We start from the raw sequence: 54,132 nt of genomic DNA, 5'->3' as shown, positions 1-54,132 counted from the left end.
GTGCGTGCCTGGTTGCCCGCCCGGTGACGAGCGGCCGCCACGTCCCTAGCTTGATTCCCGGGGCCACGGCCCCACCCGAGGGAGGAGAGAGGGTCCATGGTGGAACGTTCGGAGCTGCACGAGGGGATGACGGTGTTCACGCACCGCGGCGAGAAGCTCGGCCAGGTCATCGAGGTGACGGACGAGGCGCTCATCGTGGAGAAGGGCCTGCTCGTCTGGCGCAAGGACTACGCGGTGCCGCTCGATGACGTGCGCGAAATCGTCGCCGACGAGGTCTACCTCCACCACGGCCCCGACAGCCTCCTGTCCGGCCCCCGGGAGATTTCCCGTCCGGCGCGGCGCACCACGCACTGAGGCCGCGGACGGCCGGGCGGGCTGCGTCCGGGACCCATCACAGCACGCGAAAACGACTCCATCTTCGTAGCAATCCGTCACGAAGGTGGGTGCGTCTTGGTCGAGCTGAGAGACATGGGGTCCGCCGGGTTCTTCACCGCCCTGGAGGCAGAGCGCCTCTCCTCGCCGAAGAGCGCGCGGAACCTCTCTCCCCCCGAGCCCGCCCCCGTGGACGGAGCCGTGCGAGCGGAGGGCGCCGACACGACGCTCGCTCAGGCCCTCACGGCGGAGGAGCTGCTCGACACGGCCCTGTCCCGCTCCGACTCGTGGCTGGAGGCGCTGCGCTGGAAGGCCTCGTGGTCGCAGCACTTCCAGTTCGCCGGACAGCTGCTGCCGCTGCTCGGGGGCGCCGCCTTCCTCACCCAGCTGTCCGAGCACAGCGGCATCGTGCGCGACATGCTCGGGCTGGTGACGTTCCTGGGCTCCATGGTGGGGCTGTGCTCGCGCTACGCCGAGCGCACGCTGCTGCAGGGGCACACGGCCACGGAGCTGTTGCCCCAGCTCGTGGAGACGCGGGCCCACGGCGAGCGGCTGCGCCAGGCGCTGCGCATCTGGCGCCGCTCGGGCCAGGACTCGCGGATGGGCGAGGAGCTCGCGGACCAGGCCCACGCCGTGGCGCACCGCCTCCACACGCTCGGGCCCATGATTGGTGACAGCCCCGTGCGCGCGCTGCTGCTGCGGCTTCAGGCCCCGAAATCCACGCGCTGAACCGAGTCGTCCGTGCGCGCGCCCTGGTAGACGTGCCACGCGGCGACGAGGTCCTGGAAGGGCAGGCCCACCGCGCCGAAGAGGGTGACCTGTCCCGCGTCGGTGCGGCCCTGCTTCGTGCCGGCCAGCACCTCGCCCAGCTCGGCGTGGATGACCTCCTCGCCGAGCCCCACGCCCGCCGGCGCGCCCATGGCGACGTTGAGCGCGCGGTGATCGCAGAAGAAGGTGGACTGGCGCAGCAGCCCGGCGGAGAGCTCGGCCTTGCCCGGCTCGTCCGCGCCCAGCGTGACGATGTGCGTGCCGCCGCGCACCATGCCCGGGAAGAGGAAGGGCTCGCGCGAGGGCGTGGAGGTGATGACGATGTCCGCGTCCTCCACCGCCTCCTCCACCGACTCGGCGGGCCGCACCGGCAGCTGCAGCGACTGGTACATGCGGGCGGCGAACTCCACCGCCCGCGGCAGGTCCACGTCATGGACGCGCACGTGGCTGAGGCTGCGCACCAGCCGCAGGCTCTTGAGCTGCATGGAGGCCTGGGGCCCCGCGCCGATGAGGGCCACCCGGGCGGCGTCCTGGCGGGCGAGCACGTCCGAGGCCAGCGCCCCCACCACGCCGGTGCTCAGCGCCGTGAGGTGCCCCGAGTCCATCACCGCCAGCAGCGCCCCCGTCTCCAGGTCGTGCAGCTGCACCACGCCCTGGATGGCCGGAGTGCGGCCCGGGAACCTCGCGTGGACCTTCACCGTATAGGCGGGGATGCCGGGCAGGGTGCCGGGGAACATCGCCCACGCACTGCCCTCGCCGTGCAGGGGCGCCCGGGCGCGCTGGGGCTCCGCCGGACGATGCCCGGCGTCGGCGCGGAAGGCGTCGCGCATCTCGGAGAGGAGGGTGAGGGCCTCGATGTGACGGATGACGTCGGAGCGGGTGAGGAGGAGCGTGCTCATCTTCCCCCCAACCTAACCCTTCCCCCTCCTTCCGGGGCGGGCGTATCGCACCGGAACCGGACCGGAAGGGACATGTCCCCGGCGGGAGGGACGGCCAGGGCGCGGAGCGGCAGGGAGCTCCGCCGCGCGGCGAGGGGAACACCAGGGGCCCTCCGGACTCGCCGTCTTGGATCTCTGGTCGAGGCCAGGGAGTTCCAGCATGGGCAATGTCGAGGCTGCCGTCGGTGGGCCGCCTTGGGGGGAGCGCGCGCATGCGGGACCAGGAACCACCTCAACCGCACCAGGGCCCCGGGTTGGCGGACTTCCTCCGGCGGCACCGCGAGGACATCCTCTCGGACTGGGAGCGGGCCCTGCGCGCGCGCCACCCGGAGGAGCTGCCGGAGGGCGCATGGCTGCGCGACTACATCCCCCAGTTCCTCGACCAGCTGGCGGACGCGGCCGAGCACCTCCACGACCCCGAGCCCCCGCCGCTGCCCCAGTCCATCTCCGACGAGCACGCCCTGGAGCGGCTGGAGCTCGGCTACGAGCCGGGAGAGGTGGCGTTCGAATACGGGTTGCTGCGCAGCTGCATCCTCCGGCGGCTAGAGCGTGAGAGCCACTGGCCGAGCTTCACCGAGCTGGAGCTGCTCGACGAGAGCATCGACCAGGGCGTCATCCAGGCCGTCAGCAGCTACGCGCAGATGCGCGAGCGGCTGCTCCAGGCGCTGGAGCGCGTGTCGCGGGCGGCGCTCGAGAGCGAGGACGTGGACACCTTCCTGCCCAAGCTGCTGCGGGTGCTGATGGAGGTGGCGGTGTCGGTGGACGGCGCCTCCATCCTCCTGCGCGAGGGGGACCGGCTGCGGCTGCGCGCGGCCGCGGGCCTGGGCGCCGCGCGGGCCCTGGGCGAGGACTTCAGCCTCCCCGTGGACCAGGGGCTCACCGGCAAGGTGGCCACCGAGCGGCGGGCGCGCGAGGTGCGCTCGGTCGCCACCGACCCGGAGCTGGGCTACGACTTCTTGCGCGAGCTCGGCCTGCGCGCGGCCTACAGCGTCCCGCTGCAGCACGGCGAGGAGCTCATCGGCGTGGCGCACATGAGCTCGCGCACCGTGTTCGACTTCAACGATTCCGACAAGCTGCTCTTCCGCGCCCTGGCCAACCGCGCCACCAGCTTCATCGTGCAGGCGGAGCTGACCGAGCGCGAGCGGCTCGCCCGCGACGAGGCGCGGCGCTCGCTGGCCCAGCTCGACACGCTGCTGGAGGCCTCACCGGTGGGCATCGCCTTCCTGGACCGGGAGCTGCGCTACCTGCGCGTCAACGAGACGCTGGCGGAGCTCAACGGCCACCCGGTGGCCTTCCACCTGGGCAGGCACGTGCGCGAGGTGATGCCCCCCTGGGCCCTCCCCATCTACGAGCCCATGCTTCACCAGGTGCTGGACACGGGCCAGCCGGTCTCCAATTTCGAGTTCACCAGCCGGCCCCACGAGGGCCAGGGCCCCACCCGCTACTGGCTGGGCAACTACTACCCGGTGCGCGCCAAGAGCGGCGAGGTGCTGGGGCTGGGCTGCGTGCTGGTGGACATCACGGCGCAGAAGGAGGTGGAGACGGAGCTGCGCCACTCGGGGGAGCTGCGCGAGCAGCTCATCGGGGTGCTGGGGCATGATTTGCGCAACCCCCTCAACGCCATCAGCGCCTCGGCCTTCCTGCTGCAGCGCACCGAAGACTTGAGCGGAGGAGCGCAGCGCGCGGTGGAGCGCATCCGCACCAGCGCGGCGCGGATGGCGCGGATGCTCAACGATATCTTGGACTTCGCGCGCGGCAGCGTGGGGGGAGTCCTGCCCGTGCATCGCGAGCGGGTGAACCTGCACGAGCTCTGCCGGTGCGCGCTGGAGGAGTTGCAGGTGGCCTACCCGAGCCAGCGGATGGAGCTGGACCCGCGGGGGGAGGGCTGGGGGTGGTGGGACCCGGACCGGATGGCGCAGGTGGTGGGCAACCTGGTGAGCAATGCCTTGCATCACGGGAGGCCGGACACGCCAGTGCGCGTGGAGGTGCGCGACGCCGGGAGCGAGGTGCGGCTGTCGGTGCACAACGAGGGAGAGCCCATTCCCCCCGAGCTGCAGGCGATGCTCTTCCAACCCTTCCGGCGAGGCACCACGGGCAAGGCGGCCACCCGCAGCGTGGGGCTGGGGCTCTACATCGTGCGGCAGGTGGCGAGGGCGCACGGGGGCGAGGTGGAGGTGCACTCGGCCCGGGGCGAAGGCACCACCTTCACCGTGCGCCTGCCCCGCGGTGGCCCCGAGCCCCGGCCAGAAGCCGGCGACCCGTGGCCCGGACCTCTTCCTGAATGACTCGGGAGACGGGCCGGGAGCACGGCGAGCCCCCGGCGCGCGCGCTCACTTCGCGGGCGGCACGAGGGCCAGGGTGTGGAGCGCCTCGGCGACCATGCGGGTGGTGACGTCGAGGTTGTCGAGCGAGATGGACTCGTCCGGGGCGTGGCCCGTGTAGAGGTCGCCGGGGAAGGCGGGCCCGAAGTCGACGGCGCGCGGGAAGAGGCGCGCATAGGTGCCCCCGCGCACGGACACGGGCCTGGCCTCGGGCGCCCCGCGCTGCCGCTGGTAGATGCCGAGCAGCGTGGTGACGAGCGGCCCCGAGGTGTCCGCCACATGAGGATCTCCCACGTACCGGCCGCCCTCGCCCGGCTTGGCCTGAGACTCCTTCACCCGGCCGCCGGAGTCCTTCGCGAGCCGGGCCGCGGCCTCGTCGAGCGAGGCATTGAAGGCGGCGGCGTCCCTGCCCTGGGGCCGGCGCATGTTGATGCCCAGGCCCACCTTGCCGTCCTTCACGCGCAGCACGGTGGGCGCGACGAGCAGGCGCGCCCGGTCTGGTCTTCGACCATTACGTGAAGGTCGGTGACGTCCTCGGCACCGGCAAAGCCTCCTACGTGAACGTGAATGCCGTCACGGTGAGCCTCGCTTCCGTCCAGCAGCACAAGCAGAGCAAGCCCAAGAAGCTCCCGCCCGACAGCTACTCCAAGGTACAAGCGGCGTTGAAGTGAGCCTGCCCCGGTTTCGGGCTTCTCCCACGTGAACGAGACCGAAGGCGGCGAGGCTCTCGTAGCCCACCGCTTGGGCCGTCCGCGTAAGTGGGTGCCGCCGCGTCGAATCCCGGGGCAATCGCCCGGGGGCCCGTTCGTCCTCCTCGTGGAAGGCGCAACCCGCCCGCCCCCCACCGAGGAGCTTCGTCCCATGTCTCCGTCGTCCCGCTTCAGCCGGCTCGCCACCTCCGCGCTCGCCTTCCTCCGCCGTCACGACTGGCTCGCCTTCCTTCTCCAGCAGGTGCTGGTGTTCGCCCTGGCCGTCGTCCTGCTCCAGGGCGCGCGCCTTCTCACCGGCAAGAGCATCCACGGCGGCAAGGACATGATGGGCCCCGTCGAGTTCGTGGCCATGCTCGTCCTCTTCTCGGCGATGATCGGCGCCTCGGTCTGGGTGTACCGCAAGGTCGCCGGCCCCGAGGCCCCGGCGCTCGGGCTCGTGCCTGGCGTCCGCGGTCTCGGGCACTATCTGCTGGGCCTGACGCTCGGCCTCGTCGCGGCCGGGTGGCCCCAGTTCGTCTCGCTCGCCACCGGCCAGATGCAGGTCACCGAGACCCTCTTCTCCCGCTTCGAGGCCACCGGCATCCTCGGCATGCTCGCGCTCGGCACCGTCACCCTCACCGCCAACAGCATCGTCGAGGAGGCCACCAGCCGCGCCGTTCCCTTCCAGCTCTTCCGGCACCGCGCGCTCCTCTTCCGCGTCCTCGTTCCCGCGCTCCTCTTCGCCGCGCTCCACCTCGCCGACGAGCCCTTCCGCCCCGGCGCCTTCTACAGCCGCACCATCGCAGGCATCGTCTTCGGCCTCGCCTACCTCCTCACCCGCGACATCTGGTTCGCTTCCGGCCTCCACACCGGCACCAACCAGGCCGTCCTGCTCGCCTCGGGCAAGTGGCACATGGGCGCCCTCTTCCTCGCCTCCGGCGAGCGCTTCGGGAGCGCGTGGGCCGACTCCGTCTCGTGGACCCTCCTGGCCCTGGGCCTCGGGTGGATGCTCTTGCGGCGGCACGGCCCGGCCCGGGCCTCGCGGGAGGAGCGCGTCGCGGGTGGGGTGCAAGCGGTTGCCGGGGTGTAGCAACAGGCAGGGCCTGGAGCGGCTGTGCCACTACTTGGCCGGAATACGCACCCCTCTCCCGCCTATACGCCGACCCGCTTCGTTTTAGAGGATTTCTACGTACCCATCCGTGCCATGGACGCGAATCCGCTGCCCATCCTTTATCAGCCTGGTGGCATTTTCCACGCCGACAACCGCCGGTAAGCCATATTCGCGTGCGATGACCGCGCCATGGGTCATCAGCCCACCGACTTCGGTGACCAGACCTTTTATGGATACGAACAACGGTGTCCAGCTCGGGTCGGTGAAGGCGGTGACCAAGATATCTCCCTCTTCCAGCACAGCGTCTTCCACGTTCAAGATGACACGCGCGCGTCCCTCCACAACGCCGGAAGAAACGGGGAGACCGGCCATCGCTCCGGCCGGCAGACTGTCTCGGTTGTATTCACCCGCGATGATCTCGCCATCGGACGTAATGACGCGCGGCGGCGTCAGTTTTTCATACAACGTGTGCTCGTCTTTTCGTTCGCTGATGATCTGGTAGTCCAGTTCATGTGTGCGCACGACGTCGCGAAGCTCTTCGAAGGTGAGATAGTATATATCTTCCTTTTCTCGAATGACGTTGGCTCGCACGAGTCGTTCGGCTTCTTTCAGCAAGGCCTGCTTGTAGACGAAGTAGCGACTGACCAGGCCGTATTTGGGATATTCACGATAACCGATGAAATTCCGGACCAGGCTGATCATTTGCTTTGTCTGTTCGGCCTTCTGTTCACCATCCGGTAATTGCTTCAATCGTTCCAACAACTCTTGTTCTTTCTTCAAAGCCGCCTGTCGCCCCTGCTCGAACTTCTGGCTGCCGGCACCGGGCGCGAAGTTTTTGATGTTCCCGAGAATCATGGGGACAAGCGTAGTTGGTTTTTCGCGCCAACGAGGTCTCGTAATATCGATCTCTCCGGCACACCGCATCCCATACTTATCGAGATAAGCATAGATGGCGTCCCGGGCATCCTGGCCACCCTTGAACTTGACCAGCTCATCCAAAAAGTCATCATCTTCTACATGCTGGATATATTCGACCACTTCCGGCCAAGGGCGAATCACGTCCGCGACATCCAATAGCGCCAGCCCCATTTCCGAAGTGACATTGTTTGGTACGGATTGAGAAAGCGTGTCTGCTACGCCTTTTTCACCCAACCATTTCTCGATGTTTTCATTGATCCATACCGAAGCATCCATGGCAGTCATGAACACAGCCGTACTCCGGGGATCAACTAAAATCCTCTTCAGCTCCTGAACATCTTCTTGGATGAAATCAAGCAGCTCGGAGCCTGATTTCGTTTGGATGTTTCGTTTCAATGCGTCTATCGATGCTTGATTATTCTCAATCAAACCAGAAACGATTTTCGGATCGTTTTCGATTCGCGGATGGAACTCCGAAGACGGCGTGCCTTTATTGTTCTTGCTGGAACTCCGCTCGTTCTTGTCATCTGGCGACGATTTGATGAAATCGCGTCGCTCGATGACGGTCATGAGTGCATCTTTCATGAGCGGATCGTGTTTTCCCATGACCTCCAGCAACATTTCCCTGCTGGCGGGTGAAGCCAGATTATTGGTGACATCAACAAACAACCTTCCGCCAGCTTTGTACATGGGCCGGAGAGCCGTTAACTGGAACAATGTAATCCCCAAGGGCTTCATGGGATTGGTCATCATTTGCTGATGGCCGACAGATATATAAACGTGATTGTCCTGGCCGTTCGCTTCCGGGATGGGATATAAAGTGGTGATTGGCCGGCTCTGAACCAGGTAGAATTCATCGCCAACCAGGCACCATTCGATGTCCTGGGGGCAGCCGAAGTGTTCTTCGATCTTCCGGCCCATGCGCGCGAGCTGCAAGATCTGCTCATCCGTCAGCGCTTGCCTGTTCTGCCACTCGGGCTCGAGCGCCACTTCTTTCGTGCCGCCATCGTTCAAGGCATGAATAGCCAGCTTCTTGGTGGAGACCTTCTTGCCGATGAGCTCGCCGTCACGCACTTTGTAGATATCGGCATTGACCAGGCCGGAGACCAGGGCCTCGCCGAGTCCGAAGCCGGCATCGATGGATGACACCTTCCGATTGGACGTGACGGGATCGGCCGTGAACAGGATCCCCGCCGCCTGCGGGAAGACCATCTTCTGCACCACCACGGACAGGTGGACTTTGCGATGGTCGAAGCCGTTCTGAAGGCGGTAGGTGACGGCCCGCTCGGTGAACAGCGATGCCCAGCACTTGCTGATGTGCGCGAGGATGGCCTTCTTTCCGATGATGTTCAAATACGTATCGTGCTGGCCCGCGAAGGAAGCCGTCGGTAGATCCTCCGCGGTTGCGCTGGAGCGGATGGCGTAGGCATTTTCTTCTCCCAGTCTGGAGAGAAGGCGCGTGATGTCTTCGAGGATATCTTCAGGGAGGGCCCTCCCTTCGATGGCGCCGCGGATTTCACCGCTCAGTTGACCGATCTCGTCCCGGTCTTCCGCCTTCAGAAGCGACAACTGCTCAAGTAAATCGCCGATCGACGGTATTTCCCCGATGATTCGTTTGAAGGCTTCGGTGGAAATGCAAAAGCCATCCGGCACGCGGATTCCTTCGATCTTGGAGAGCTCCCCCAGGTTCGCGCCTTTACCTCCGACAACCCTGCGTTTTGTTTTGTCCAGGTCCTGAAAACCAAGCACATATGAACCCATATGTTCGCGCCTCCCATTTCCGTGAAGTCCGGCCTCGGCGGCCGATCATGCGGGACGACCCCCGTGTTGCGGCAAGCCCCCCCGCCACGAGGTCCTCGCGGGCGGCCCACGGTGCGAGGTCCTGCCGCCGCGGCGCCGCGGCCAGAAGCCCGGGAACCCAGCGCGCCAGCTGTCCTGACGTTTCCGATGGCTCTCGGGTCAACGCACTCGCTCGCGGCGGGGAGCCGGAGCCCCTTCGCCCCGAAGCTCCACGCCTCGGGCGACGCGCTGCCGGAAGTCCCGGGGGCGCTCGCCACAGAAGGCGTGGAAGGCGTGGGTGAAGGCGGCGAGGCTCTCGTAGCCCACCGCGTAGGCCGTCTGCGTCACCCGCGCCCCCTCCTCGGCGAGCAGCTCCATGGCGCGCAGCATCCGCGCGTCGTGGAGGAAGCGGCGCCACGTCGTCCGCGCCTCCTCCTCGAAGCGCCGCGCGAGCGTCCTCCCGGACAGCCGTGCCGCTCGGGCCGCGTCCTCGAAGGAGATGGGCTCTCCCAGGTGCTCGAGCGTGAAGGCCATGGCCCGCTCCAGCTCCGGCGTGCGCGCCCGGGGCAGCCGCCAGTCCCGCGCCTCCGAGGTCCACTCGGAGAGCAGCCGCGCCAGCGTGCCGAAGAAGCTGTCCGCCAGGGCCTCCTTGCGCGGACGCTCCGGACCCCAGCGGGTGGAGTACAGGAGCAGCTCGCGCGCGAGCGGCTCGAGGACGAACACGCGGCATTCGCCCTCGGGAGGCCGGGGCACGAGTCCCGGCGCCAGGTACACCGTGCGCAGGCTCACCGGCTGTGAGGCATGCACCCGGTGCCGCGTCCCGGCACGCAGCCACGCCGCGCGCTGGGGCGGAAGGAGCCACTGCGCCCGCTCCACCTCCAGGTGCAGTGCGCCCCGAGCCGAGTAGAGGAGCTGGTGCTTGCGGTGGACGTGCCAGTCCGAGCTGAAGGGCGACAGCTCATCGGCGAGGCAGAACGCCGGAGCCTTCACCGCGTCCACATCCACCAACGGTCTCGCCACGCCGCGTCCTCTCTCGCATCAGCCTTCCGCCCGAGGGCCTACCGCGTGTCGCGAGCCACGTCCGGGAGCGCCGCGTGGCGCTCGAGCACCTCGCGGAAGGGTCCTCGCGAGGCGTTGGAAACACAGACGAGCACTCCGTCCAGCGAACCACAGACGGCGCGGCCGGCGGTGTGCTCCAGGAAGCGCGCGGCCACGCGGGCATGCACCACGTAGACGGTGTCCGGCTCCAGCCGTCCCGCCTGGAGGGCCTCTTGCTCGCCTCTGCACGCCGCCAACGTGGAGGGCTCGTCGAGCCGGGCCACATACCCGCTGTTGAAGGTCATCCCGTTGCGCCAGGCCTGCCAGGCGTAGGGGAGAATCCCGGCGTTGCTGAACAGGCCCGCGCAGCCCCGGCCCGCGCCGTCCTCGCGCTTCGCGGGGTAGAGGGCGAGGTGCTGGTACGTACCCGCCGCCAGCGCCCACGTGGCGTCTCCTCCGGGTGCGGCTTGCACGTGCGCCTCGAAACGGGCGCGGCAGCACTCCCTGGCGGGCACCTCGGTGGCCTGCAACACCACGGCGAGCCCCAGCGCGGCGGTGGCCCACGCGGGACGCTCCCGCAGCACGCGCAGCAGGCCCGCGACGGCGCCGAGAATGCACAGGTAGTGCAGCGGCCAGATGAAGCGCCCGGACGAGCGGAAGACGCGGCCGAGCGGCGCGAGCACCGGCTCGGTGGCCCGCTGCACGCTGAGCACCGTCCACCCGGCCACCTGCAACCGGGCCGAGAAGGCGAAGAGCGCCAGCAGCCCGCACGCCACCAGCAGCGGCTTCATCCCCGGCGGCAGCAGCGGCCCGTACACCTCGCGCTTCGCCCGCAGCACGCCGAGCACCGCCAGGCCCAGCACCAGCACCCCGAGGCCGAGGTACGCGGCGCCCTCGTACTGGTTGGCGCCGGTGGGAAGCTCCGGCAGCACGCGCGACATGCCGCTCGGGTTGAAGAAGGTGAGGAGGTTGGCCGAGTACTGGTTGAAGCCCACGGCGGACGTGGTGGCACGGGTGAAGTAGCCAAACAGCGCCATCACCCCGAGCGCCCCGCCGCACAGGCCCGCGGCCCAGGCTCCGGCCCTCGCGCCCGAGAGGACGCCCCGCACGCGCCAGAGCAGCGCGAAGGCCAGCACGAGCGCCATGGCGGCCAGGTACACGTGGAAGCCCGCGGCCAGCACGATGACGAGCGCGGCGAGGCGCAGCGTGCGCGAGGCGGCGTGCGCATCGGGGCTCGGCCGCAGGTGCAGCCAGAAGAGGGCGAGCACCACCCAGTGCGCGCACAGGGAGGGGTGGCCGAGGCGCAGGGCCAGCGCCGGGGACATCACGAAGAGCAGGCCCCCGAGCACCTGCGACACCGGGCGCGACGTCAGCCGCGAGACGACGAGCGCGCCGAAGAGTCCCTGCAGGGTGAAGCAGAGCGCGAGCCACGGGCCGTGAATCTGGAAGGCCGCGGGCAGCAGCGGGGAGAGCAGCTTGAAGAGCGAGCCCCACCAGGGCGTGGCATCGGTGAACGCCAGCGAGGAGCCCAGGGGGTGGACGAAGCCCCGGGCATCACCCAGTGGGAGGCTCCACGGGCTGGTGCGCGAGTAGAGCCAGCCCAGCAGCGGCGCCGCCCAGTCCTCCTGCAGCATCCAGTCGAGGGAGCCGGGCAGCAGCGGGGTGGGGCCGACGAGGTACACGCCCCAACCCAGGCCCGCCAGCGCGCACAGCACCGGGGCCAGCCACCGGCGAAGGGAGGACGGGGGCGACTCGGTGAGGGGGGGCATGGCCCGCGCAAGGTAGACCACCGGGGCGGGGAAGCGGAAAGAACCCGCTCCCCCCTGCCCGCCTGCCTGCCCTCACCCCGCGAGCACGGAGCCCGCGGTACGGCTCAACGACTCAGCGGCTCATCGGCCGCGGCGGCCACGCACCGGCACGGGGACCGGCACGCGGCGCAAGTGACCCCCGGACTGGTCATCCTCGTCGCGCTCGGGCACGCCCGCGCGCACCAGATGCCGCGACAGCCGGCCCACCAGCATCAGGCCCGCCATGCGGAAGTCGGAGAAGAGCGACCACAGCGGGTACTTGAAGGTCGCCGGGCGGTTCTTCTCGAGGGTGAAGTGGCTCACCCAGGCGAAGCCGTAGCCCGACACGAGCGCGGCCGGCACCAGCGCCACGTTGCCGGTGAGCGCGGAGGTGGCCGCCAGGCTCACCGCGCACGACGTGCCCAGGAAGTGCAACCAGCGGGTGACGGGCAGCGAGTGCTCACGCAGGTAGTACGGCCAGAACTCGGCGTAGGTCGGGATGCGCTCGGTCATGGGAGAATTGTGCGTCCGGAGCCTCCCCATTCGTCAACCCTCTGCCACGGCTCTTTGGCGATCCGGTGTCATTCGGCCTAGGCTTGGGGGACTCCGGGAAGACGGATCGTGAACGACTGGACGCCCAAGCCCAATCCCTCCGCCGCTCTCGCGAAGTTGCCGCTGACGCCCGAGGAAGGCTTCGTCCTGTCCCGCCTGGACGGCGCCACACCCGTCAAACACCTCACGGCCCTCACCGGATTCCCTCCCGAGCGCATCCAGGCCATCCTCGCGCGTCTGCTCGAGCACGGGGCCGTGCTACCCGCTCCCACCTCCGCGCCCCCACCCCGCACCGCCGCGCACCCACCCCGCACCGCCGAGCCCGCCGAGGCCGAGCCGCCCGGGGCCGGCGCCGAGGAGCCCCTCACCGAGGAGCGGGAGACGCCCGAGGAGGCCACGGCGGACGCCATGGAAGACGCCTCGACGGAGGTGGCGGCGGGCAACTGGCGGCAGCTCTTCGAGCGCACCCTGCACCCGCTGCCCGCGGACGAGCGCGCCAGCCGGGCCCGGGCCGCCGAGGACCCCGAGCTGTCCGCGTTCTGCTTCGACCCCGTACCCGCGGTCATCCAGTGCGTGCTGGAGAACACGCGGGTGGGGCTGGCGCACGCGAGGCTCATCGCCCGGCACCACCACAACCCGGTGGGGCTGGAGGCACTGTGTGGCCGGGCGGCGTTCGCCTCGGACGCGGGGGTGCGCCGGTGGCTGGTGCGCAATCCGCAGCTGCCCTCGGGGCTGTTCCGCCGCCTGTGGAGTGGCCGCCGGTTGATGGAGCAATACAAGGTCGCGCTGGACCGGGACATCCCCGAGGGCACCCGCCGCACCGCGCGCGAAGTCATGCGCACGCGCTTCAACACGGCGCCCGCCGAGGAGCGCGTGGAGCTCATCCTCAACACCGAGGGCCGGGTGCTGGCCTCGCTGGTGGGGCTGGCGGTGGACGGCAAGACGGCGTCGCTCTTGTGTGGGCGCACGTACCGCTCGCCCATGCTCATCCAGAACCTCGCTCGCTGGAGCGCGGCGCCGCCGGTGCTCATCGCCCACCTGCTCAAGCAGGAGGCCGTCCGGCGGCAGCCCCAGCTGCGCATGCTGCTGCAGCGCCACCCCAACGCCCCCGCGGATGCGCGCCGCGGGTAGCGCCGGGCGTCACTCGAAGATGCGGCCCTCGAGCGCCTCGATGGAGGCACGCACCTCCTTGGGCACGGGCACCTTCTCGTAGCCGGGGTAGTTCAGCGTGACGAGCACCGCGCCGCCGCGCGCGTAGCGCACCCCGGTGCTCGCGTCGTCCACCGCGTACTCCATGATGAGGCTCGTGGTGCCGATGCGCGACACGCGCGCGCCCACCACCAGCTCCGCCGGGAAGACGACGGGGCGCAGGTACTCCGCGTTCGTCGCCGCCACGATGGGGCCCACGCCTCCATCGGGCTTCTGCATCTCGGCGCTCACCAGCCCCACGCGCGCCATGTACGCGATGCGGGCCGCCTCGAACCAGGTGAAGTACCGCGCGTTGTTCACGTGGCCGTACGCATCCATCTCGCCCCACTGCACGGGGAAGCGCACGGTGATGGGAAAGTCGTTCATGGAGCGCTCATGCACCACGCCGGGCGCCCCAGGGCAAACGGAATCTGCCGAACGCCCGCATGCCTGGTGGCCGGAGGAGGAAGCGCGGGCGAGTACCCATCAGGTCCTCTTCCTGGCCGGAGAGTTGACCCGAGCACGGGGCTGGGGGACCGTCGTGTCCAGTGACACGTAACGAGCCAGGTACCGCGAAGAAGCCGCGTCCCGAGGAGACGGACGAAGCGCCCCCGGAAGCGCACGCCGAGGACTTGCTCCAGGACGTCAGCGCCTGCGACGACACCGGCACCGCCACCCGGCCCGAGAAGCACGCGGACATGGTGCGCTGGCTCCACCCGGCCATGCTCATCCGCACCGGCCTGGACGCGCTCGTGGCCGCCATGTTCGGCGCCCGCGCGGACCACCGCCTCATCGAGGCCGTGGTGCGCCCGCAGCCGCCCTACTTCGACTACTCGGCCGAGTCCCCCGGCGAGGACTTCTGGCTCGACTACGTGGCCGACACCGGCGACGGGTGGAACCCCACCTACGCAGTGGCGCGGCTGATGGCACTGCCCAGGCTGGAGGTGAAGGACGCGCAGGGCCAGGCCCACCCCACCGAGCGCGGACGCATCCTCGTGCTCGGCGGGGACCAGGTGTACCCGGGCGCCAGCCGCGAGACGTACGAGGAGCGACTGGTGCTGCCCTACGAGGAGGCGATGTCGCGCACCCCCTCGCCCAGCCCGGACCTGTTCGCCATTCCGGGCAACCACGACTGGTACGACGGCCTGTCCGCCTTCATGCGGCTGTTCTGCGCCAACCGGTGGCTCGCCGGCCGGCGCACGCGCCAGGCCCGCAGCTACTTCGCCCTCAAGCTGCCCCAGGGCTGGTGGCTCGTCGGCACCGACGTGCAGCTCAACAGCGACATCGACGTGCCCCAGGTGGAGTACTTCCGGCAGGTCGCCTCGCACATGAAGCCGGAGGACCGCATCATCCTCTGCAACGCCGAGCCCGCGTGGATTCTCGCGGCCACCTCCAAGCGGCGCCGGGGCTACCTGGAGAACAACCTCGAGTACCTCCAGGAGAAGGTGTTCGGCCGGCGCATCTGCCTCTTCCTCGCGGGAGACCTGCACCACTACCGGCGCCACGAGGGCCCGGATGGGCGGCACAAAATCACCGCGGGCGGCGGCGGCGCCTTCCTCGCCCCCACCCACGCCCCGAGGGCCCGCCGGCTGCGCGACGGCTACGTGGTGAAGAAGAGCTTCCCGGACGAGCAGACGTCACGCAAGCTCGCGCGCCAGAACCTCCTGCTCATCCGCCACAGCCCGCTCTTCGGGTTGATGACGGGCGCGCTCTACCTGCTGCTCGCGCTCGCCACGTACACGGAGATTGGCGCCTTCGGGATTACGCAATTCCAGGACGCGATCGCCGCCGTGGGCTCCTCGGTGGTGACGCGCCCGTGGTCGCTGACGCTGGGCATCGCCACGATTGGCGGGCTCGTCGGCTTCGCGGACAAGGCCCTCGGGCGCTGGCGCGTGCTCGCGGGCGGACTGCATGCCCTGGCGCACATCCTCGCCGCGTTCCTCGTGGCGTGGGGCTCGGTGTACTTCACCGTCAGCGTGCTGCACATCTGTCCCGAGGTCATCCATGGCACGGCGCTCGTGCCCGGGGTCGTCCTGTGCTCCGCCGGGTGGACGCACGTCTGGGCCAAGTTCCTCCTGGGCGGCCTCTTCACCTTCCTCGGCGGCTTCCTCATCGGGCCCTTCATCATGGGCCTGTACCTCACGGTGAGCGTCAACGGCTTCCTCGCCCACTCCAACGAGGCCTTCATCTCGCTGGCCATCCCCGACTGGAAGAACTTCCTGCGGCTGCGCATCGACAGGGACGGTCAGCTCACCGTGTTCCCGGTGGGCCTCGAGCGCGTGCCTCGCAAGTGGAAGCCGACGAAGGCCGGCCCCTACGCGCCCGCCTACGAGCCGGATGATCCCGAGGCCACCGAGCCCGCCCTCATCGAGCCGCCCGTGCGCGTGACACCCCGCCGCGGCTGAGCCCCGCGCTCCCGCGCCCTACTCCCAGAGGGGCGCGGAGCACTCGCCGCACTGGCGCTGCGCCAGGTCCAACCACTCCAGCGCCTCGCCGAGCACCCGCGCCGTGGGCCGGCCGTGCACGTCCAGCACCCGGTAGAGCTCGCCGAAGCGGCTGGCCACCGCCAGCACCGCCGTGCCCGGTACGCGCTCGAAGCACTCCGCGAGCTTCCACGTCACCGTGCCCGCCTCATCGTCCCTCAGCGCCCCGGGCAACAGCGGCGCTCCGGACACTCCGGGCATCATCACCGTGAGGGCCTCCACCTCCTCCTGGCGCCACGCGGGCGCCCTCGCCCTCAGCTCCCGGTGCAATCCCTGGCACGTGTCACAGTTGGCGTGCAGCACCGCCAGCAGCAGGTCCCGCCGCTGCCAGGCCTCGCGCGTGCCGTGGGTCTGGCCGTCCTCGGCCTCGAGCTCGAACAGGGGGATGTGTCGTCGCAGCGCCATGGGCCACCTCCTCTCCTTCGATAACACCCGGCCGCCTCCCGAATCCCACCTCCACCGCTGTTGGAATACCCCGAAAAATCGGACAATCCAGGCAGCGCGCCCGCCGGAGATGGTGTAAAATTACGGCATGACTGGTCGCTCCTCCTCCGTACAGCCCCGCTTTGCCCTCACCTGCCTGCTGGCCGCGTGCGTGGCCCTGGGGGGTACCGGGTGTGTCACGACGTCCCGGACGGCCACCGCGATGACTCCCGCGTCCGAGCCCGTCGCCGAGATCGCCCCGGCCCCGGCGCCCGAGCCCACGCCGGCGCCCGTCGCGAAGGCCGAGAAGCCCAAGGCCGTGAAGCGCGCCGCGCCCAGGCCCGCCGCCACCGAGCCGAAGGACGAGCCGAAGGCCGAGGCGAAGACGCTCGTATCGGCGAGGACACCCGAGCCGCGCCGGCCGCAGACGGACGGCACGGCGTCGCTGTCTTCCGAGCCGGTGCCCTTCGAGCCGGCGGGGATGACGCGTCCCCAGAAGGTGAGCGGGAGGGAGCCGCAGCTCACCCCCGAGGCGAAGGCCGAGCGCGTACGAGGCACCGCGCTGGTGCGCTGCGTGGTGACGCGCGAGGGCCGGGTGACCCACTGCCGGTTGCTCAACGGCCTGCCGTACATGGATCAGGAGCTGCTCGAGGCCGTCTCCTCGTGGCGGGTCACGCCCGTGATGGCGCAGGGCCAGCCGCTGGACGTGGACTACACCTTCGTGGTGCGCATCACCGGGTGAGCGGGGCAGGGCGCTGGATGGCACCCGGGGCCGAGCGGCGTTAAACGGTTCGCCATGCCCATGGGTACCGTCTTTGGTGGGAAGGCCCACGGCCTGCGCCTCGAGCGCATGCGCGCCTCCTCCCGCTACCTCGAAGGAGTCTTCCAGAACACCGCGGCGGTGAGCCCTGGGCTCAAGCCCGGCACCACGTTCTCGACGATGGGCGAGTTCATGCTCGGCGGCCAGCGCCGCACGCCGCCCGCGCCCCTGCCGGTGCACAGCCCGCTCGCCACGTGGGCCCGGCCGGTGGACACGGAGCTGCGCGCGACGTGGCTCGGGCACTCCACGGTGCTGCTCGAAATCGACGGGCTGCGCGTGCTCACCGATCCCGTCTGGGGCGAGCGCGCTTCCCCGTGGGCCTTCGCCGGGCCCAAGCGCTTCCACCCGGTGCCGGTGACGCTCGCGCAGCTGCCGCCGCTGGACGCCGTCATCATCTCTCACGACCACTACGACCACCTCGACTACCCGACCCTCCTGGAGCTGGCGCGCACGGACGTGCCCTTCTACACGTCGCTCGGCGTGGGCGCGCACCTGGAGGCCTGGGGCATCCCCCCCGAGCGGATTACGGAGCTCGACTGGTGGGAGTCCGCCACGCTGCCTCGTGGAGAGCTGCGCCTCACCGCCGCGCCGTCCCAGCACTTCTCCGGCCGTGGCCTGGGAGACCGCAACCGCACGCTCTGGTCGTCCTTCGTCATCGAGAGCCCGAAGCACAAGGTCTTCTTCAGCGGCGACACGGGGCTCACGCCCGAATACGCCGGCATCCGCCAGAGGCTCGGGCCGTTCGACCTGGTGCTGCTGGAGGTGGGCGCGTACCACCCGGCGTGGGGCGACATCCACCTCGGGCCGGAGAACGCGCTCAAGGCGCTGGAGCTGCTCGGCGGCGGCGCGTTCCTCCCGGTGCACTGGGGCACCTTCAACCTCGCCATCCACGCGTGGGACGAGCCGGCGGAGACACTGCTGCGGCTCGGGCAGGAGCAGCGGGTGCGGCTGGTGATGCCGAGGCTCGGCACGCCCGTGGAGCCCGCGCGGGTGGAGCCCGTCGAGCCGTGGTGGCGGTCCGTCGGCGCCCGGGACACAGCGCGGCCCGTGGCGGTGGACCCCGCGGGGTGAGACTCAATCCGGTGGCAGCGGCGTGAAGGTACCGCCCCGGGACTCCACGGCCTGCTGCACGGCCTGGTCGAACTCCTCGCGGGAGGTGAACATGCGGATGCCGCCCAGCTTGATGCCCGCCATGGTCACGCCCATCTCGACCACGCTCGAGCCAATCAGCACGCTCAGCGAGTTGAGCCGCGTCACCAGCCGCAGGCCCAGCTCCGTGAGCTCCGTGCGCGCCTCGGTGGTGTAGAGCTCCATCCCCTCCCAGTCGTGGAAGACGTCCACCGTGCGCGCGTTCTTGGAGACGACCTCGTTGATGGCCGCCACGGCGACGCGGGCGAACTCGAGGTCATAGAGGCGTCCGCGAAACCGCAACACGAGTACATGAGGGGCGGGACTCCAGAGGCGCAACTCCCCGTTGGGGGCGGTCCACGTCCGGGTTCCATTCGGGAGCGACCTGGAGATCATTGAAGGGAGGCGCAGTATGGAGGGGGAGTGCTCGAAAGTCGCGCCCCGCGAAGCCGGACGGGTCCACCTCATGACAGGTCCCCGCGGCAGCACCCGGGGACGTGGCGAAGGACGTCCCCGGAGGAGTGCTCCGTTCAGGCGACGGTGAGGATGTCCGCGCCCTGGTCCGTCACCAGGATGGTGTGCTCGAACTGGGCCGTGCGGCTGCCGTCCGCCGTCACCGCCGTCCAGCCATCGTCCCACACCCGGTGGTGCCAGTGGCCGAGCGTAATCATCGGCTCGATGGTGAACGTCATCCCGGGCTCGATGATTGTCTTCGCCTCGGGGTCGAAGTGGTGCGGAATCTGGAGCGAGCTGTGGAAGCGCTCGCCGATGCCGTGGCCGCAGTAGGCGCGCACCACGCCCATGCCGTTCTTGGTGGCGTGCGCTTCGATGGCCTTGCCGATGACGTTGAGGGGCTGGCCGGGCTTCACCGCCTCGATACCGAGCATGAGGCACTCGCGCGTGACGCGGATGAGCCGCTCGCTGTCGGCGTCGACGGTGCCCACGGGGTAGGTGGCCGAGCAGTCGCCGTGCACCCCCTCGAGGTAGATGGTGATGTCGAGGTTGACGATGTCCCCGTCCTCGAGCGCGCGGTTGTCGGGGATGCCGTGGCAGATGACCTCGTTGACCGAGGTGCAGATGGACTTGGGGAAGCCGTGGTAGTTGAGGGGGCTCGGGTAGCCGCCGCGGCGGATGTACTCCTCGTGTGCGAGGGCATCGAGCTCGTCGGTGGTGATGCCGGGGCGCACGTGGGCGGCCGTGGCGTTCATCACCTCGGCGGCGGCGCGGCAGGCGCGGCGCATGCGGGCGATGACGTCGGGGCTCTTGATTTCAGAGGGAGGGAAGAAGCGGCCGGGCCGGCCAGACACCGCGTAGTCGGGACGCGGGACGTTGGAGGGCACGGTGCGCATGGGGCTGATGACGCCCGGACGGACGCCGCGCGAGTGGGACTCGGGCCCTCGCTTGCGTGCCTCCACGGTGTCCGCGCCCCGGTGGCACTTCTTGTACTTGGTGCCGCTGCCGCACCAGCAGGGGTCGTTCGGCTTCGGCAACACCGCGGGTGGAACCCGCACGCTGGAGGTGGAAACGTCGGTCATGTCTTGGAGACATAGCCTCTGAGGCCGGATCGCGCACGCCTTCTCGGCGGCCCGCCCCGGGAGCCGTCGGCCTTGGACACACCGTGGCGGGTCGGCTGCCCGGAGGCCCGGTGTGCGAACATCCGCCGCTTCCCCGGGTACGCTCATGAGCACCGCATGTCCCCTCCCCTGAAGATCTGGCCGAGACAGGCGATGTCCTGACGTCCAAGACGAAGACTGACATCGAGAGCGCCTTGAAGAAGTGCGCCGACCAGGCGGATGAGCAGGTCAACCGCAAACAGTTCGGTGGAAAGAGCCCCTCTCGCAGCCAATGCCAGGAAGAGGTGGAGCAGGATCCGTGTGACAGGAACAGGCGATTGACCCGGGCCATGCAACTGGGCAGGGAGAAGCACCGCCTCGCCCTCCAGTGCACGGCAGAGAAACTGGGAGGACTGATACCAGGGCGCTTCAGTCTGGAGCAGCGCTACCGCGGCGATCCCCGAACGGGGAAAAAGGAGTTGGTCAGCCCCGAAGAGGCACGCACTCTCCTGCAACAAGGGTGCGGCGACGAGCTCGCGGGCACGATCGTGCCCGACGTGGTCATCCACTCGGGCGATCCGCTCGAGATCCTGGCCGTCTACGATTTCAAGTTCCCCTGCCCCGAGACCAACAGCCCCACATGGAGGGCGTACGAACAAGGCCCCTTCGCGGGCTCGACCCAGGGAAAGATCTATTTCGCCATCTTGAACATCGTGCCCAATCTGGTCGCACCGCTACGGGAAATCATTCCATGGCTCAAATCCCAGTGATGAAGCTCCACACGAAAGAAGGAGAGTTCGTGCTGCGCGAGGGGCTGAGCATCTGCTTCTACCTGCGCCGTTCCCACCCGGAAATCGCGCAGGCGGTGATGCACTCACTGGAGACGTACGTGCGCGTGGTGGGGCCCCAGGCGCTCGGCTGGTACGTGGACCCGGAGGGCGACTGGCAGGAGCTCGATGCTGCGGGCTGGGCCCACAACCGACTCAAACTGCTCGAGCGCGGCAACCCCATCCTCCGGCTGAGGGATTCTCCGAGCGGCGTCAGCCACCATGCCTTCGATTACTACGGCAAGTCGCTCGATTCCCCGTTGTTCGTCAACAACCCGGGCGCGGTGTGCGCGGTCTCCTTCCGGCTCCCTCCCGAGTACCTGGAGAAGCACGGGCCCGCTCACGTGCGAGAGCTGGCGCTGGAACTGGCCGCTCCTCTGCCCTTCAACTCCGGCCACGCCAGCCTCGCATTCAATGCGCTGATGCAACTCCCGGGCGGCACGGAGGAACTCCGTCCGTGGTGCTTGCGCTACCCAGGGATGAACATCCAGGCGCTGGAAGACACCGCCTGGGAGATCGGCACGAGGGTGCGAGGAGCGTACTGGCTGACCTTCCTGGGCCAGCCGGTGCTCGGCGAGCTGGGCGGTGCGGCCGGTCTGCGCTCCCGCCTCTCCTCGCCCGACATCTCCGTGCGGGAAATGGACGGCGAGCGGGCCGTCGTCACCCTCGGGGAATGGCCCGAAGCAGGCGACACCGAGCAGGGCCTCGATCTGCCTCTCCACCGTCAGCTGGCGCGCGTGCTGGAGCCCTGGCTCTACCAGCGCAAGGTCCCCTGGAATGGCTTCTCCCCGGAAGACATGCGCCGCTGGGAGCGCCGCTTCCTCGATTGAACGCGGCCGCACTCAGCTCAGCCCTTCGCCTTTTCAACTCGCGGCGACTGGCCCGCGTTGACGCCCCACTCGCGACTTCTGGATGCTCCCAGGTCCAAGCCGCGCTTCCAGGGGGGGTGTCATGCGTGCCGATTCCTCGGGCTCTCGACTCCGTGTCACCTTGAGGCCCTCCGGCCCACGTGCCCTCGGTGTCGCGCTCCTGCTCCTGCTCGGAGGGTGTGCCACGCACGCTCCGCTCGCGGGGCTCCTGCCGGGCGTCCGGCGGCCTCACGCTTCACGGAATCCCGCGGCGCTCCCTCCCGCGGCTCCCTCCCAGCCGGCCTCCACCGGGGCCTCGGTTGCTCCCAGGCCCACGAGTCCCTGACCCGAACCCGGGAGACTCGATACCCTCACCCCGTCCCTCTCCCGGAGGGCGAGGGATGATGGGCACGGTGCGTCCCGGGTGCGTCCGCCCTCAGCCCCGCACCTGCGCGCTGCACGCCATGCAGTGACGCGCCTCGGGAATGGCCCTCAGCCGGTGCCGGCCAATCGCCCCTCCGCACCTCGCGCAGTGCCCGAACCGCCCCTGCCGGATGCGCACCAGCGCGTCGTCGATGTCCCTCAACTCCCGCTGCTCCCGCTCCGACAGCTTCTCCAGCACCTCCCCCGCGCTCTCCTCCATCGCCTCGTCCACGGGGTCCGGCTCCCTCCCACTCCTCCGCCTCAATCCCTCCGCCTCGGCCACGTTGGCGCGCAGCACGCCTCGCAGGCTGCTCCGCCTCTGCAGCAACGCCGCCCGCGCTTCGTTCTCCCACGTGTCCATCATGGTGCTCCCCCGCTTCTTCCCCGGCGCGCCGCATCGGCCCGCCGATCGTGACCCGCCTCCCCATTTCAGGAACCGTGCCTCGTTCCTCCGCCCCTGAAATCCCGTCGGTCACGCGCAAGCTTTGCGGGCCGCCCCGAGTCCCTCCGCACCCCTTGCGCTCCGCGCCCGCCTCCCCTCTCCCACTCGCGCTGGAACAGCCCTTGCTCCGAGTCGTGGCGGGCATCTCCACCGGTGCCCCGCCCACCGCCGCTCGAGGTCTCCCGGCCCATGTCCTCCCTCTCCACCCACCCCGCTCCCGGCTCGCTCCCGCAGGGGCTCCTGCCCCGCGAGCACGGCGCGTACTTCCAGCTCGGCCTGCCCCTGGCCACCGCCCTCTTCGCTTCCCGCGCCCCCGCCAGCGCGCTCTGGCTCTCCGGTGCCGCGCTCGCCTGCCTGCTGGCCCATGAGCCGCTGCTCCTGCTGCTCGGTCATCGGGGTGCCCGCCGCGGCGAGCGCGATGGTGGCCGGGCCCGCGGGTGGGGCCTCCTCGTGGGGGCCCTGGGCGCGCTGTGCTTCGCGGTGGGCGCCGCCTCGCTGCCGTCCGAGGCCCGGCCCTTCCTCGCGCTGCCCCTCATCCTCGGGGGCGAGGTGCTCCTGCTCGCGTGGAACCGCCAGGAGCGCTCGCTCTCCGGAGAGGTGCTCGCCGCCCTCGCGCTCGGGGCCTGGGCCGTGCCCGTCGCCATGGCCGGGGGCGTGCCGGCCCCCACCGCCCTGACGCTCTGGGGCACCTACGGCCTGTCCTTCGGCCTGGCCACCCTCGCCGTGCGCACCGTCATCGCCAGCCACCGGCCCCGCGCCAACCGCGGACAGTTGCGGTGCACCGGCGCCGTCCTCGTGGCCGCCGTGCTCACCACCGCCGTCGTCTGGGCGCTCGAGTCCGGCCTGCACCCGCTCCAGGTGGCGGCGCTGCTGCCCGTGGGCCTCGTGGCGCTCGGGTTGTGCGTGGCCCTGCCCTCGCCCCGGCGGCTGCACGCCATCGGCTGGACGCTGGGCCTGGCCGGTACCCTCACGCTGGTGCTGCTCGGCGTGGGGCTCTCATGAGGCGCGACACACGGCTGCGCGGCCGGCCGGAGAAGCGGGGGCCGCGCGCTCCGGCACGGGGCGCTCGAGCGCGCCCCTAACGCGCCGAGGCCCTCTCCGTGGCGAGCCGCTGCGCCCGGCGCTCCACCGCGCGGATGGTGTCCATCACCGCGTCCTTCTGGCCCAGCCCCGCGAGGAAGCCTGGAATCGAGCCGCCGGGCTCCACGGTGAAGCGGTAGACGAAGCTCACCTTGCCCTCGCCGCGCGCGGTGAAGTGCCAGCTGCCCTCGTTGTGGCGCAGCCGCACCACGCCGCTGCGCGCCGGCAGGGCCTCGTTCTCCGGGGTCCACTTCTGGTGGAACACCCCCGTGCCGTCCGCCGCCAGCACCTGCTCGTCCACCACGCGCAGCACGAAGTCGCGGTTGGAGATGACGGGCAGGTCCAGCCGCGTGTACGTCACGCGCGCGCCGTCCGCGGCCGAGAGCACCCGCGACTCCTTCACGTACGGCATCCAGTGCCGGAAGTTCTCGTGGTCCCGCAGCGCGGCCTGCACGTCCTGGATGCCCGCGTCCAGCACGCCCTCGGCCCAGATTTCCCGGCCGCCGGGGATGTCCGGCCGCTCGCGCACCCGGATGACCACGTCGCCGTCCGCCACCGTCTCCCACTCCTCCTCGGCCCTGGCGCCAACCGCCACCAACGCCACCACCAAGGCCAGCAGGCCCGGCAGGCTCCTCATGTTCGACTCCCCTCATTTCGAGGCGGGTCCCGAGCCGGTTCCCCGCCACCACCAACACCCACGCCGCCAGAAGTATCGACTTTTGGCACCGGCCAGGGCACGAAGGTAGGCATATGAGCACCCACCTGACAGCCCCCCCGCCGGAGCGCGGCCTCTTCTGCAATCGAACCCTCAACATGAGGGCCATCAAGGCCATCGGGTATGACATGGATTACACGCTCATCCATTACAAAGTGGAAGCGTGGGAACAGCGCGCCTATGAACATATGAGAAACCGGCTCGTGGCCCAGGGCTGGCCCGTGGCGCATTTGACATTCGATCCGTCGCTGGCCATGCGCGGGCTCATCATCGACACCGAGAAGGGCAACCTGCTCAAGGCCAACCGCTTCGGCTTCGTGAAGAAGGCGCTGCACGGCACCCGGCCCATGGACTTCGAGTCCCAGCGCAACGAGTACGCCCGCACCATCATCGACCTGGCCGAGCGCCGCTGGGTGTTCCTCAACACGCTCTTCTCGCTCTCCGAGGCGTGCCTCTACGCCCAGGTGGTGGACCTGCTGGACGAGGGCAAGCTCTCCGGCCCCATGGGCTACACGGACGTCTACGAGCACGTGCGCCGCAGCCTGGACGCCACCCACATGGAGGGCGCGCTCAAGGCGGAAATCATCGCCGACCCGGGCCGCTACGTGCTCGCCGAGGCCGAGACGGCGCTCGCGCTGCTGGACCAGAAGAACGCGGGCAAGAAGCTGCTGCTCATCACCAACAGCGAGTGGGCGTACACGCTGCCCATGATGCACGCCGCGTTCGACCCGTACCTGCCCCAGGGGATGACGTGGCGCGAGGTGTTCGACGTCGTCATCGTCAGCGCGCGCAAGCCCGAGTTCTTCACCACGCGCTCCTCGCTCTTCGAGGTGGTGACGGCACCGGGCCAGGAGGGCCTGTTGCGTCCGCACTCGGGGCCGCTCAAGCCGGGGGTGCCCTACTTCGGCGGCAGCGCCACCGAGGTGGAGCGCTCGCTGGGCATGAGCGGGGATGAAATCCTCTACGTGGGCGACCACATGTTCGGCGACGTGCACGTCACCAAGAACGTGCTGCGCTGGCGCACCGCCCTCGTCCTGCGCGAGCTGGAGGACGAAATCCGCGCCATCAGCGCCTTCCGCGCCACCGAGGCGCGGCTCGCCGAGCGCATGGAGCAAAAGGAGCGGCTGGAGGCCGAGTCCTGCCAGGTGCGCCTGGAACTGCAGCGCCGGCGCCTGGGGTATGGCCCCCGCGAGCCCTCGCCCCCGGACGAGCAGCTGCACGCCCGCGCCGCCGAGCTGCGCCTGCAACTGGAGCAGCTCGACGCGGAGCTCGGCCCCATGGCGCGCGCGGCCAGCGAGCTGTCCAACCCCGTCTGGGGCCTGCTCACGCGCGCGGGCAACGACAAGAGCCACCTGGCGCGCCAGGTCGAGCGCTACGCGGACATCTACACGTCCCGGGTGAGCAACTTCCTCTTCGCCACGCCCTTCGTCTATCTGCGCAGCCCGCGTGGCAGCCTCCCTCACGACCCGAGCACCCCCGGCGGCACGCCCGTCTTCCCCGCCACCACCGGGAACACCGCCGCGCCCTGAGGCCGGCTCCAGCACCGCGCCAGCCCCAGCACCACGAGCACGAGCGGCACCGCGCACACGAGGTCCGTGGTGTAGTGGAAGCGCCCCACCAGCGTGGCCACGATGAGGCCCACGCCCGGCAGCAGCATGACGCGGAAGACGCGCCGCTCGAAGCGGAAGGCATACGCCAGCACCACCAGCGTGGTGCCGGTGTGCCCCGAGGGAAAGCAGTCCTTGGCGAAGGGCGGCTCGCGCATCATCGAGTCCAGCAGCGGCGTGAGCCACACGCCCTTCAGCGGCTGGGGAAACGCGTCGAAGAGGAAGTAGCGCGGGCCGATGGCGGGCACCAACGCGTAGCCGAAGTAGGTGAAGGCGAAGAGCAGCCCGAGCGCCAACAGGTACTCGTCGAAGGCCTCGCGGCGCCCGGAGAAGTACAGCACCGCGCCGAGCATCAGCGGCCAGAGGAAGTGGCCGTAGTAGCAGAGCATCAGCAGCTCGGTGAGCCAGGGCGGCACCCACGACCCGAGCACCACCGAGGCCCACGCCCCCAGCAGCCGCCACTCCAGGGTGGCCAGCGGCGCATCCTTCAGCACCGGCGTGAGGGCATTCACCAGCGGCGCGAGGAACTCATGGCTGAGCGCCAGCACCGGCAGCAGCCAGAAGGAGGCCACGAAGCCGAGCAGCCGCCGCCGGGGAAACGAGGCCTCCAGGGTGCGCAGCACCAGCGGCCCGAGCGCGAAGAGGGCGAAGTGCATGGCGGCCCTCGGTGCCCCGGGCGCCCACCGCGCCGGCCCCACCAGCGCCAGGGCGGCCAGCGCGCACGCGGTGACGATGACCACGTCCACGCCCCGCAGGTGCACCACCCGCGCCTCCCAGAAGGTCCTCGGAGACGCGCTCCACCGGCCCGCGTCCCCGTCCGCTCCCCACTCCCCGGCGGCCACGATGGGCCCGCCCCCCTCGACGCTCTCCCTGCCCAGCACCTGCACGGGACGTCCCATGACCTCGACCACCCATTAGTTAGCTATTGGTAACTAACTAACTACTCCCGGGACGCGGAGGGAATCAAGAGGCGCCCAGTCCTACTGTGTGCGCCGCCACAGGTCCTGCAGCTCGCGCGAGAGGTTGCTCTCCACGTCCTGCGCCTCGCCCTCGGAGATGTGCTCGCGCAGGCCCTGGAAGACGGCCCGGACGATGGTCTCCACCTCGGACACGTCCTTGCGCAGGTCCTCGGCCACCCCCTTCAGGAAGTCATCCCGGCTCTTGCCCAGCGCGCGCGGGGGCTGCTGCGGGTCCTGCTTGGGCAGCATGTCCACCAGCTTGCGCGGCAGCTGCGCCTGGAGGTCTCTCGCCTCGCCGGGCTGGATGCGGTGCAGCAGCGCGTGGATGACCGACACCGCCGCACACTCGGCCAGGCCGGCCTCGAGCTTGCCCACCTCGCACAGGTGCTTGATGAAGGCGGCGTAGGTGGAGCCGAGGTGGGACTCGTGGCGCTTCGCGCTGCGGCTCTGCGGGGCTCCCGGGGGGGTGTCGGCCATGGTGCGCTCCTGGGGTGTCGTTTCCAGGAAGGTGGCCATGCTCCAGAAGGCGGGTGGAGGGTTGATCGGAGGGGGACCGGGCCCGACTGCCGCCTGGGCAACGGGCGGGCGACCTGGCCGATCAGCAGGGGATGTCAGACCGCCCCAGTATGAATAGCGTCGTGAGCCATTCGACCACCAGCGGCGCGTTGCGAGTCCTGCAGCAGGGGGACCTTCTCGGCGGGGCGGACCTGATGCCTCTTCTGGGCAAGAGCGGACGGAAGAAGCGGGCCCGTAAGTCCGGGGCGCCGCCGAAGATGGGCTTTGCCACGGCGCTGGCACTGGTGGTGCGTCACGGCCGGCAGCTGGCCAAGGAAGTGGGCAAGACGGCGCTCTCCCGCTGCCCCCGCTGCGGCCACGTGGGCCCGACGCAGCAGGACTTCGGCACGCGCATCATCCGCGGCGAGCGCCGGCCCCAGTCCTGGTGCCGCAGCTGCCGCAAGACGCACCTGCCCCCTCTCAAGGCCGTGCCCGAGACCTCCGGCCGCGACACCAAGGTCACCCGGGGGGACGCCGCCCACGAGAAGCCCGCCCGGCCCGCCCGCTCCCGGCGCTCGGCGGCCCCCGCCCCGGCGGCTCCGGTCTCGGACCCGAAGGACGGCTGGCTGTTCCCCCCCGAGGTGCTCAGGGGCAAGCGGCGCCAGGACTCGTAGGGCGCCTCCCCGGCCCCCGAGCCGCCACCCGAGGCCCCCGGCCGCCCCCCGCTGGGATGACGGCAGGGCCCTCCGCCCTCATTCCTCCCTTGAAGGAGGCAGAGCACATGGCGGTTCGAACGGACACCGTGGGCATCAAGAACCTGCGCCAGGCGGACGCACACACCGCGCAACCCAGCCAGCACCCCAGCAAGGGACGGCCCCTGCCCTTCCGGGATGAGCTTCCCCTGCTGCACCGGGAGCGGCTGCTGACCCGGGGACGGCTGGGACCCGCCGCCGAGCCCCACCTGCCCAAGCGGGCCCACACCGTGGCCCCGGTGCGCGGACGCAAGAAGCCCCCCAGCCAGATGCACCTCAAGCGCGACGGCGGCTGAGCGGGCGCCGGACAACAAATCCGAGACGCGCGCGGCCCCCGGTCTATGCTGGGGATGAATGGGCGATGCGCTGTTCTCCTCGGAGTTCGAACCGGCCGACACACGCCACTTCTGGCGGCTGTGGTTCGCGGACCTTCTGGACCTGGCCACCTCGGCGCTGCTGGGCTGGGCGGCCCTGCGCGCCCTCGACGTGGAGCGCACCCCCCGGGCGCTCGTGGTGGCCACGGGGGTGGTGTGGCTCCTCATGTCCCTGGCCGGCGGGCTGAGCGGGTGGACGCTGTGGCGCGGCGTCCTGGGCGTGCGCCTGGAGACGGACGGCGGCGTGCCGGGCCCCGCGCGCGCGCTGGGCCGGGCCCTGCTCGTGCCGGTGGAACTGGTCGTCTCGCCCTTCCTCCAGCGGCGCTACGCGGACCGCTTCCTCAAGGTGCTGCCCGAGTCCGTGCCGTTTCTCACCAAGAAGTGGCAGCGCGGCCTGCCCTGGCAGGGCTTCTGGCTGCTGATGGTGTTCGCCTCGGCGTGGTTCCTGGTGATGCCCACGAAGACCGAGGCGCTCACCTACCTGAAGAAGCTGGACGGGTGGCGCTGCTGCCACCGGGACACCCCGCCCTCGCCCTTCCAGTGCTCCTCGTCGGTGTCGCGCGCGGTGAGCGCGGCCCGGAGCGGCGACGAGAAGGCCCTGGCCGTGGTCGCCGACTGCCCGAGGGCCTCGGCCCAGATGGGGCGCTGAGCCTGCGAGCGCCCGTCCGGGCGGGGACGCGGCGGGGGGATGGAAAACCCGCCCGGGCGTCCTTACCTCCCATGCAGGAGGCCATCACACATGGCGGTTCGGACTCGGGAAGCAGGCATCAAGAACAAGCGACGGGTAGCGGACGCGGACACGCCGCAGCCCAACCAACAGGCGGTGGGAGTCGGCAAGGGGCGCAAGACGGTCCCGCGAGACCAGGCCGCGGCCCTGCGGCGCCAGAAGCTGATGCGCAAGGCCAAGCCCGGCCCGGCCATGACGGAGCCGGTGGGCCTGGGGCCCGCCACCACGGAAGTGCGGCCCGGCAAGAGGACCGTCACCCGGCGCAAGGCCAAACGCGGCAACCTCGTCTAGCCCTCCCGCCCCATCCATCCACCCATAACCCGACAGATGGACCGGCCCTGGCCAATCCGGCCGGCCATCCCTACCTCACTCATTGGGGAGGTCCCATGCCAGAGAAGACCAAGCAACTGCGCGCCAAACGCGCCAAGGCCAAGGGCACGACCATGACGGTGATGGCCGCGGATACCGGTGCTGTCCCCGCCGGCAAGAGCGCCCACGCCCTCAAGAAGAGCCGCGGCATCGTCGGCAGCGCCCGCACCACCGAGCGCTCCGTGAGCCGGCGCCGCCCGCCCGGCGAGGGCAAGACGGCCCAGAGCCTCAAGCTGCCCCTGCCCGAGACGGGCAGCAGCACCTCGCGCCGCAAGACGATTCCCGCCGAGGCCGCCGCCCAGTACCGCGAGGGGCACCGGCGCAAGACGGTCCCCACCGAGGCCGCCGCCGCCTACCGCCGCGAGGAGCGGCCCAAGGTGCCGCGCAACGAGGCCAAGCAGCGCCAGGAGACGCGCAGCAAGCGCGGCTCGCCCGTGCAGGGCCGCAAGAAGGCCCCGAGCGAGATGGAAATCACCCACCGCGGCGGGCCGCGCAAGCGCCTGCCCCTCCACGGCGGCTGAGCCACACCGCCACCACGCCCCACGCCAGCGCTCCCGCACCGGGGGCGCCCGTGCACCCCCTCTCCTCCCGCGTCCCGGGCAGCGGCGGGGCGCACGGCGTGAAGCAGCGGCACGCGTCCGGGCCCTCGGGCTCCAGGCGCGCGCATATGCCGCCAGCGCCGCATTGCGCGTCCCGCGTGCAGGCCGCGCCGTAGTCCCCCTCCTGCAACGCATGCTGGAGGCAGCGGCCCGGCCCGTCCTCCGTGGTGCGCTCGCAGGCGAGCCCCGCGGGGCACTCGGCGTCGCGCGTGCACGGGGCGGTGCAGAGGGACTCGAGCGCAAGGAGCTCGCCCGGCGGCTCCGGGTGCTCGGCGAGGAAGGGGTGGACGAAGTCCTCGAGCAGCGTGTCCACGCGGACGTTGAAGGCCTCCGTGCGGCAGGCCACGTCGCCGCTCGCGGTGACGCCCACCAGCACCTCGCGCCCGTCCGCGCCGCGCGCCAGCACCGGCCCACCGCTGTCTCCCACGCAGCTCATCGCCGGAGCGGGGCCCGCGCGAAACGCGCCCGGCTCCACCCGCGTCACCGTCAACGTGCCCTGGCGCCGCTGGCCCGCGGGCGCCTGGGCGTCCTTCGTGTCGCCAAAGCCCACCACGCGCACGCCCTGGCCCGTCTCCAACGCGCCCCACCCGGACTCGGGCAGCGGCAGCGGCGGCACGTCCACCGGCCGGGCCAGGCGCAACAACGCCGCGTCCTTCGCGTGCGTCGTGTGCTCGTAGGCCGGGTGCCGCACCGCGCCCACCACCCGGACGAAACGGCCGCCGGGCGCGGGCTCCGGCAGCAGCCGCTCGCCGAGGAACACCTCGTAGTCGCCCTCCGTGCCGAAGACGTCCAGGCAGTGCGCCGCCGTCAGCACCACGTCCGGGGCAATCAACGCCCCCGAGCACAGCAGCGTCACGGTGTCGTCCGCGCAGCGCGAGCGGCGGGCGAGCAGCGCCACCACCGCCCCATCCTCCGGCGCGTCCGTGCCGCCCACCACCCCGGCCGAGCGGGTGCCCGGGGACGGAGTGGGCTCAGGTGGAGAAGCACTGGGGGCACAGGCCGCGCAGAGCGTCCACAGCATCAGCAGCGGAAACGCCCGGGCCATCCCGCCCTCACGGTGCCTGTGGTTCCTGGTGCGCCGCCTCGTCGGCCAGGGCCGCCGTCTGCTCGTTCAGCTGGCCCAGCCGCGCCTGGTGACGGGAGAGCTGCACCGCCAGCCGCTTCGCCTCCGCCGTATCCCCGCGCGACTCCGCGTCCTTACGCTCCTGCTCCAGCCGCGCCACGTCCCGCGTCATCACCTGCGTGAGGCGCACCATCTTCTCGTGCTTCCACGCGGCCGTCTGCGGCTTCTCCGGCTCGATGGGGTCGTTCCGCTGCGGCGGGGGGTTGGCCACCTCGGGCTCCGGCGGCACGTCTCCGGGACCGAGCGGCACCACCGTCGCCCGAGGCTGCGAGGCCTCCGCCACGCGCGGCCCGGCGGGCTTCACCGCCGGGGGCGTGGCCGGCGCGGACACCTGGGCCAGCGGTGCGGACGCGGGCGCGGCGGACACCGCCCCGCGCGACATCTCCTTCACCGAGGGCCCCGCATGCGGCCCCGGCCAGAAAAAGCGCAGCATCAGGGCCGCCCCCAGCAGCAGGGCCGCGGCGAGCGGGGGAACGAATCGGGACCGGTTGTTCATCGCTCGTCCATTCTCTTCCGAAGCGGGCCCCTCACAGGCGCAACTTCCAGCCGTCTGGATGCTGCTCTACGCGCAGGAGCAGCGGTTGCTCGTGTACCTGCCCATCCCGGGCAATCCGAGCGCGCACCACCACCGCGTTGGGGTCTCTGCCATCCACCTTCGCGTCCAGCACCTCCACCAGGGAGAAGCCGTGCTCGCTCAGGTCGTCCACCGTCGCCTGGCAGGTGTCGGCCGCCTTGCCGGCCAGCAGGGGGCCGAGCACCGCGCAGTCCCGCGCGGGCAGCGCCTCGAAGAAGCGCTGCACCGTGGAGCGCGCGGCCTCGGTCTTCCTCGACTCCGAGTTGCAGGCGAGGGCGGCCAGCAGGCCCAGGACCAGCGCGGCGCGCGGCACCGCCCTCACCTTTGGGAAGCGGAGCAACATCAGTAGCAGTTGGGAGCGTACAGCTCGTCGTCGCTGGCCGAGGAGAACTGGTCGTCGCAGTAGGCGCTCGCCAGGGCGTGGCCGTTGCGCACGCAGCCGTCGTGGTTGGTGGCGTCCAGCGTGTACTGGGTGTCACCGCCGCAGCCGCCACCGCAGCGGCCGAAGCAGATGCCCATCACCTTCGGGCGGCTCCAGTGGTCCGGCTCGCCGCACACCCAGGAGCTGCCGCTCAGGTAGTACTCGTCGCCGCTGCAGCTGGTGTGGTCACCGAGCTGGGCGATCTGCTGGTTGCCCGTGAAGTCGAAGCCGCCGTGCTGACAGTCGTGCTTGGCGTAGGAGTACCAGTTGTAGACGCCGCCGCAGCTGCCCGTGAAGCTGCCGTTGCACTTCGCGTAGCTGCACAGCATGGTGTAGCCACGGCCCTGCTCGCCCATCACCGTGCGCTGGAGCTCCACCGTGGTGGGGTGCTCGGCCCACAGGCCCACCGCGCGCCGCAGGTACCTGGCCTCGGCCGTGGCCGCGTCACCCGCCGGCAGCTGCGCGTTGAGCGCCGCGTACAGGCCGGAGAGCAGCGCCCGGTCCCCGTCCAGCATCTGCGTGCCCTGGCCGCTCTCCTCCGCGAAGCCGTCCAGGTCCGACACGCCGTTGGCCACGTCCAGCAGGCCCGTGAGCGTCATGCCGTTCTGCCGCACCTCGAGGCGGTACACGCCCGGCTCCACCTCGCGCGAGGAGAAGCGCGCCTCGGCGCCCTCCTGCACGAAGCGGCCCGACAGCCCGCCCGCCTCCTGCGCCAGCTCCAGCCCGTCCGCCGCGTCCGTGGTGCTCACCGGCGCGCTGCCCTGGCCACCACAGCCCCACAGCATCACCGCCGCGACTGCACCCAAGAATTTCCGCATATGGCTCGTATCCCTCTTGTGCCGGAGTCTTCCGGAATCACAGAAAACGAGAGAAAGCCGGGTTTAGTGGAACTGTCACATTCCATCAAGTCGAATTGCGTCAAATCGGAGAATGGGACCGGGCGAAGAGGGGCAGGGCCCCGGCGGCGCGCACGAGGCCCGGAGGCTCCTCGGGGAGCGACTCGTGGGCGCCGAGGGCGAGCAGTCCCCCGGGCACCAGCCGCTCCATCAGCCGCGCCAGCACCTCGCGCTGCACGGGCCGGGCGAAGTAGGTGAAGGCCACGTTGCGGCAGAGCACCAGGTGGAAGGGGCCCCCGGGCATGCGCTGGCGCAGGTCCTCGCACCGGAGCTCGAGCCCCTCGCGGTACTCGGGCCGCAGGCACAGCTCCCCCTCGAGCGGGGTGAAGGCCGCGTCCACCCATGCGGCGGGCAATTCGCGCAGCGTGGGGCGCCGGTAGCAGCCGCGGCGGGCGCGCTCCAGCAGCGAGGCGTCCGCGTCCGTGGCCACCACTTCCAGACGGACGCCCGGGAAGCGCGGCCGCAGGCCCAGGTGGAAGAGGACGGACACGGTGTAGGGCTCCTCGCCCGAGGCGCACCCCGCGCTCCATACGCGCAGCACGCGCTCGCCCCGGGCCCGCGCGGCCTCCAGCACCCGGGGCAGCAGCGGCTCACGCAAGGCCTCGAAGACACCCTGGTCCCGGTAGAAGCGCGAGATGGTGACGCGGCACAGCGCGTCCAGCAGGGAGCGCTCGGCGGCGTCCGCCTCCAGCCGCTCGAGGTAGGCGGCCAGCCCCGCCACGCCGAGCTCCTTCATCCTCCGTCCCACCCGCTTGCACACCTGCCCCCGCACGCGGCGGAAGCCCTCGTAGCGCAGGCCCAGACGCGGCGCGGCCCACCGCAGCAACTCGAGGCACTCGGCATCCGTCACGCGACTCCTCCCGTGCAACCCCCGCGCGTGCAATCCGGCGCGGGGCCGACAGGAGAGCAGCTTCCCCGCGCCCGGAAGTCATCAGTCCCCGCGCGCTGTTCAAGGCGCGACGCGCGCAACGTCCGCTCGGACAGGAAGTCTCGCACCTGCAACTGAGTCACAGTTGAGGCCTTTTCGGGCAATCCCCATTTTTCCCCGATAAGCGCCGGCGCGGCCGGAAGGAGACAGCTCATGACGCGAGACTGGAAGCGAACGGGCAAGCACCTGGGACTGCTCCTCGTGTGGGCCGTGCTGGCCGGTTGTGGCCCGGAAGAAGACGCGTCCCGCCCGGTCCAGGACGGCGACACGCTGGGGGCCAGCGCCAAGGCCGACTCCCGGGGCGAGACGCGCTGGGTGCGCCGCGTGCACAGCGCGGGCGAGGCCGACACGCCCGTGGCCGTCGTGCACGACGCGCAGGGCAACGTCCTCATGCTGGGCAACTACCACACGCCCGTCGACCTCGGAGAGGGCCCCGAGGGCAACCCCGCGGGGGCCACCGTGCTGTCCGTCTCCCGGTACTCGCCCGGTGGCGGGCTGCAGTGGACGCGGATCCTCTCGGCCCCGCCGCGCGCGGGCACCAGCCCGTACGTCCGGGGCCAGGCCCTCGCGGTGGACAGCCACGGCGCCCTCCTGCTGCTGGGCTTGCAGAGCGGTGGGCTGGAGCTCGGGGGAAGCGTGCTGCCCCCCGGGGCCTTCCTCGCGCGGCTGGAGGTGAACGGCACCCCGAGCTGGGCCCGTCCCCTGCCCACCAGCGCCACGGAGCTGGCCGTGGACGAGCGGGGCAACCTCACCCTCGCGGGCGTGCTCTCGGGCCGGGTGGACTTCGGCAAGGGCCCCATCACCGGCACCGGCAATCCCTACCTCGTCCAGTTCGACGCCGCGGGCGCGCTGCGCTGGGTGTACGTCGACTCCGCGCGCGGCGTGCCGATGGACCTCGCCCAGGACGACGCGGGCAACTTCTACCTGTCCGGGGGCGGCTTCCTCCCGCCCTCGCCCCTGCTCTCGCCCTTCGTCACCCGCGTCTCCTCCGAGGGCGAGTACCTCTGGACGCGGCGGCTCGAGGGGGCCTCGGGCCTGGCCATGAGCGTGGCGGCCCACGGGGGCCACGTGGTGGTGTCCGGCTCCTTCACGGGGACCCTCGTCTTCCGCGGTGAGACGCTCCGGGCGCCCACGGCCCGCGGCTTCGCGCTCGCCTACGACCGGGACGGCAACGAGCGCTGGGGCTTCCTGCTCGGCAGCAGCTGGGGCCTGGTGGCGATGGATCAGGGCTCGGGCGTGGTGGTGGCGGGCCGCTACAACGGAGGCGAGGACTTCGGGCTCGGCCAGGGCGCGCTCGAGGGCTTCCCGGGAACGAACAACCTGTACGTGCTGCGGCTGCAGCGCACCACGGGACAGCTCCAGTGGATGCACTCCTATCCTTCCGCGTCGGCGCAGCCCGCGGACCTGTCCGTGACGCGCCAGGGGCTGGCCGCCCTCACCGGCACCTTCCGGGCCCGGGTGGACTTCGGCACCGGCCCGATGGATCCACTCCCGGGCGGCAACGCCTTCCTCCTCCAACTGGAGCGCTGAGACCGAGGCGGAGTCCCACATCGCCCCCGAGCACGCGCACACCCCACCGTGACGCGTGCCACGCCCCGGACGAGGCGCCGCGCTTCCTCGTGAGGACTCGCGTCTTCCCACTCCTCCGATGGCTTCCCGACAGCGCACACTCCCGAGGACAGCGGTGTCTGTCCAGGGCCGACGGTGCGAGTGATTGGTAGCGAATTTGCTCCGGACTTCCTCCGAGCCCCCGTGAGGAGGAGGTCCGACGTGCACAAGCTCGTCTCTCACGGCTGGCGGAAGAGGCTGGCGGGCGTGGCCTGCGTGCTCCTCGCCGCTGGCTGTGCCCGCAGTGAATGGCCAAACGCGAAGGTGTTGCCTTCCGGGGGCACCCAGCAGCCCGCGCCGGAGCCCGGGAATCCGGCCTGCCAGGGGCCGAGCGACCCTGGCCGCGTCACCCTGCACCGGCTCAACCGCGCCGAGTACGACAACACCGTGCGCGACCTGCTCGGCGACACCACGCGCCCGGCGCGCGACTTCCCCTCGGATGACCACGGCTACGGCTTCGACAACAACGCGGACGTGCTCAGCCTGGGCCCGCTGCTGATGGAGAAGTACTCGAACGCGGCCGAGAAGCTCGTCGAGGCCGCCTGGAAACAGGACGCCTCCCGCGCCACGCCCCTGGTGCGCCTCTGCGCGCTGGAGCCAGCGGACCCGCTGCCCTGCGCTCGCCGCATCCTCGAGCGCTTCGCCCGCCGCGCCTGGCGCCGCCCCGTCACCCAAGCCGAGGTGGACCGGCTCACCGCCTTCCTCCCGCTCGCGAGCTCGCGCGGCGATGGCACCGATACCGGCCTGAAGCTGGCGCTGCGCGCGGTGCTCCTCTCGCCGCACTTCCTCTACCGCGTGGAGCTGGACCCGGATCCGCGCTCGACGGCCTCGCACCCGCTCAATGATTACGAGCTCGCGAGCCGGCTCTCCTACTTCCTGTGGAGCAGCATGCCGGACGAGCCGTTGCTGGGGGCGGCGGACGCGGGCACGCTGCACTCGCCCGAGGAGCTGGAGCGGCAGGTGCGCCGGATGCTGGCGGATCCGAGGTCCGAGGCGCTCGTGGACAACTTCGCGGGCCAATGGCTGTACACCCGCGCGCTCGAGTCCTTCCACCCCGACCCGCTCCTCTACCCCTTCGACGACGGGCTGCGCGAGGCCATGCGCCAGGAGACCCAGCTCGTCTTCCGCGAGTTCCTCCACGGCGACCACCGCGCGCGCGACCTGGTGGACGCGGACTTCACTTATGTGAATGACCGGCTCGCCCGGCACTATGGCCTGCCCGCGCCCGGCACGGACGAGCTGCGCCGCGTGAGCCTCGCCGGACACCCGGAGCGCTCGGGGCTGCTCGGCCAGGGCTCCATTCTCGCCGTCACCTCGCATCCGGACCGCACCTCGCCGGTGAAGCGCGGACTGTGGGTGCTCGAGCAGCTCATGTGCAAGGCACCGCCTCCGCCTCCGCCCAACGTCGAGGGCCTGCCGCCACCGGTGGACCCGAAGATGAGCATCAAGCAGCGCATGGCGGAGCACCGCTCCAATCCCTCGTGCTCGGGGTGCCACGCGATGATGGACCCCATCGGCTACGGGATGGAGAACTTCAACGCCGTGGGCGCGTGGCGGCAGAAGGAGGAAGTGAGCGGCGCCGCGGTGGACCCGAGCGGCGAGCTGCCCGGAGGTGTGCTGTTCAAGGACGGCGTGGAGCTGCGCGCCATCCTCAAGGCGGACCCGGAGCTGGACCTCTGCATCACCCAGCACCTGCTCACCTACGGGCTGGGGCGAGGGCCCCTGAGCAGGGATGCCTGCACGCTGGAGAGCATCTCGAAGAAGGCCGAGGCGCGCGGAGGCCGGCTCTCGGACCTCCTCCTCTCCATCACCCAGAGCGAGGCCTTCACCCACCGCCGCGGCGAGGCGGAGAGCACGGGCACGGACGTGGAGGGCTCGAAATGAAGAACCTCAAGCTGTCACGGCGGACGTTGCTGCGGGGCATGGGGGCGCTGATGGCGCTGCCGATGTTGGAGCAGATGGTGCCCTCGCTGGCGCGTGCCGCCGGGTCCTCGGGCGCGCCGCGCCGCCTCGCCGTCTTCTACGTGCCCTGCGGCATCAACATGGCCCAATGGACGCCGAGGAACACGGGGCGCGGCTGGACGCCGTCGCCCACGCTGCAACCCCTGGCACCCGTGAAGGACGACGTGCTGGTGCTCTCCGGGCTGTCGCACGAGCCCGGGCGGCCGGACCAGTTCGGCCACCACGCCGCGGGCACCGGCGCCTTCCTCTCGTGCGTGAAGATTCACAAGACGGACGACGCGGCCGACGTGCGCGCCGGCGTCTCCATGGACCAGCTCGCCGCGAAGGCCCTGCGGCCCCACACGCGCCTGCCCTCGCTGGAGCTGGGCAACGACGGCGGTGACGGCACGGGCTCGTGCGATGCCAACTTCAGCTGCGCCTACGCGCGCAACATCGCCTGGGCCGGGCCCACCAGCCCCCGCGCCAAGGAGACGAATCCCCAGGACGTGTTCGACCGGCTCTTCTCGGGCTTCGACCCGGACGCGACCCGGGCGCAAATCGAGAAGCGCAAGGCCTACGAGCAGAGCATCCTGGACTTCGTGCGCGAGGACGCCCAGGCCCTGAAACAGCGGCTGGGAAGCAGGGACAACCAGAAGCTGGAGGAGTACTTCACCAGCGTGCGCGAGCTGGAGCTGCGCGTGGCGGCGCTCGACCAGGAGGGGCCGCGCTGCGCCAAGGGGCCGAGGCCCGAGCCCACCCACGACGTGCGCGCGAAGACGAAGGTGATGTGCGATTTGATGGTGCTCGCCTTCCAGTGCGATCTCACGCGCGTGGCCACCTTCATGCTCGGCAACGGGCGCAGCGACCGCGTGTATGACTTCCTCGGGCTGACGAGCGGGCACCACACGTACTCGCACCACCAGCACGTCCCGGAGAACCTCGCGGCACTGGCGACGATCGATCGCTGGGAGATGGAGCAGTTCAGCTACCTGCTGCAGCGGATGAAGTCGGTGCAGGAGGGCGAGGGCACGCTGCTGGACAACTCCCTGGTGTACTTCGGCAGTGAGGTGGCGGACGGCAATTCGCACGGGCACTCGGACATGCCGGTGGTGCTCGCCGGACGGGGCGGCGGCACGGTGACGCCGGGCCGGCACGTGCGCTACGACGGACAGCCCATCGCCAACCTCTTCATCTCCATGCTTCAGTCGGTAGGCGTGAGCATGGAGCACTTCGGCGACGACGGCTCGAGGCCCCTGCCCCACCTCGAGGAGTGAGCCCGCTCACACGCGTCTGCCCCAGTGGCGTCGAGCTGGTGCAGCGGGAGGGACACCTCGGTGCGGCGGGCCAGGGACACGGACATGACAGGCTCCTTTCACAGGAGAAGGACCGTCTTCGCCGCGGAAGCTACGGCCCGGAGCCCGACACCACGCGCCAGAACGGTTTGCCGTTCGCGCCACGCGGTGGCCAGGGGGGGAGGTCCTGTCAGGGGTGCTCTCGGCGCAAGGAACGAGGCCCCTTCCGGTCGCGCTTCGTCCCGACTGGTACGACCATCGGACCAGTTGCGGGAAAACGCGCCCGGAACCTCCCCCCAGACAGCACCTCCCCCACCTGGCTTGGCGTGGCCCGGGTGGGAACGCGGAAGAACGAGGTGCGCTTTCCGCGCGAGGCCCCGCTGCACCTGCCCCTCACCCACGCCAACGAGAGGTTCCTCGCCTTCTTCGAGCAGCAGGCGAAGGCGAAGGTGGAGCGCCTGCCCTCGCCCCACCGGTTGAGCGAGCAGGTGCTGGCGGCGCTGCGCGGCTCTACCTGGACAAGCGCCTGAGCATCGCTCCAACCCGACGACCTTCCACCGCGCCTTCAAACGCTGGACGGGCGAGAGCCCCGAGCAGCACCGCGGCGGGTAGCGCGGTGCGTTAGCGTTGGGTGCACAAAGCGCGCGTGCCTCGGGTGGTGTTGAAGTGCGCGCGTGTGTCACTCTCGCGGCCCGGGTGCACCGACTCCCGAGGTGATTCATGCCATCTGCCGCCGCAGCCTCCTCGCCCCAAGCCGCTCCCCGGCGGATGCGCTACGCCCCGCTCGAAGCCCTGCTCAAGGGCCTGGACATCGCCGAGCGCTCCGCCGAGATGCGCGACATCATCCGGCTGTGCGGTGGGACGGATTACGCGCCCTCGGAGATTCCGGTGGAGCGCTTCGCCGAGGTGCTCCACTACCTGGCGCGCCAGCGCTTCGGGAACCTGCCCGCCTCCGAGGGACTCTTCAGCGTGGGCTCGTGCCTCTTCGAGGGCTACCGCAAGACGCTGCTGGGACAGATTCAGCTCGCGGCGCTGCACCTGCTCGGCCCGGAGCGGCTGGTGCGCAAGATTCCCGAGTTCGTGGGCCGCAGCAGCAACTTCGGCCAGCGCACGGTGGAGAAGGTGGGCCCCAACGAGTACCGGGTGCATTTCCACGGCGTGCCCCTGCCGGGCGACTACTACAACGGCATCCTGCACGCGGTGCTCCACGCCACGGGCGTGAGCTCGCCCCAGTCGAGCTGGGAGCAGACCGGCCCCGAGGACATGACGTTCCACGTGCGCTGGTAGCGCGCCGTCGCGGTCCCGGGATTGCACAGCGCGCGGGTGATGCGGAAATCTCACTTCATGGTCACCCGTCGCCCTCCCGAGCCGGAGTCCACCGAGCGAAACGACCCGTCCGTCGAGGCGGCCTACCAGGCGGCCCCCGAGGAGATGGTGGCGGAAATCATCGACGGGGAGCTGTTCCTCAGCCCCCGCCCGGCCCGGCCCCACGCCAACGTGTACTCGAACCTCAGCGGCATCCTCCTGGCGCCCTTCAAGTTCGGCAGGGGAGGCCCCGGAGGCTGGGTCATCATCGCCGAGCCCGAGCTGCACGTCGGCCGCCGGCCAGACAAGCTCGCACCGGACCTCGCGGGCTGGAGGCGCGAGCGTCTGCCGGATGCCGTCGGAGGGGAGGACGCCCCGGCGTACTACGACCTCGTCCCGGACTGGGTGTGCGAGATTCTTTCCAAGAGCACGCGCAGCCGGGACCAGGGCGCGAAGATGCGCATCTACGCCCGCGAAGGCGTGCGGCACCTGTGGCACGTGGACCCGGTGGCCCGCTCGCTCGACATCTTCCGGCTCGAGGACAACCAGTGGCGTCAGGTCGAGTCCTTCACCGGCGAGGGGCGGGTCCGCGCCGAGCCGTTCGACGCCATCGAGCTCGAACTGGCGCTCGTGTGGTCCAGGTGAGATAGAGCGGTCCCCATGTCCGAACAGACTCCGGGGACCGCCCTTCGCTCGCTCTACCCGCCCATCGAGCCGTACCGCACGGGCCGGCTGCGCGTCTCAGACATCCACGAGCTGTACTTCGAGGAGTCCGGCAACCCGGATGGCAAGCCGGTGGTCTTCCTGCACGGCGGCCCCGGCAGTGGCACCGAGGGCAAGCAGCGCCGCTTCTTCGACCCCGCGCGCTACCGCATCGTCCTCTTCGACCAGCGCGGCTGCGGCAAGAGCACCCCGTTCGCCTCGCTCGAGCAGAACACCAACTGGGAGCTCGTGGCCGACATGGAGAGGCTGCGCGAGCACCTCGGCATCTCCCAGTGGCAGGTGTTCGGCGGCTCGTGGGGGAGCACCCTCGCGCTGGCCTACGCGCAGACGCACCCGGAGCGCGTGAGCGAGCTCGTGCTGCGCGGCATCTTCCTGCTGCGCAAGTGGGAGATCGGCTGGTTCTACCAGGAGGGCGCCAGCCGCCTCTTCGCCGACGCGTGGGAGGACTACGTGAAGCCGATTCCCCCCGAGGAGCGCAAAGACTTGCTGCGCGCCCACTACCGCCGGCTCACCAGCGAGGACCCGAAGGTGCGCCAGGAGTCGGCCACCGCCTGGAGCCTCTGGGAGGGCCGCACCAGCGCGCTCCGGCCCAACGCGGACCTCATCGCCCGGTTCGGCGCGGACGAGTTCGCCCTCTCGCTCGCGCGCATCGAGTGCCACTACTTCCTCAACGACGGGTTCCTCGAGCGCGATGGCTGGCTGCTCGACAACGTGGGCCGCATCCGCCACATCCCGGCCGTCATCGTCCAGGGCCGCTACGACGTCGTCTGCCCCATGCAGAGCGCCTGGGAGCTGCACCGGGCCTGGCCCGAGGCGCAGCTGCGCATCATCCCCGACTCGGGCCACTCCGCCTTCGAGGTGGCCACCCTGAGCGCGCTGGTGGAGGCCACGGACGGCTTCGCGGCCCGGCGCTGAGGCACGGGCGCGGGCTCACCCCCGCGCCGAGAGCACTTCCAGCAGCAAGCGCGCGGCCAGCTTCGCGGTGCGCGCGTTCTCGTCGTGGGGCGGAGACAGCTCCATCAAATCGGCACCGAGCAGCTTCGGCTCGGCGGAGACGGTGCGCACCACGTCGATCATCTCGCGCGAGGACAGTCCGCCCACGCTCACGGCGCTGACGCCCGGGGCCACGGCGGCATCGGCGGCGTCGATGTCCACGCTCAGGTAGAGCGCATCCGCGTCCACCATGATGCGCGAGAGGGCCTCGCGGGCCACGGCGGCGGCACCGCGCTCGGCGATGTCCTCCACGGTGTAGAGGTGGATGCCCTGCTCGCGCGCCCACGAGAGGTAGTAGCGCGAGTTGGCGAAATAGCGGATGCCCAGCATCGCGGTGCGCGCGCCGGTGAGGATGGAGCTCTCCAGGGCGCGGCGGAAGGGCGTGCCACTGGAGAGCGAGGACGCGTTGTCGTACTCGCGCACGTCCAGGTGGGCATCGACGGTGACGAGCGCGAGGCGCAGGTTGGGACGCGCGGCGGCGAGCCCGCGCAGCAGCGAGCCCGTGAGGCCATGGTCCCCGCCGATGAAGACGGGACGGGCGCCGGTGGCGAAGAGGTTGCGGGCGGCCTCCTCGACGCGGGTGTGCGTCGTGGCCGCGTTCATGGACGTGAGCGCGAGGTCGCCCAGGTCCACCACCTCCCCGAGCTCGCGCTGGCCGTCGAAGGAGCCATAGGCGCCGAGGGCCTCGCGCAGGGCCTTGGGGCCGAAGCGGGCGCCGGGGCGGGAGGGAATGCCGCCGTCATAGGGCAGCCCGAGGAGGACGGGCCGGTCCTGGAGCGGAGCGCCGGGAGCGAAGGGGCGCAGGAGGGCGGAGGCGCGGGGGTCGCGGGGGTCGGCGGCTGGACGGAGGCCGGCGAGAGGGTCGTGCGGAGTATCCATCGTGGTGCATCCTTGCCATGAATCGGGCCCACGTCGAAGTGTTGGACCCCACAGGAGACCCCCATGACTTCATCCCAGTACCGCCTGCTCGCCCTGTCGCTGACCTGTCTGGCGGCGGGAGTTGCCGGCTGCGGCGCCAGCGAGGCCGCGACGAAGCGCGGCGCGGACACCGGCGCGGGCTCGAGCCTGGCCACGGAACTGGTGGCCGCGCACAACAAGGCCCGGGCGAGCGCGAAGCCCACGCCGAAGCCCGCGCTGCCACCGCTCACCTGGTCACCGGAAGCGGCCAGGGTGGCGCAGGCGTACGCGGCCGAGTGCAAATTCGAGCACAACAAGAACCGGGGCAAGTACGGGGAGAACCTCGCGGCCGCGGCGCCACCGGGCTCGAAGACGAACGCGGAGGTGGTGCAGGACTGGATGTCCGAGGCGTCCGACTACTCGTACACGAGCAACAAGTGCGCGCCGGGCAAGGTGTGCGGGCATTACACGCAGGTGGTGTGGCGCAACTCGACGCAGGTGGGCTGCGCGACGGTCATCTGCACGAAGAACTCGCCCTTCGGCGCGGAGTTCCCCAAGTGGCAGCTCTGGGTGTGTGATTACTCGCCGCCGGGCAACTACGTGGGAGAGAAGCCGTACTGAGAGCGCTTTCCTCGGCGGCTGCCGCAAGGGCAGCCTCCACCGGGAGCTCCCCAGCGAGGTGTCCGCCGGGACTCCCGGCAGTCGAATGGAGCCGCCGCCGGCTCACTTCTTCAGGTGCTCGGCGAGGAACGTCCTCACCTGCTCCCACGCGGCCTCGGCGGCCTCGGCGTTGTAGCGCCCCGGTGCCGACGGGTTCGCGAAGGCGTGCGGCGCGTCGTACTTGCGAATCTTGTGCGCCACCCCCGCGTCCGACAGCGCCTCGTCGAACTCCTCCACCACGTCCTGCGGAATGGACTCGTCCTTCGTGCCGAAGATGGCCAGCACCGGCGCCTTGATGGACTTGAGCGCCTGCGTGTCCGTCACCGGCCGCCCGTAGTACATGACCACCGCGCTCAGCTCGGGAATGGCCATGCCCGCCCGGAGCGACCACCCGCCCCCGAAGCACCACCCCACCACCCCCGTGTGCGTCGACTGCACCCGGTTGGCCGTCATCAGGAACGCGTTCGCCGCCTTGAGAATCTCCTCCGAGCGCTTCGGGTCCACCGTCTTCATCAGGGCCATCGCCTCCTCGGGCGTGGTGGCCACCTTGCCGCCGTACAGGTCCACCGCCAGCGCCGCGTAGCCCTCGGCCGCCAGCCGGTCCGCCCAGTGCATGATGTGCTCGTTGAGCCCCCACCACTCGTGGATGACAATCACCCCCGGCACGGGCGCCTTCACGTGCTCCGGCAGGCTCAGGTAGGCCCTCGCGCCCGCTATCTCCACCATCTGCCCCTTGCGCGGCGGCGCCTCCTCCGTCTTCAGCTCGTGCAGCGCCTGGAACTGCTTCTCCGTCAGGCCGCCGAGCTCCCCGTGCCGCGCGTCCGCACCCGCGCCCTGCTTCGTCGCACAGCCACCCAGGGCGAACAGCAGCACCGCCCCACACCCCCACAGCGTCCTCGGGCTCATCGACAGCTCCTCTCCTCCGGGCCGCGTCCATGTGGGCCCTGGAGCCCTCCTGGCGTAGCGCGCCCGCCCCGCGCATGCCAGGGCACAGTCCCCCAGGTGCGAGAAAGACGACGGGCCATCCGGTGCCCGCCCCGCGAAGGGCAGGCCACCCGATGGCCCGTGGGCGCATCGCTCGCCGCGCGGCCGGTTACTTCTTGGCCGGCTGACCCTGCGGGGCCGGCTTGCCCGGCTGACCCTGGGGAGCGCCCTGCGGGGCCCCCTGGGGACCGCCCGGCTGGCCCGGCATCGGCATGGGGGCCGGGGCCGGCTCGTTCTTCTGCACGTCCAGCAGCTCCACCTCGAACACCAGCGCCGAGCCGCCCGGGATGCCCGGCGTGCCGCGGTCGCCGTAGGCCAGGTCGGACGGGCACACCAGCTTGGCCTTGCCGCCCACCTTCATCTTCTGCACGCCCTCGGTCCAGCACTTGATGACGCCGTTGAGGGGGAACTGCGCGGGCTCATTGCGCTTGTACGAGCTGTCGAACTCCTTGCCGTCCGGCAGCGTGCCCCGGTAGTTCACCTTCACGATGTCGCTGGCGGCCGGCTGCGCGCCAGTGCCCTCCTGCAGCGGCTTGTAGATGAGGCCGGACTCGGTGCGCTGGGCGCCCGGCTCCTTGGCGGCCTCCTCCAGGAACGTCTTGGACTTCTCCTTCTCCTTGGTGGCCTTGGCCGTGGCGCGGGTGCGCGCCAGCTCGGAAATCTTGGGCCCTTCCGTCTGCAGGTCCACGGCGGGCTGCTGGTTGGTCAGCTGCGCCGTCATGCCCGCCTTCACGTACTCCAGCTCCTCGGGCGTCATGTCGAAGCCCTGGAGGTTGCGCCCCACGCTCAGGCCGAGCGCGTAGAACGCCTTCTGGTCGTCCGTCTGCGGCTTGGTGCCCTTCTCCTGGTTGCAGCCCGTCACGGCGAGCGCCGCCGCCAGCATCACGATCTTCCGCATGTGTCCTGCCTTTCTAACCAGGGCAGCAAGCGCTGCCCGTGCGGGCGCCCTTATACAGAAGGGTCGGCCCCTCGGGGAGCGGCGCGTCCTTATCTTTCGCCGGTGAGCCCGGGGCGCCGGGAGGGCGGGCCCGCCGCGCCCCTCCCGGGAAGGGACCCGCACCTGGGGTGAGCAGGGAGGCACTCGGGGCATGGACATCGACGTGCGGCGGGTCCTGGACTCGTTGGGAGACCCACTATTGGCCCTCGACAGGTCGGCCCGCATCCTCCATGCCAACGCGGGGATGAAGGAATTGCTGGGCTGGTCGCGGCTGGAGCTGCTGGGCCGTCCGCTCTCCCAGGTGATTCCCGGGGGAGTACCCGGGCTGACCCCGGAGCGGCCGGCCGCCCCTCCCCCGGGCCGCGGCTGGGAGCCCCACCGGCCCCTGTCCCGCCCCCCCCACCGGGTGAGCGCCCTGCGGCGCGATGGCCGCCCGCGGGAGGTGGAGGTGCGGCTGTCGCCCTGGCCCGGGGCGGAGGCCGAGGGCGTGTGCATCCTCTCCTTCCACGCGCTGGACGCGCAGCAGGAGCTGGAGCGGCAGCTGCGGCTCTTCCGCCGGCTGCACCTGCTGGACGCCGCGCTCACCCAGGCCTTCTCCCACGCCACGGACGAGGAGGAGGCGGCCTACGCGGTGCTGCGCGCCTGCGGGGAGCTGGAGGGCTGGACGCTGGGCACCTACTGGCGGCTGGAGCCGGGGGCTGGGGTGCTGATGCCCCTCACCCTGTGGACGGCGTCCCCCGGCCTGGGCGACTTCGCCAGCACCACCCTGGGGCGCACCCTCACCCCGCCCGAGGGCCTGCCCGGCCAGGCCTGGGTGCGCCGCGAGCCCGTCTGGAGCCGGGATGTGACGCGGGACGGGCGCTTCCTGCGCGCGGACGTGGCGGCGCGGCAGGGGCTGCATGGCGGGCTCTTCTTCCCGGTGCTGGGGGGCGGGAGCCGGGTGTACGGCGTGGTGGAGCTCTTCAGCCGCGCGCCCCGCGAGGAGCGAGAGCCGGACGAGGCCGTGGCCAGCTCGCTCGGCCACCACTTCGGGCGCTTCCTGGACCGGCTCCGCCTCACCGAGCGCGAGCTCACCCGCGACACGGCGGTGCGCGCCCTGTGGGACGCGGACCTGCTGGGGCTGCTCATCAGCAACGCCCACGGCCGGCTGCTGGACGCCAACACCACCCTGCTGCGGATGCTGGGCTACACGCGCCAGGACGTGCGCGAGGGACGCCTCAGCTGGAGGGTGCTCAGCCCGCCGCGCCAGCGCCTGGCCCTCGAGAGCGCCCTGCGGCGGCTGCGCGCCGACGGCGTGCTGCACTCCTTCGAGGGCGAGCTGCGGCGCAAGGACGACAGCGCGGCGCCGGTGCTGCTGGGCTCGGCGAGCCTGGGCAACGGGCGCGTGATGACGTTCGTGCTGGACCTCTCCGACTGGAAGCCGCAGGAGGCCACGGGGCCCCATGAGGCCGATGCCCGGCTGCACGCGCTCATCGCCCACGCGCCCGTGGTGCTCTTCGCGCTGGACCGCGACGGCCTCTTCACCCTCTCCGAGGGCCAGGGGCTGGAGGCGCTGGGGCTCAAGCCGGGGCAGGTGGTGGGCATGTCCGTGTTCGACCTCTACCGGGGCGAGCCCACCATCCTGGCCCACGCGCGCCGGGCGCTCGCCGGAGAGGAGTTCTACGCGGTGGAGTCGCTGAGCACCGGGCTCGTCTACGAGACGCACTGGGTCCCCCTGAAGGACCCGGAGGGGCGCCAGTCGGGGACCCTCGGGCTGGCCACGGACGTCACCCAGCGCGAGCGCGAGGCGCACTGGCGGGCCCAGCTCTTCACCGAGGCCGAGGAGGCGCGGGCCGAGGCGGAGCGCGCGGTGCGCCTGCGCGACGAGTTCCTCTCCGTGGCCAGCCACGAGCTGAAGACGCCCCTCACCTCGCTCAACCTGCAGCTGCACGTGCTGCTCAAACGGGCGCGCCAGGGCGGGCGGCCCGAGGACGCCGAGACGGTGGAGCGGCTGGAGAAGGCGCGGCGGCAACTGCAGAAGCTGGCGCGGATGATGGATGACCTGCTGGACGTGTCGCGCGTGGCCGAGGGGCGGCTGCGGCTGGAGCTGGGCGAGGTGGAGCTGGTGCAGCTGGTGCGCGAGGTGCTCGAGCGCTTCCAGGAGGAGGCGCAGCGCTCGGGCACGCGCCTGGAGCTGGCGGGCGAGGGGCCGGTGGTGGGACGGTGGGACCGCTCGAAGCTGGAGCAGGTGGTGACGAACCTGGTGTCCAACGCGTTGAAGTACGGAGCGGGGGCGCCGGTGGAGGTGCGGGTGCGCTCCAGCGGGGCCATGGCGCTGCTGGAGGTGACGGACCATGGCATCGGCATCCCGCCGGAGGACCTGGGGCGCATCTTCGGCAAGTTCGAGCGGGCGGTGCCGGTGCGGCAATACGGGGGCTTCGGGCTGGGGCTGTACATCGTGCGCCAGCTCGTGGAGGCCCTGGGGGGAGCGGTGGACGCGGAGAGCACCCGGGGCCAGGGCTCCACCTTCCACGTCGCGCTGCCGCTGGCGGGGCCCGAGACGCGGCTGCCCCCTCCCGCCCCCACCGCCGGGGACCTGCATTGAGCCGGGCGCTCCCGAGCGGCGAGGCCCCTGCTGGCTGGTTGGACGACAGGCGGGCCCGCCTTCGTCGAGTCCAGCGGACCCCGGCCGGCCCCTGGCCCAGGGGTTACATCTTCTCTTCTCGCCGTTTCGGACCTCGTTTGATACGCCGGTCCACCCAGGGCCCCCGGAGGGAGGTAGCGTGCCGCCAGCAGCCGACGCACAGCGCACCAGCGTTCTACTGGTGGATGACCACCCGGCGGACCTCGACGCGCTGGAACGCCATCTGGAGCCCTTCGCGCTGCACCTGGTGAAGGCGTGCTCCGGAGAGGAGGCGCTCGAGTTCCTCGAGGGAGAGGAGTTCGCGCTGGTGCTGATGGACGTGCGGATGCCGGGGCTGGATGGCTTCGAGACGGCCCGGCGCCTGCGCGAATACGAGGCGGAGCAGCGGCACGTGCCGCTCATCTTCCTCACGGGCACGCCGCGCGACGCGCGCTCGGTGGCCCACGCGTACGCGAGCGGGGCGGTGGACTGGCTGAGCAAGCCGGTGGAGCCGGACATGCTGCGCGCCAAGGTGCGCGTCTTCGTGGACCTGCACCGCGAGCGCGAGGCCCTGCGGCGCCAGCAGGCCGAGCTGCTCGAGCGCGAGCGCGAGCTGGCGGAGGACCAGCGCCAGCGCGTGGAGGCGGAGCGGGAGCGGCTGGTGGTGGAGCTGCGCGAGGCGGTGCGCCTGCGCGACGAGTTCCTCTCCGTGGCCAGCCACGAGCTGAAGACGCCCCTCACGCCGCTCGCCCTGCGCCTGCAACTGATGGAGCAGGGGTTGCGCGCGCCGGTGCTGGAGCCCGGGCGCCTGCGCGAGCACGTGGAGGCGGCGCGGGGACAGGTGCGGCGGATGGCGTCGCTGGTGGACAGCCTGCTGGACGTCACGCGCATCACCAGCGGCCAGCTCACCCTGCGCCGCGAGCGGGACGTGAACCTGGCGGCGCTCGTGCGCGACGTGGTGGCGGGCTTCGAGATGCAGGCGGCGCGCGTGGACTGCCCGCTGAAGCTGGAGGCCCCCGCCCGGGTGCTGGGCCACTGGGACGTGCTGCGGCTGGAGCAGGTGGTGACGAACCTGCTGACCAACGCCCTGAAGTTCGGCGCCGGCTGCCCGGTGTCCCTGCGCGTGGAGGAGGACGCGGGGTGGGCCCGGCTGACGGTGCGCGACGAGGGCATCGGCATGGACGAGGGCGTGCGCGCGCGCATCTTCGAGCGCTTCGAGCGCGGCGTGTCCGAGCGGCACTACGGCGGCCTGGGGCTGGGCCTCTTCATCACCCACCAGGTGGTGGAGGCGCTGGGCGGGCGCATCCTCGTGGAGAGCGCACCGGGGCGGGGCTCCACCTTCACCGTCGAGCTGCCGTGCGTGCCACCCGAGGGAGACGGCGGCCCGCGGCATGCCGCCTGAGCGCCGGGAGCATTGGGAGGAGCACACATGACGCAGAGCGGAAGCGAAGGCATGGGGGTGGGCCTGGCGCGGGCGGAGGTGGAGGTGACGGTGGGCGCGCCGCGCGAGCGGGTGTGGCGGGCGCTGGTGGACGAGGCGGGCCAGTGGTGGCCGCGGGACTTCTACGTGGGCCGCGAGCCCAGGGGCTTCATCATCGAGGCGCGCCCCGGGGGCCGGGTGTACGAGGACTGGGGCAACGACGCGGGGGCGCTCTGGTACACGGTGCTGGTGGTGCAGCCGCCGGAGGTGCTGGAGCTGGCGGGGTACCTCACGCCGGCGTTCGGCGGACCGGCGACGACGACGGCGCGGCTGTCGCTGCGGGCCGAGGGCGACACGACGGTGGTGAAGGTGGAGGAGGCGGTGTTCGGCCGCGTGGACGAGCACACCGTGCCCCGGCTGCGCGAGGGGTGGCGTACGCTGCTCGGCGGCGGCCTGAAGGCGCACGTCGAGCGCCGTCAGCCGTAGACGACTCGAGGAGGAATCCGCATGCGCATCACCATGTCCCCCCAGGACTACGCCACGGCCTTCCGCCTGCTCGCGATGACGGGCCGGCACCACGAGAACATCGGCCAGGTGTTCGAGCAGCACGTCCTTCCCAAGCTGCCCCCACGCCCCTCGCTGCTCGACGTCGGCGCGGGGCCGGGCACCGTCACCCGGCGGCTCGCCCCGCACTTCGGCGCCATCACGCTGCTCGAGCCGAACCGGGAGCAGCTCGGCGCGTTCCAGCTCGAGGGGGCCCGCATCGTCCACACCACCCTGGAGGGCTACGACTCGCCCGAGCGGTATGACGTCGTCCTCTGCTCGCACGTCCTGTACCACGTGCCCCTGGAGGACTGGGGTGGCTTCGTCGACACGCTGCTCGCGCGGGTGAAGCCCGGAGGCTACTGCCTCATCGTCCTCGGTGCCGCGCGCGGGCAGAACTACGAGCTGCACCGCGACTTCACGAAGACGGTCATCTCCAGCGCGCAGCTGCTCGACACGTTGAAGCGGAAGCAGCTGCCGCACGAGGTCGTCCCGGTCGTGAATGGCTTCTCCGCGGCCACCCTCGAGGAGATGGTCACCCTCTGCCGCTTCTTCGTGCTCGAGGACTGCTACACCGCCGAGCAGCTCGCCGCCCTGAGCGCGGACGAGGCACGCGGGCTCGAGGAGAAGATTCGCCGGCACGCCGAGCGCTGCCACACCGCGGACGGGGTGTACCGCCTGGAGCAGGACGAGGACATCGTCCTCCTCGCCCGGCCGTAGCGAAGCCGTAGCGGGCCGCCTGCCCGGCCGCCGTGCCACCGGGCCGGCCCCGGATGTCCTTCCGTCTCATGGCCCGGCGCCCGCCCGGTGCCCAACCTGCGCCGAGCGGGTGCCACGGCGAGGAGGAACGATGAAAGCAAGCAAGGGAACGGGCGTGCTGCTGCTGCTGCTCGTGGGACTGCTGGCGGGAGCGGAGGCGGCAGCCGGGGAGCAGCGGGAGCGCCACGGCTGGGACATCACCGTGGAGGCCAACACGGACTTCCCGCTGTCCCTGGGCGGGCGGTTGGGCGTCGAGTCCCCCTGGCGGCTGCGCCTGTCCACATCGCTCGGCTACCTGCCACCCGCGTACCTGCGCCTGGCGAACGACGTGGCGGTGGGGATGGGCGCCTATGAGCGCAGGGTCGCGGACCTCATCGAGGACTCGCTGAAGAACTCGCTGGTGTGGCGCACGCACGTGGGCTGGCGGCCCTTCCCGGGCGCGGGCTTCTACGTGGAGGGCGGCTACGGGATGGTGGCGCTCGGCGGCGAGTCGAACCCCGAGGAGGTGCTCGTGTCGCTCACGGACCTCACGCCGCCCACGGGCGAGGAGGTGCTGAATCGCGTGTACCGCGTGCGCTCGGTGCTGCACATGCTGGACGTGGAGCTCGGCTGGCGCTGGGGCCTGGGCTCGGGCTGGACGGCGCGCACCGCCCTGGGCGCGGCCTTCACCCTGGACTCCAACAGCCACGTGGAGCCCCAGTTCGAGCCGAGCAACCCCGTGCTCGTCTCCCTCTTCTCACGCCTTGCCGAGGGCTATCTGGACCGGACGTTCGAGAAGTACGTGAAGCTGCCCGTGGTCTCCTTCTCCATCGGCTACGCCTTCTGAGCACCGGGTGGGGTGACGGCCGGGGACGGGTGCCGTCTCCTTACCTCTCGCGTTACCCAACGTGTCGGGTTACAACTTGACACCCGACATGAAGTTGTGGCCAAATCAGGATTAAGCCTATTTTGCCACAATGGGGGTGTACCGTGCGAGCCTGGAAGGTCGTTTTCGGAGCCTGGGCGCTGCTGGGCGCCGCCGGATGTAGCCATTCGGAGGCGGCACGGCGGGAGGAGCCGGGTCCCTCGCTGGGCCTGGCATGTGTCCGGGGTGTCGAGGACGCGTGTGGCGCCACCGAGTACGAGGAGGGCACGCGGACCAAGGGCGGCACGGTGTCGCTGCGCATCTGGGCGCTCATCGCCCAGGGGCAGTTCGCCGAGGCCCAGGCGCTGATCGCCGAGTCCACCGCCGCGGGCCTCATCGAGCAGCAGCAGGCGGCGCGGATGCTCGAGCGCATCACCCTGCTCAACACGAGGCTGGGGCAGATACCGGCCACGCTTCAGCGGGTGCGGGACTTCCCCTCGCAGCTGCGCGACTTCTCCCTCTTCCAAATCAAGCAGCTGCTGGAGCAGCGGGACTACACCCTGGCGACGCAGGCGCAATTGAAGCTGGCCGAGAAGCTCATCGAGCAGCAGGACCGGTTGATGGAGAAGGTGCCATGACGAAGACGTCCTCGCACCCGGAGGTGGCGGAGCTGCTCGCACGCCTGAGCGAGGCCCGGCGCGGCGGCGGCGCGGAGGAGACGCGGCTGGAGCAGGTGCGGCGCTACCGCGAGCTGCTCGCCGAGTGCCCCACCTTCACCCCGGCGCTGCTGGAGTTGGGCCGGCTCCTCCAGCTCACCGACGAGCCGGGGAAGGAGCCCGAGCAGTTCCTCGCGGAAATCCAGGCCCTGCTGGAGCAGGCGGTGCAGGTGTCGGGGCGGGAGGCGAACACGGTGGTGGAGCTGGGGTACTTCCTGGACACCCTGTGCGGCGCGCCCCAGGAGGCCCTGCGGCTGTACGAGGAGGGGGCGGCCAGCGCCCTGGAGACGCTGGAGGACGCGTGGGCGGGGCTGCTGCGCGGCTGGGTGCACGAAGGCTCCCAGGCGTCGCTGGACAAGGCCCTGCGCCTGGCCGAGCTGGCCGAGAAGCTCTTCCCGGACTCGGGGCGCCTCCAGGGCGTGGTGCACGACGCCCGGCAGGCGGCGGGCAGACGTCCGGGCGAGGGCAGTGGCCGCACGGATTGACTTGAGAAAGCCCCGGGGGCTCGACCATTCTCCGCTCCCATGGGACGCATCTTCGAAACCCGTAAAGCCACGATGTTCGCCCGCTGGAACAAGATGGCGAAGTTGTTCACGCGGATCAGCAAGGACATCGCCATCGCCGTGAAGGCCGGTGGCCCCCACGCGGAGAACAACCCCACCCTGCGCCGCGCGCTGCAGAACGCCCGCGCCGCCAACATGCCCAAGGACAAGGTCGAGTCCGCCATCAAGCGCGCCAGCGGCCAGGACGCCAAGGCCTACGAGGTGGTGGTCTACGAGGGTTACGCCCCCCACGGCATCGCGGTGATGGTGGAGACGGCCACCGACAACGTGGTGCGCACCGTCGCCAACGTCCGCATGCACTTCAAGGACTGGGGCGGCAACATGGGCAACACCGGCAGCGTGGCCTTCATGTTCCAGCGCATGGGCGTCTTCCGTCTGGCCCCCGAGGGGTTGGATCTGGACGCGCTCGAACTGGAGCTCATCGACCACGGCCTGCAGGAGATGGGCGAGGGCACCGGCGAGAAGGGGGAGAAGCAGCTCATCATCCGCTGCGCCTTCAACGACTTTGGCCAGCTCAACGACGCCCTCGAGTCGCGGGGCATCCACCCGCTGTCGGCCGAGTCCGAGTACATCCCCCAGACGCCCGTGGAGCTGCCCGAGGACAAGGCCACCGAGGTGCTCAAGCTGGTGGACGCGCTCGAGCAGGACGAGGACGTGCAGCGCGTCTTCCACAACCTGGCGTAGGCCCGCGCTTCAACCCATGAGTCCGCTGCGGCCCGCCACGCGCGAGGACAACCCCCGGGTGCTGGAGCTGTTCGGCGCGGTGCCGATGCAGGGCGAGCTGGTGCTGGCCACGCAGCGCTCGCCGGACTTCTTCGGCCTGTACGACATGCAGCGCGGGGCCGCGGAGCTCTGGGTGCACGAGGTGGAGGGTGGGCTGGACGGGATGGGCGCCATCCTGGTGAGGGACGGCTGGCTGGAGGGCCGGCCGTGCCGCGTGGGGTACCTGGGAGACTTGCGCACGCGCTTCTCGGCGAGGCGCAGCCGGGGCCTGGCGCGCTTCTACGGGCCGGTGCTGGAGGAGACGGCGAAGCGGCTGGGCGTGGAGGTGTTCCTCACGGCGGTGATGGCGAGCAACGCCGCGGCCCTCCAGGCGCTGGTGAAGCGCAAGAAGCACCGCGAGGCCCAGCCGCACTACGCACTGCTGCGGCGTTTCTCGGCGGTGTCGGTGCACTTCACCCGCCGCCGCACGCCGAGGCCCGGCCGCTACGAAGTCCGGCGCGCCACGCCCGCGGACGTACCGGCCATGGCGGCGATGCTGGACGCGGACCACCGCACGCGCCCCTTCGGCTACCGCTACGACAGCGGCGAATTGGAG

Annotated in this window: 57 protein-coding genes (1 of these 57 cut by a window edge); 35 read left to right on the top strand and 22 right to left on the bottom strand. The window is 70.9% G+C overall.

What is annotated here, in order from left to right; translation table 11 throughout:
- The first annotated feature begins 96 nt into the window (after positions 1-96).
- Positions 97-354 (top strand): PRC-barrel domain-containing protein, encoded by a 258-nt coding sequence (locus ACJ8AN_RS13300; RefSeq protein WP_407755694.1) that lies wholly within the window; start codon positions 97-99, stop codon positions 352-354.
- A 96-nt stretch (positions 355-450) separates the two neighbouring features.
- Positions 451-1,101 carry a hypothetical protein gene (locus tag ACJ8AN_RS13295; RefSeq protein ID WP_407755693.1) on the top strand — a complete coding sequence of 217 codons (651 nt, stop codon included), beginning with the start codon at positions 451-453 and terminating at the stop codon, positions 1,099-1,101.
- Here ACJ8AN_RS13295 and ACJ8AN_RS13290 read toward each other — a convergent pair.
- Positions 1,077-2,039 carry an ornithine cyclodeaminase family protein gene (locus ACJ8AN_RS13290; RefSeq protein ID WP_407755692.1) on the bottom strand — a complete coding sequence of 321 codons (963 nt, stop codon included), beginning with the start codon at positions 2,037-2,039 and terminating at the stop codon, positions 1,077-1,079. The two genes, ACJ8AN_RS13295 and ACJ8AN_RS13290, sit on opposite strands and share 25 nt — an antisense overlap.
- A gap of 251 nt (positions 2,040-2,290) precedes the next feature.
- Here ACJ8AN_RS13290 and ACJ8AN_RS13285 point away from each other — a divergent pair, with 251 nt between their 5' ends.
- The gene (locus ACJ8AN_RS13285) at positions 2,291-4,363 is read left to right on the top strand and encodes an ATP-binding protein (RefSeq protein ID WP_407755691.1); all 2,073 of its coding nucleotides are present in this window, start codon (positions 2,291-2,293) and stop codon (positions 4,361-4,363) included.
- 45 nt (positions 4,364-4,408) lie between these two features.
- Here ACJ8AN_RS13285 and ACJ8AN_RS13280 read toward each other — a convergent pair whose 3' ends face one another.
- On the bottom strand, positions 4,409-4,867 hold the full coding sequence (locus ACJ8AN_RS13280; protein WP_407755690.1) for a hypothetical protein: 459 nt from the start codon (positions 4,865-4,867) through the stop codon (positions 4,409-4,411).
- A gap of 47 nt (positions 4,868-4,914) precedes the next feature.
- Here ACJ8AN_RS13280 and ACJ8AN_RS13275 point away from each other — a divergent pair, with 47 nt between their 5' ends.
- Positions 4,915-5,070, top strand: a complete 156-nt coding sequence (locus ACJ8AN_RS13275) for a hypothetical protein (protein WP_407755689.1) — start codon at positions 4,915-4,917, stop codon at positions 5,068-5,070.
- A gap of 190 nt (positions 5,071-5,260) precedes the next feature.
- Positions 5,261-6,178 carry a type II CAAX prenyl endopeptidase Rce1 family protein gene (locus ACJ8AN_RS13270; protein ID WP_407755688.1) on the top strand — a complete coding sequence of 306 codons (918 nt, stop codon included), beginning with the start codon at positions 5,261-5,263 and terminating at the stop codon, positions 6,176-6,178.
- Between the two features lie 84 nt (positions 6,179-6,262).
- On the opposite strand, the gene ppsA is transcribed toward ACJ8AN_RS13270, so the two are convergent.
- The 4 genes from ppsA to ACJ8AN_RS13250 form a co-directional block, all read right to left on the bottom strand.
- The gene (ppsA, locus tag ACJ8AN_RS13265; RefSeq protein ID WP_407755687.1) at positions 6,263-8,878 is read right to left on the bottom strand and encodes a phosphoenolpyruvate synthase; all 2,616 of its coding nucleotides are present in this window, start codon (positions 8,876-8,878) and stop codon (positions 6,263-6,265) included.
- A 198-nt stretch (positions 8,879-9,076) separates the two neighbouring features.
- Positions 9,077-9,916, bottom strand: coding sequence for a helix-turn-helix domain-containing protein (locus tag ACJ8AN_RS13260; RefSeq protein ID WP_407755686.1), 840 nt, complete (start codon positions 9,914-9,916; stop codon positions 9,077-9,079).
- Between the two features lie 38 nt (positions 9,917-9,954).
- Positions 9,955-11,703, bottom strand: a complete 1,749-nt coding sequence (locus ACJ8AN_RS13255; RefSeq protein WP_407755685.1) for a DUF6311 domain-containing protein — start codon at positions 11,701-11,703, stop codon at positions 9,955-9,957.
- Positions 11,704-11,823: 120 nt separating this feature from the next.
- Positions 11,824-12,234, bottom strand: coding sequence for an Mpo1-like protein (locus ACJ8AN_RS13250; protein WP_407755684.1), 411 nt, complete (start codon positions 12,232-12,234; stop codon positions 11,824-11,826).
- 108 nt (positions 12,235-12,342) lie between these two features.
- Here ACJ8AN_RS13250 and ACJ8AN_RS13245 point away from each other — a divergent pair, with 108 nt between their 5' ends.
- A complete protein-coding gene (locus tag ACJ8AN_RS13245; RefSeq protein ID WP_407755683.1) occupies positions 12,343-13,404 on the top strand; it encodes a hypothetical protein in 1,062 nt (353 codons plus the stop codon).
- Between the two features lie 9 nt (positions 13,405-13,413).
- Here ACJ8AN_RS13245 and ACJ8AN_RS13240 read toward each other — a convergent pair whose 3' ends face one another.
- Entirely contained in the window at positions 13,414-13,848 is a 435-nt protein-coding gene (locus tag ACJ8AN_RS13240) for an acyl-CoA thioesterase (protein ID WP_407755682.1), read from the bottom strand.
- 311 nt (positions 13,849-14,159) lie between these two features.
- Between ACJ8AN_RS13240 and ACJ8AN_RS13235 the strand changes: the two genes are divergently transcribed.
- Entirely contained in the window at positions 14,160-15,866 is a 1,707-nt protein-coding gene (locus ACJ8AN_RS13235) for a metallophosphoesterase (protein ID WP_407755731.1), read from the top strand.
- A gap of 18 nt (positions 15,867-15,884) precedes the next feature.
- Here ACJ8AN_RS13235 and ACJ8AN_RS13230 read toward each other — a convergent pair whose 3' ends face one another.
- Positions 15,885-16,349, bottom strand: coding sequence for a hypothetical protein (locus tag ACJ8AN_RS13230; protein ID WP_407755681.1), 465 nt, complete (start codon positions 16,347-16,349; stop codon positions 15,885-15,887).
- 127 nt (positions 16,350-16,476) lie between these two features.
- On the opposite strand from ACJ8AN_RS13230, the gene ACJ8AN_RS13225 reads away from it, so the two are divergent.
- Positions 16,477-17,109 carry a TonB family protein gene (locus ACJ8AN_RS13225; protein WP_407755680.1) on the top strand — a complete coding sequence of 211 codons (633 nt, stop codon included), beginning with the start codon at positions 16,477-16,479 and terminating at the stop codon, positions 17,107-17,109.
- A 54-nt stretch (positions 17,110-17,163) separates the two neighbouring features.
- Complete coding sequence (locus ACJ8AN_RS13220; protein WP_407755679.1) at positions 17,164-18,258, top strand: MBL fold metallo-hydrolase; 1,095 nt, start codon at positions 17,164-17,166, stop codon at positions 18,256-18,258.
- Positions 18,259-18,261: 3 nt separating this feature from the next.
- Here the strand turns inward: ACJ8AN_RS13220 and ACJ8AN_RS13215 are convergent, their stop codons facing one another.
- Together ACJ8AN_RS13215 and map are read right to left on the bottom strand one after the other, a co-directional pair.
- Positions 18,262-18,618 carry a hypothetical protein gene (locus ACJ8AN_RS13215; protein WP_407755678.1) on the bottom strand — a complete coding sequence of 119 codons (357 nt, stop codon included), beginning with the start codon at positions 18,616-18,618 and terminating at the stop codon, positions 18,262-18,264.
- Positions 18,619-18,845: 227 nt separating this feature from the next.
- Positions 18,846-19,850 (bottom strand): type I methionyl aminopeptidase, encoded by a 1,005-nt coding sequence (gene map / locus ACJ8AN_RS13210; RefSeq protein WP_407755677.1) that lies wholly within the window; start codon positions 19,848-19,850, stop codon positions 18,846-18,848.
- Between the two features lie 233 nt (positions 19,851-20,083).
- Here map and ACJ8AN_RS13205 point away from each other — a divergent pair, with 233 nt between their 5' ends.
- Positions 20,084-20,638, top strand: a complete 555-nt coding sequence (locus ACJ8AN_RS13205; protein WP_407755676.1) for a hypothetical protein — start codon at positions 20,084-20,086, stop codon at positions 20,636-20,638.
- A complete protein-coding gene (locus ACJ8AN_RS13200; RefSeq protein ID WP_407755675.1) occupies positions 20,620-21,525 on the top strand; it encodes a DUF3396 domain-containing protein in 906 nt (301 codons plus the stop codon). The genes ACJ8AN_RS13205 and ACJ8AN_RS13200 overlap by 19 nt, the downstream gene beginning before the upstream one ends.
- A gap of 454 nt (positions 21,526-21,979) precedes the next feature.
- On the opposite strand, the gene ACJ8AN_RS13195 is transcribed toward ACJ8AN_RS13200, so the two are convergent.
- Positions 21,980-22,330, bottom strand: a complete 351-nt coding sequence (locus ACJ8AN_RS13195) for a TraR/DksA family transcriptional regulator (protein ID WP_407755674.1) — start codon at positions 22,328-22,330, stop codon at positions 21,980-21,982.
- Positions 22,331-22,597: 267 nt separating this feature from the next.
- On the opposite strand from ACJ8AN_RS13195, the gene ACJ8AN_RS13190 reads away from it, so the two are divergent.
- Positions 22,598-23,410: a YwiC-like family protein gene (locus tag ACJ8AN_RS13190; protein WP_407755673.1), complete on the top strand. Its 813-nt coding sequence runs from the start codon at positions 22,598-22,600 to the stop codon at positions 23,408-23,410.
- A 76-nt stretch (positions 23,411-23,486) separates the two neighbouring features.
- Here ACJ8AN_RS13190 and ACJ8AN_RS13185 read toward each other — a convergent pair whose 3' ends face one another.
- Positions 23,487-24,125: an SRPBCC family protein gene (locus ACJ8AN_RS13185; RefSeq protein ID WP_407755672.1), complete on the bottom strand. Its 639-nt coding sequence runs from the start codon at positions 24,123-24,125 to the stop codon at positions 23,487-23,489.
- A gap of 113 nt (positions 24,126-24,238) precedes the next feature.
- Here ACJ8AN_RS13185 and ACJ8AN_RS13180 point away from each other — a divergent pair, with 113 nt between their 5' ends.
- Positions 24,239-25,732: an HAD-IG family 5'-nucleotidase gene (locus ACJ8AN_RS13180; RefSeq protein WP_407755671.1), complete on the top strand. Its 1,494-nt coding sequence runs from the start codon at positions 24,239-24,241 to the stop codon at positions 25,730-25,732.
- Here the strand turns inward: ACJ8AN_RS13180 and ACJ8AN_RS13175 are convergent.
- Both ACJ8AN_RS13175 and ACJ8AN_RS13170 read right to left on the bottom strand, forming a co-directional pair.
- The gene (locus ACJ8AN_RS13175; protein ID WP_407755670.1) at positions 25,663-26,709 is read right to left on the bottom strand and encodes a phosphatase PAP2 family protein; all 1,047 of its coding nucleotides are present in this window, start codon (positions 26,707-26,709) and stop codon (positions 25,663-25,665) included. The two genes, ACJ8AN_RS13180 and ACJ8AN_RS13175, sit on opposite strands and share 70 nt — an antisense overlap.
- Positions 26,710-26,790: 81 nt before the next feature.
- Positions 26,791-27,246 carry a DUF2267 domain-containing protein gene (locus tag ACJ8AN_RS13170; RefSeq protein ID WP_407755669.1) on the bottom strand — a complete coding sequence of 152 codons (456 nt, stop codon included), beginning with the start codon at positions 27,244-27,246 and terminating at the stop codon, positions 26,791-26,793.
- 161 nt (positions 27,247-27,407) lie between these two features.
- Between ACJ8AN_RS13170 and ACJ8AN_RS13165 the strand changes: the two genes are divergently transcribed.
- The 5 genes from ACJ8AN_RS13165 (at position 27,408) to ACJ8AN_RS13145 (ending at position 30,007) form a co-directional block, all read left to right on the top strand.
- The gene (locus tag ACJ8AN_RS13165; protein ID WP_407755668.1) at positions 27,408-27,938 is read left to right on the top strand and encodes a hypothetical protein; all 531 of its coding nucleotides are present in this window, start codon (positions 27,408-27,410) and stop codon (positions 27,936-27,938) included.
- 107 nt (positions 27,939-28,045) lie between these two features.
- A complete protein-coding gene (locus tag ACJ8AN_RS13160; RefSeq protein WP_407755667.1) occupies positions 28,046-28,312 on the top strand; it encodes a hypothetical protein in 267 nt (88 codons plus the stop codon).
- Between the two features lie 58 nt (positions 28,313-28,370).
- Positions 28,371-29,039 carry a hypothetical protein gene (locus tag ACJ8AN_RS13155; RefSeq protein ID WP_407755666.1) on the top strand — a complete coding sequence of 223 codons (669 nt, stop codon included), beginning with the start codon at positions 28,371-28,373 and terminating at the stop codon, positions 29,037-29,039.
- A 90-nt stretch (positions 29,040-29,129) separates the two neighbouring features.
- Positions 29,130-29,408 carry a hypothetical protein gene (locus tag ACJ8AN_RS13150; protein ID WP_407755665.1) on the top strand — a complete coding sequence of 93 codons (279 nt, stop codon included), beginning with the start codon at positions 29,130-29,132 and terminating at the stop codon, positions 29,406-29,408.
- Positions 29,409-29,503: 95 nt separating this feature from the next.
- A complete protein-coding gene (locus tag ACJ8AN_RS13145) occupies positions 29,504-30,007 on the top strand; it encodes a hypothetical protein (RefSeq protein ID WP_407755664.1) in 504 nt (167 codons plus the stop codon).
- Here ACJ8AN_RS13145 and ACJ8AN_RS13140 read toward each other — a convergent pair.
- The 5 genes from ACJ8AN_RS13140 to ACJ8AN_RS13120 form a co-directional block, all read right to left on the bottom strand.
- On the bottom strand, positions 29,958-31,130 hold the full coding sequence (locus ACJ8AN_RS13140; protein WP_407755663.1) for a S1 family peptidase: 1,173 nt from the start codon (positions 31,128-31,130) through the stop codon (positions 29,958-29,960). The two genes, ACJ8AN_RS13145 and ACJ8AN_RS13140, sit on opposite strands and share 50 nt — an antisense overlap.
- Positions 31,131-31,137: 7 nt before the next feature.
- Entirely contained in the window at positions 31,138-31,704 is a 567-nt protein-coding gene (locus ACJ8AN_RS13135) for a hypothetical protein (RefSeq protein WP_407755662.1), read from the bottom strand.
- 31 nt (positions 31,705-31,735) lie between these two features.
- Positions 31,736-32,095 (bottom strand): hypothetical protein, encoded by a 360-nt coding sequence (locus ACJ8AN_RS13130; RefSeq protein ID WP_407755661.1) that lies wholly within the window; start codon positions 32,093-32,095, stop codon positions 31,736-31,738.
- 29 nt (positions 32,096-32,124) lie between these two features.
- The gene (locus ACJ8AN_RS13125) at positions 32,125-33,021 is read right to left on the bottom strand and encodes a hypothetical protein (RefSeq protein ID WP_407755660.1); all 897 of its coding nucleotides are present in this window, start codon (positions 33,019-33,021) and stop codon (positions 32,125-32,127) included.
- Between the two features lie 100 nt (positions 33,022-33,121).
- A complete protein-coding gene (locus ACJ8AN_RS13120) occupies positions 33,122-33,949 on the bottom strand; it encodes a CheR family methyltransferase (RefSeq protein ID WP_407755659.1) in 828 nt (275 codons plus the stop codon).
- Positions 33,950-34,180: 231 nt separating this feature from the next.
- Here ACJ8AN_RS13120 and ACJ8AN_RS13115 point away from each other — a divergent pair, with 231 nt between their 5' ends.
- From ACJ8AN_RS13115 to pip, 7 genes are all read left to right on the top strand, one after another.
- Complete coding sequence (locus tag ACJ8AN_RS13115; RefSeq protein ID WP_407755658.1) at positions 34,181-35,557, top strand: hypothetical protein; 1,377 nt, start codon at positions 34,181-34,183, stop codon at positions 35,555-35,557.
- Between the two features lie 240 nt (positions 35,558-35,797).
- Positions 35,798-37,519: a DUF1592 domain-containing protein gene (locus ACJ8AN_RS13110; RefSeq protein ID WP_407755657.1), complete on the top strand. Its 1,722-nt coding sequence runs from the start codon at positions 35,798-35,800 to the stop codon at positions 37,517-37,519.
- Positions 37,516-38,850, top strand: a complete 1,335-nt coding sequence (locus ACJ8AN_RS13105) for a DUF1552 domain-containing protein (RefSeq protein ID WP_407755656.1) — start codon at positions 37,516-37,518, stop codon at positions 38,848-38,850. The genes ACJ8AN_RS13110 and ACJ8AN_RS13105 overlap by 4 nt, the downstream gene beginning before the upstream one ends.
- 353 nt (positions 38,851-39,203) lie before the next feature.
- On the top strand, positions 39,204-39,398 hold the full coding sequence (locus ACJ8AN_RS13100; protein WP_407755655.1) for a hypothetical protein: 195 nt from the start codon (positions 39,204-39,206) through the stop codon (positions 39,396-39,398).
- 190 nt (positions 39,399-39,588) lie between these two features.
- Positions 39,589-40,155 carry a DUF2378 family protein gene (locus ACJ8AN_RS13095; protein ID WP_407755654.1) on the top strand — a complete coding sequence of 189 codons (567 nt, stop codon included), beginning with the start codon at positions 39,589-39,591 and terminating at the stop codon, positions 40,153-40,155.
- A gap of 57 nt (positions 40,156-40,212) precedes the next feature.
- The gene (locus ACJ8AN_RS13090; protein WP_407755653.1) at positions 40,213-40,818 is read left to right on the top strand and encodes a Uma2 family endonuclease; all 606 of its coding nucleotides are present in this window, start codon (positions 40,213-40,215) and stop codon (positions 40,816-40,818) included.
- A 15-nt stretch (positions 40,819-40,833) separates the two neighbouring features.
- Complete coding sequence (pip, locus tag ACJ8AN_RS13085) at positions 40,834-41,811, top strand: prolyl aminopeptidase (protein WP_407755652.1); 978 nt, start codon at positions 40,834-40,836, stop codon at positions 41,809-41,811.
- A gap of 15 nt (positions 41,812-41,826) precedes the next feature.
- On the opposite strand, the gene ACJ8AN_RS13080 is transcribed toward pip, so the two are convergent.
- Positions 41,827-42,768 (bottom strand): agmatinase family protein, encoded by a 942-nt coding sequence (locus ACJ8AN_RS13080; protein ID WP_407755651.1) that lies wholly within the window; start codon positions 42,766-42,768, stop codon positions 41,827-41,829.
- A gap of 63 nt (positions 42,769-42,831) precedes the next feature.
- Between ACJ8AN_RS13080 and ACJ8AN_RS13075 the strand changes: the two genes are divergently transcribed.
- Entirely contained in the window at positions 42,832-43,407 is a 576-nt protein-coding gene (locus ACJ8AN_RS13075; protein ID WP_407755650.1) for a CAP domain-containing protein, read from the top strand.
- Positions 43,408-43,509: 102 nt separating this feature from the next.
- On the opposite strand, the gene ACJ8AN_RS13070 is transcribed toward ACJ8AN_RS13075, so the two are convergent.
- Both ACJ8AN_RS13070 and ACJ8AN_RS13065 read right to left on the bottom strand, forming a co-directional pair.
- Entirely contained in the window at positions 43,510-44,352 is an 843-nt protein-coding gene (locus tag ACJ8AN_RS13070) for a dienelactone hydrolase family protein (RefSeq protein WP_407755649.1), read from the bottom strand.
- Between the two features lie 187 nt (positions 44,353-44,539).
- Positions 44,540-45,328 (bottom strand): FKBP-type peptidyl-prolyl cis-trans isomerase, encoded by a 789-nt coding sequence (locus ACJ8AN_RS13065; RefSeq protein WP_407755648.1) that lies wholly within the window; start codon positions 45,326-45,328, stop codon positions 44,540-44,542.
- Between the two features lie 190 nt (positions 45,329-45,518).
- On the opposite strand from ACJ8AN_RS13065, the gene ACJ8AN_RS13060 reads away from it, so the two are divergent.
- The 9 genes from ACJ8AN_RS13060 to ACJ8AN_RS13020 all read left to right on the top strand — a co-directional run.
- Positions 45,519-47,951 carry an ATP-binding protein gene (locus tag ACJ8AN_RS13060; RefSeq protein ID WP_407755647.1) on the top strand — a complete coding sequence of 811 codons (2,433 nt, stop codon included), beginning with the start codon at positions 45,519-45,521 and terminating at the stop codon, positions 47,949-47,951.
- A gap of 178 nt (positions 47,952-48,129) precedes the next feature.
- Positions 48,130-49,371, top strand: coding sequence for an ATP-binding protein (locus ACJ8AN_RS13055; protein WP_407755646.1), 1,242 nt, complete (start codon positions 48,130-48,132; stop codon positions 49,369-49,371).
- 27 nt (positions 49,372-49,398) lie between these two features.
- Complete coding sequence (locus ACJ8AN_RS13050) at positions 49,399-49,875, top strand: SRPBCC family protein (protein WP_407755645.1); 477 nt, start codon at positions 49,399-49,401, stop codon at positions 49,873-49,875.
- Positions 49,876-49,896: 21 nt separating this feature from the next.
- Positions 49,897-50,652, top strand: coding sequence for a class I SAM-dependent methyltransferase (locus tag ACJ8AN_RS13045; RefSeq protein WP_407755644.1), 756 nt, complete (start codon positions 49,897-49,899; stop codon positions 50,650-50,652).
- Positions 50,653-50,782: 130 nt separating this feature from the next.
- Complete coding sequence (locus ACJ8AN_RS13040) at positions 50,783-51,517, top strand: hypothetical protein (RefSeq protein ID WP_407755643.1); 735 nt, start codon at positions 50,783-50,785, stop codon at positions 51,515-51,517.
- A gap of 143 nt (positions 51,518-51,660) precedes the next feature.
- Positions 51,661-52,173, top strand: a complete 513-nt coding sequence (locus ACJ8AN_RS13035; RefSeq protein ID WP_407755642.1) for a hypothetical protein — start codon at positions 51,661-51,663, stop codon at positions 52,171-52,173.
- Positions 52,170-52,736, top strand: a complete 567-nt coding sequence (locus tag ACJ8AN_RS13030; RefSeq protein ID WP_407755641.1) for a hypothetical protein — start codon at positions 52,170-52,172, stop codon at positions 52,734-52,736. Before ACJ8AN_RS13035 ends, ACJ8AN_RS13030 begins: the two co-directional genes overlap by 4 nt.
- A 39-nt stretch (positions 52,737-52,775) precedes the next feature.
- Positions 52,776-53,498 carry a YebC/PmpR family DNA-binding transcriptional regulator gene (locus tag ACJ8AN_RS13025; RefSeq protein ID WP_407755640.1) on the top strand — a complete coding sequence of 241 codons (723 nt, stop codon included), beginning with the start codon at positions 52,776-52,778 and terminating at the stop codon, positions 53,496-53,498.
- A 16-nt stretch (positions 53,499-53,514) separates the two neighbouring features.
- Positions 53,515-54,132, top strand: partial view of a hypothetical protein gene (locus ACJ8AN_RS13020; RefSeq protein ID WP_407755639.1) — the 5' portion only. 489 nt of this gene lie beyond the right edge of the window; 618 of the gene's 1,107 nt are visible here — the first part of the coding sequence; it begins with the start codon at positions 53,515-53,517; the stop codon falls past the right edge of the window.

This window comes from Archangium sp. (assembly GCF_045802675.1).
Classification (GTDB): domain Bacteria; phylum Myxococcota; class Myxococcia; order Myxococcales; family Myxococcaceae; genus Archangium.
Note: the sequence above shows the minus strand (reverse complement) of the source record. Positions and strands in the feature narration are given on the sequence as shown.

Bases quoted from the DNA above. Each gene is read 5' to 3' on its own strand.
- ACJ8AN_RS13185 (WP_407755672.1), bottom strand. From the start codon at position 24,125: ATGAGGAGCCTGCCGGGCCTGCTGGCCTTGGTGGTGGCGTTGGTGGCG.
- ACJ8AN_RS13040 (WP_407755643.1), top strand. From the start codon at position 50,783: ATGAAAGCAAGCAAGGGAACGGGCGTGCTGCTGCTGCTGCTCGTGGGA.
- ACJ8AN_RS13170 (WP_407755669.1), bottom strand. From the start codon at position 27,246: ATGGCCGACACCCCCCCGGGAGCCCCGCAGAGCCGCAGCGCGAAGCGC.
- ACJ8AN_RS13090 (WP_407755653.1), top strand. From the start codon at position 40,213: ATGGTCACCCGTCGCCCTCCCGAGCCGGAGTCCACCGAGCGAAACGAC.
- ACJ8AN_RS13220 (WP_407755679.1), top strand. From the start codon at position 17,164: ATGCCCATGGGTACCGTCTTTGGTGGGAAGGCCCACGGCCTGCGCCTC.
- ACJ8AN_RS13080 (WP_407755651.1), bottom strand. From the start codon at position 42,768: ATGGATACTCCGCACGACCCTCTCGCCGGCCTCCGTCCAGCCGCCGAC.
- ACJ8AN_RS13065 (WP_407755648.1), bottom strand. From the start codon at position 45,328: ATGCGGAAGATCGTGATGCTGGCGGCGGCGCTCGCCGTGACGGGCTGC.
- ACJ8AN_RS13300 (WP_407755694.1), top strand. From the start codon at position 97: ATGGTGGAACGTTCGGAGCTGCACGAGGGGATGACGGTGTTCACGCAC.
- ACJ8AN_RS13235 (WP_407755731.1), top strand. From the start codon at position 14,160: ATGGTGCGCTGGCTCCACCCGGCCATGCTCATCCGCACCGGCCTGGAC.
- ACJ8AN_RS13225 (WP_407755680.1), top strand. From the start codon at position 16,477: ATGACTGGTCGCTCCTCCTCCGTACAGCCCCGCTTTGCCCTCACCTGC.
- map (WP_407755677.1), bottom strand. From the start codon at position 19,850: ATGACCGACGTTTCCACCTCCAGCGTGCGGGTTCCACCCGCGGTGTTG.
- ACJ8AN_RS13105 (WP_407755656.1), top strand. From the start codon at position 37,516: ATGAAGAACCTCAAGCTGTCACGGCGGACGTTGCTGCGGGGCATGGGG.
- ACJ8AN_RS13195 (WP_407755674.1), bottom strand. From the start codon at position 22,330: ATGATGGACACGTGGGAGAACGAAGCGCGGGCGGCGTTGCTGCAGAGG.
- ACJ8AN_RS13050 (WP_407755645.1), top strand. From the start codon at position 49,399: ATGACGCAGAGCGGAAGCGAAGGCATGGGGGTGGGCCTGGCGCGGGCG.
- ACJ8AN_RS13250 (WP_407755684.1), bottom strand. From the start codon at position 12,234: ATGACCGAGCGCATCCCGACCTACGCCGAGTTCTGGCCGTACTACCTG.
- ACJ8AN_RS13270 (WP_407755688.1), top strand. From the start codon at position 5,261: ATGTCTCCGTCGTCCCGCTTCAGCCGGCTCGCCACCTCCGCGCTCGCC.
- ACJ8AN_RS13160 (WP_407755667.1), top strand. From the start codon at position 28,046: ATGGCGGTTCGAACGGACACCGTGGGCATCAAGAACCTGCGCCAGGCG.
- ACJ8AN_RS13230 (WP_407755681.1), bottom strand. From the start codon at position 16,349: ATGGCGCTGCGACGACACATCCCCCTGTTCGAGCTCGAGGCCGAGGAC.
- ACJ8AN_RS13140 (WP_407755663.1), bottom strand. From the start codon at position 31,130: ATGGCCCGGGCGTTTCCGCTGCTGATGCTGTGGACGCTCTGCGCGGCC.
- ACJ8AN_RS13155 (WP_407755666.1), top strand. From the start codon at position 28,371: ATGGGCGATGCGCTGTTCTCCTCGGAGTTCGAACCGGCCGACACACGC.
- ACJ8AN_RS13180 (WP_407755671.1), top strand. From the start codon at position 24,239: ATGAGCACCCACCTGACAGCCCCCCCGCCGGAGCGCGGCCTCTTCTGC.
- ACJ8AN_RS13045 (WP_407755644.1), top strand. From the start codon at position 49,897: ATGCGCATCACCATGTCCCCCCAGGACTACGCCACGGCCTTCCGCCTG.
- ppsA (WP_407755687.1), bottom strand. From the start codon at position 8,878: ATGGGTTCATATGTGCTTGGTTTTCAGGACCTGGACAAAACAAAACGC.
- ACJ8AN_RS13285 (WP_407755691.1), top strand. From the start codon at position 2,291: ATGCGGGACCAGGAACCACCTCAACCGCACCAGGGCCCCGGGTTGGCG.
- ACJ8AN_RS13030 (WP_407755641.1), top strand. From the start codon at position 52,170: ATGACGAAGACGTCCTCGCACCCGGAGGTGGCGGAGCTGCTCGCACGC.
- ACJ8AN_RS13175 (WP_407755670.1), bottom strand. From the start codon at position 26,709: ATGGGACGTCCCGTGCAGGTGCTGGGCAGGGAGAGCGTCGAGGGGGGC.
- ACJ8AN_RS13095 (WP_407755654.1), top strand. From the start codon at position 39,589: ATGCCATCTGCCGCCGCAGCCTCCTCGCCCCAAGCCGCTCCCCGGCGG.
- ACJ8AN_RS13145 (WP_407755664.1), top strand. From the start codon at position 29,504: ATGCCAGAGAAGACCAAGCAACTGCGCGCCAAACGCGCCAAGGCCAAG.
- ACJ8AN_RS13125 (WP_407755660.1), bottom strand. From the start codon at position 33,021: ATGCGGAAATTCTTGGGTGCAGTCGCGGCGGTGATGCTGTGGGGCTGT.
- ACJ8AN_RS13150 (WP_407755665.1), top strand. From the start codon at position 29,130: ATGGCGGTTCGGACTCGGGAAGCAGGCATCAAGAACAAGCGACGGGTA.
- ACJ8AN_RS13060 (WP_407755647.1), top strand. From the start codon at position 45,519: ATGGACATCGACGTGCGGCGGGTCCTGGACTCGTTGGGAGACCCACTA.
- ACJ8AN_RS13115 (WP_407755658.1), top strand. From the start codon at position 34,181: ATGACGCGAGACTGGAAGCGAACGGGCAAGCACCTGGGACTGCTCCTC.
- ACJ8AN_RS13255 (WP_407755685.1), bottom strand. From the start codon at position 11,703: ATGCCCCCCCTCACCGAGTCGCCCCCGTCCTCCCTTCGCCGGTGGCTG.
- pip (WP_407755652.1), top strand. From the start codon at position 40,834: ATGTCCGAACAGACTCCGGGGACCGCCCTTCGCTCGCTCTACCCGCCC.
- ACJ8AN_RS13070 (WP_407755649.1), bottom strand. From the start codon at position 44,352: ATGAGCCCGAGGACGCTGTGGGGGTGTGGGGCGGTGCTGCTGTTCGCC.
- ACJ8AN_RS13200 (WP_407755675.1), top strand. From the start codon at position 20,620: ATGGCTCAAATCCCAGTGATGAAGCTCCACACGAAAGAAGGAGAGTTC.
- ACJ8AN_RS13190 (WP_407755673.1), top strand. From the start codon at position 22,598: ATGTCCTCCCTCTCCACCCACCCCGCTCCCGGCTCGCTCCCGCAGGGG.
- ACJ8AN_RS13290 (WP_407755692.1), bottom strand. From the start codon at position 2,039: ATGAGCACGCTCCTCCTCACCCGCTCCGACGTCATCCGTCACATCGAG.
- ACJ8AN_RS13075 (WP_407755650.1), top strand. From the start codon at position 42,832: ATGACTTCATCCCAGTACCGCCTGCTCGCCCTGTCGCTGACCTGTCTG.
- ACJ8AN_RS13240 (WP_407755682.1), bottom strand. From the start codon at position 13,848: ATGAACGACTTTCCCATCACCGTGCGCTTCCCCGTGCAGTGGGGCGAG.
- ACJ8AN_RS13025 (WP_407755640.1), top strand. From the start codon at position 52,776: ATGGGACGCATCTTCGAAACCCGTAAAGCCACGATGTTCGCCCGCTGG.
- ACJ8AN_RS13135 (WP_407755662.1), bottom strand. From the start codon at position 31,704: ATGAACAACCGGTCCCGATTCGTTCCCCCGCTCGCCGCGGCCCTGCTG.